This is a genomic window from Escherichia sp. WS547 (assembly GCF_046486065.1).
Classification (GTDB): Bacteria; Pseudomonadota; Gammaproteobacteria; order Enterobacterales; family Enterobacteriaceae; genus Escherichia; species Escherichia coli.
In genome coordinates, this window is the sequence record NZ_JBJQMA010000013.1 from 1 (window position 1) to 56,960 (window position 56,960).

A 56,960-nucleotide genomic window follows, 5' to 3' on the forward strand; every position below is an offset into this window, starting at 1 on the left:
TACTGCTGAATTCACTGTCGGCGAAGGTAAGTTGATGACTCATGATGAACCCTGTTCCATGGCTCCAGATGACAAACATGATCTCATATCAGGGACTTGTTCGCACCTTCCATAAAGTCGCACAACTGGAAAAACTTCGCGGGTTTAAAGCCTGGCTGATTCTGCTGTACGGCATTTTGTTATGCTTGTCGCCACTGTTGAAGCTTATTGAGTAAACCGGAGCGCATGGCCCCGGTTTTGTGAGTTAACGCTGCGGATTTTCATCCTGATCAACAGCAAAACAAGCTACCAGTTGACCGCCGTAGTCTTTTAGCTGCGGCTGCAACTGAGTGCAGGGGCCGAAGCGCCGACGACAGCGGGCGTTAAACGCGCAGCCCGGCGGTGGATTGAGCGGGCTTGGCAGTTCACCGGTGAGCTTGATGCGCTCGCGGCGATCGTCCGGGTTCAGGCGCGGCGTCGCGGAGAGTAGCGCCTGAGTGTACGGATGACGCGGGTTATTGAAGATTTGGTCCTTCGTTCCCTTCTCCACGCAGCGGCCCAGGTACATCACCATCACTTCATCGGCAATGTGCTCAACCACTGACAGGTCGTGCGAGATAAAGACATAAGACAGCCCCAACTCCTGCTGCAAATCCATCATCAGATTCAGCACCTGCGCACGCACTGAAACGTCCAGCGCGGAAACCGGTTCATCGGCAATCACCACATCCGGGTCGAGCATCAGACCACGGGCAATGGCGATACGCTGACGCTGACCGCCGGAGAACATATGCGGATAGCGGTCATAATGTTCGGTTTTCAGGCCGACTTTCGCCATCATCGACAGGGCTTTTTCCCGACGCTGTTCTTTGCTTAAGCTGGTATTAATAAGCAGCGGCTCTTCAAGAATTTGCCCGACTTTTTTACGTGGATTCAGCGAACCGTAAGGGTTCTGGAAGACAATCTGGATTTTCTGCCGACGCAGCTTCTGCGCCTGCGGATCGTGCTTGAGCAGATCCTGCCCCTGGTAATACAGCTCACCACCGGTGGGCATTTCGATCATCGTCAGCAACCGACCGAGGGTCGATTTACCGCAGCCAGATTCACCTACTACTGCCAGCGTTTTGCCACGTTCAAGGTTAAACGAAACGCCGTCCAGCGCCTTCACCAGACGTTCCGGCGCGAACATACCTTTCTTCACCGGATAATGTTTTTTCAGGTCGATAGCCTGCAACAGCGGTTGTTGCGAGGTGGCCTCATGCGTACTCATAGTGTCGGCCTCCCGGCATCATCAAGTGGGTAATGGCATTTGGACTGACGCCCGTCAGAGAGCATATTCAGCGCCGGTTCTTCAGCGCGACATCTGTCAGTGGCATAGGGGCAGCGCGGGTTAAGCAGGCAGCCGTTCGGGCGGTCATACTTGCCGGGAACAACACCTGGCAACGACGCCAGACGTTCTTTGTCCTGAGCAAATTCCGGCAGCGCACGCAGCAATGCCTGAGTATATGGATGACGCGGCGCATGGAAGATGGCGTGGGCATCGCCCGTTTCCACCACCTGGCCTGCATACATCACGATGATTTTATGTGCCGCTTCCGCCACCAGCGCCAGGTCATGGGTAATCAACACCAGCGCCATGTTCTCTTTCTGCTGTAGCTCCAGCAACAGTTCGATGATTTGCGCCTGAATGGTCACGTCCAGCGCAGTGGTCGGCTCATCGGCAATCAGCAGTTTTGGTCGACAGGCAATCGCCATGGCGATCATCACGCGCTGGCTCATGCCGCCGGAAAGCTGATGCGGGTAAACATCCAGACGCGATGCCGGATCGGGAATACCGACCTGATTCAGCAGGTCAATCGCCCGCTGACGGCGGGTACTTTTGTTGCCGCCCTGATGCACCTTAATCGCTTCCATAATCTGGAAACCCACGGTGTAGCACGGGTTAAGGCTGGTCATCGGGTCCTGGAAGATCATCGCCACTTCGGCACCCACCAGGTTGCGGCGCTCTTTTTCTGAGATACGCTGTAAATCCTGACCGTTAAACTCCAGCTTTTCCGCCATTACGCGGCCCGGATAATCAATCAGCCCCATAATCGCCAGCGAACTGACCGATTTACCAGAGCCGGACTCACCCACAATCCCGACCACTTCGCCCTGTTTTACGCTGTAGCTGATGCGGTCTACGGCGCGGAACGGTGCGCTTTCGTCGCCGAAATGCACCGATAATTTATCTACATTTAATAACGCCATCTCGAACCTCTTACTGCTTCAGTTTGGGATCGAGCGCGTCACGCAGACCGTCACCCATCAGGTTAAATGCCAGCACCGTCAGCAGGATCGCCAGACCCGGGAAGGTCACGACCCACCAGGCGCTTTGCGCGAACTGCAACACGTCGGAGAGCATGGTGCCCCACTCCGGCGTTGGCGGCTGCGCCCCCATGCCGAGGAAACCAAGAGCAGCCATATCGAGAATGGCGTTAGAGAAACCGAGCGACGCCTGAACAATCAGAGGCGCAAGGCAGTTCGGGAAGATGTTAATAAACATCTGACGCATCGCCCCGGCACCTGCCACGCGAGACGCGGTAACGTAATCGCGATTCACCTCCACCAGCACGGCGGCGCGGGTTAAGCGCACATAGTGCGGCAAGGCAACGAAGGTCAATGCCAGCGCGGCGTTACCAATCGACGGGCCGAAAATTGCCACCAGCACCAGTGCCAACAGCAAACTTGGCAGCGCCAGCATGATATCGACCACGCGCATGATGATGTTATCGACCAGGCCTCCGAAGTAACCGGCGATCAGGCCGAGAATAACGCCCATAATCAGCGATAACACAACTACCAGACAGCCAACCAGCAGTGACAATCGCGCACCGTACATCAGACGCGACAGCACATCACGGCCTACGTCATCGGTGCCCAGCAAGTGCGCCATGCTGCCGCCTTCCTGCCAGGCTGGCGGGGCGAGCAGTGCATCGCGGAACTGTTCCGCCGGGTTATAGGGTGCAATCCAGTTGGCAAAGATCGCGATAAACAGCACGATGACGACGTAAACCAGCCCGACGACCGCGCCTTTGTTGCGTTTAAAATAGTGCCAGAACTCCTGTAACGGGGTCATCGGCACCGGTGCGCTAATCACTTTATTTTCAGTAACCTGTGACATGATGTCCCCTTACTTCTTATGACGAATACGCGGGTTCACCACGCCGTACAGCAGATCGACCAGCAAGTTGACGAGGATAATCATCGTCGCCACCAGCAATACGCCGCCCTGCACTACCGGATAGTCGCGGCGTTGCAGTGCGTCAATCAACCAGCGCCCCAGACCGGGCCACGAGAAGATGGTTTCGGTCAGAATCGCCCCCGCCAGCAATGTTCCCACCTGGAGGCCGATAACGGTCACTACCGGCAGCATCGCGTTACGCAGCGCATGGACGATAATCACCCGCATGCGGGTCAACCCTTTGGCGCGCGCGGTGCGGATATAATCTTCACCCAGCACTTCCAGCATCGAGGAGCGTGTCATACGTACAATGACCGCCAGCGGGATAGTACCCAGCACAATGGCGGGCAGGATCATATGGGCGACGGCATCGATAAAGTTACCGTCTTCACCCCAGATGGCGGTGTCGATTAGCATAAAACCGGTTAACGGATTGGAATCATCGAGGAACACCATGTCGCTCACGCGACCGGAGACGGGCGTCAGGTTCCAGTGCACCGAAACCAGCATGATCAGCATCATGCCCCACCAGAAGATAGGCATTGAATAACCTGTCAGCGCCAGGCCAACCGCCGTGTGATCGAAAATGGAACCGCGTTTAACCGCAGCCAGCACACCAACCGGAATACCGACTGCCGTAGCAAAAATCATCGCGCAGACGCCAAGTTCCAGCGTGGCCTGAAAGCGCGGCACGAACTCTTCCCATACCGGGATGCGGCTTTTCATCGAAATGCCTAAATCGCCGTGCATTACGCCCCAAATGTAATGGAGATACTGCTGCCACATCGGTTTATCTAAGCCGAGTTCAGCCAGCAGCTGCGCGTGACGCTCTGGGGAGATCCCACGTTCGCCCGCCATGATCATCACCGGATCGCCCGGGATCATGTGGACAAAGGCAAATGTGAGAAGGGTAATACCGATAAACGTGGGGATGACGAGTCCCAAACGTCGGAGAATAAACTGCAACATAACCCGGATTCTCTGTAGTGACCCGCAGCCTGGAACTGCGTGTCTGTATTGCTCACAAATCAATTCCCGCCCAGGTCGGGCAGGGAATGAAGTATTGCTGCCGGATGGCGCTGCACGCAGAGGCACAGCGCCACCGGGTATGGCTTTTAATTATTCGATAGAGACGTTTTCGAAGTGATGTTTGCCTAATGGATCAACCACATAGCCTTTAACTTCTTTGCGTACCGGTTCAAACACGGTGGAGTGAGCGATGATCAGTGCCGGAGCCTGATCGTGCATCACCACCTGCGCTTGCTTGTACAGTTCAACGCGTTTGTTATGGTCGTCGGTAGCACGCGCCGGTTGAATCAGATCTTCAAACGGTTTGTAGCACCATTTTGAGTAGTTGGAGCCTTGTTCAGAGGCGGCGCAGCTGAACAGGGTGGCGAAGAAGTTATCCGGATCCCCATTATCGCCAGTCCAGCCCATCATTACCGTCTGGTGCTCGCCATCTTTCGCACGCTTGAGGTACTCACCCCATTCGTAGGTGACAATTTTGGCCTGCACGCCGACTTTCGCCCAGTCTGCCTGAATCATCTCCGCCATGCGGCGAGCGTTCGGGTTATACGGACGTTGTACCGGCATTGCCCACAGGTCGATGGAGAAGCCTTTTTCCAGGCCCGCTTCTTTCAGCAAGGCTTTCGCTTTTTCGGGATCGTAGGTGTAGTCCTGAACGTCGTCGTTATAGCCCCACATGGTTGGCGGGATCAGGTTTTTCGCTGCCACGCCCGCGCCCTGATAAACCGCTTTGATGATCGCGTCTTTGTTCACCGCGTAGGTCAGAGCCTGGCGAACTTTCACATCATCGAGTGGTTTTTTCTGCACGTTATATGAAAGATAGCCGACGTTCAGCCCCGGCATTTCCATCAGGTTGATGGATTTATCCTGCTTCATGCGAGCGATATCTGCCGGGTTCGGGTACGGCATCACCTGGCATTCATTCTTCTGCAATTTCGCGTAACGCACGGAAGCATCAGGGGTAATAGAGAAAACCAGCGTATCGATCTGCGGTTTGGTGCCCCAGTAGCCATCAAACGCTTTGTAGCGGATACGGGAATCTTTTTGATACTGCTGTAACTGGAACGGACCGGTACCGATTGGGTTGAGGTCCAGTTTTTCCGGTGTACCGGCTTTCATCATCGCGTCAGCATATTCTTTTGACAGAATAGAGGCGAAGTCCATTGCCAGGTCAGCGAGGAACGGCGCTTCCGGTCGAGTCAGCACAAACTGAACGGTGTTGTCGTCCACCTTTTTCACTTCGCTGATCAGCTCCGGCAAGCCCATGCCTTCGAAGTATTCGTAGCTGCCGCCAGAGACTTTATGGTACGGGTTTTGCGCGTTTTTCTGACGATCGAACGAGAACACCACGTCATCGGCGTTCAGTTCGCGCGTCGGTTTGAATTCTTTGTTGTCGTGCCACTTCACACCTTTACGCAGATGGAAGGTATAGGTTTTTCCGTCTTCGCTGACTTCCCACTTTTCAGCGAGGCCCGGAATCACTTCGGTGGTGCCGATTTTAAATTCAACCAGGCGGTTATAAAGCGGCACGGAAGAGGCGTCATAGGTAGTACCGGAGGTAAACAACTGCGGGTTAAACCCTTCCGGAGATCCTTCTGAGCAATAAACCAGAGTTTTAGCCTGAACACTTGCTGCGACGGTCATAGCCACCAGGCTGAGACCAAGCTTCAGCATCCCTGACTTTTTCAAGGAAATACGCATTATTCTGCTCCAATTGTGATGTTTGTTGTTTTAACCCTTTGCAGTGGGTTGTCGCTGCCTGACCTTTTTTGTTTTTTGCCCGGTCGGGTCAACGTTATGAGGTGGGGATGCCGTACTAATTAACATCAGTGTTACAGTGCGGATCCTCCATAAAATGCCCCTCGTGACCTACAATCTGTCAACAGAATGTGAAAACGTCAATACAGCCCACCGGGATTTACACCAACGGTGAGAATCCACAAACAAAGATTAAAAAAACTTCAAACAACTATTTGCAGCAGAGAAATTTGTGCTACTCCAACATAACCAGAACAATCAGCTTAATAATTAGCAACAATTGGTGATTAAGTTTTATGCATTTTGTGAAAAAAATCTGATGAAAAGGTGGATATCTGAGCGATTAATACCATGAACGCTAAACCGCACAGCGGAAAATGCCAGCGCCAGCCATAAGTAACGCAAAAAAAGATTTAAGCAAATATAAAAAAAGACAATGGTTTCTGTCACAAATCCGTTAATGGATAGTGAGATATGGGGCGCAAATTTGGCAGGGAAATGTGTGGAGTGTTGCCGTTTAGATCGGATAAGACGGATACGCTGTATCCCACAATGAGTGCGGTGCCGAATTTGGTCGGTGCCAGAGGATTACTCGCCACTTCGTGGCTCGCCCTGCGGGCCGTTGCTGGCGCAACGTTCTCTCGCTTCGCTCGAGTCGAACCTCCCCGCCCCCGGAGGTTCTCATCCTCATGAGCTACAAATGCAAAAAAGCCTGCTCGCTGAGCAGGCATTTCGAATTTGGTCGGTGATAGAGGATTCGAACCTCCGACCCCTTCGTCCCGAACGAAGTGCGCTACCAGGCTGCGCCAATCACCGAATGCGGGGCGCATCTTACTGCGCAGATACGCCCTCGTCAATCCCTTAATAGCAAAATGCCTTTTGATCGGCGAGAAAGTCAGCAGGCCTCTTAGTTAGCCGCCGCCTCTCTTGCCTGCGGGATGTGGCACCAGTTGTTGTTTTCGTTAATTCCACCATCCGGTGAAGTATAGCCAAGACAACCCATGATGGTGTCGTACAGCTCTACATGACGGCGTGGCACTTTCATGTCGGCTTCTTTTTTCAGCTGCGCAAATGCCTGCGCATTGGCCGGATTTTCCAGATATTTATCTGACATCCAGACCATCATCGGCACGCGGAACTGCTCCGGCGGTGCCAGTTCACGCGGCGTGCCGTGCAGGTGCTCGCGTTCATTAATTGACTCACCGTGGTCAGCTGCGTAGAACACAATCGCTTTCTTATCGCGAACCTGATCAATCACGCTGGAGATAAAGTGATCCACATAGGTCACCGAGTTGTCGTATGAGTTGATCATCTGCGCTTTGGTACAGCCGCTATCAACACCAATACATTCCGGCTTCCACTGCGCAAAGCTGCGCGGGTAACGCTGGGTGTAGTTAAAGTGTGAGCCTTTGGTATGCAGAATGATCAGATGCTTACCATCCGGGTTGCGCCCCAGCGATTGCTGCATTTCGTCTACCAGCAACATATCATCTACCGGCTTGCCACGGTTACGTGGCTCCGCACCAATCTGCTCACGATAAGCAATGTTGTCCGCCATCGTATTGCTGTAGAACCACATTTCGCTTTGCATAGCGTAGAGATCAGAACTGAATCCTAACTGCTTCAATACCGCGAAAATGTTCTGTTCTTTTAATGTGCGCTGCGGATTATCTTCTGCTCCACCCTGACGTACAAACATGCAACGCAGTGAGAGTTTGGTTGCAGTATCACAGGAGTAACCACGGAACGCCGCCAGATTTTTCTCCTGAGCAAGTTTCGGTGTGGTATTGCGTTCATAGCCGAAAATGCCCATATGATCCCAACGCGTGGTTTCACCAATGATAAACACGACATAAGTGTCATCAACGTTTTGCGGTGCCTGATAAGTGAATTTCTTCGCCGGATTAAGCAATGAATTATTATCGGAAGATTCATCGACCCGCGCCCAGGCATACAGCCCCAACGCAGAAAGCCAGTTTGATGGCAGATAAGAGTTCGCTACGACACCGCCATAACTCGGCAAATCAACGCCGGTCGCCCTCTCCACTTTCTTCTGCTGGATATCCAGCAAACGAATCGGTGCCCAAACCATAATACCCGCCAGTACGACGACCGCCAGGCTGCGAATACGCTGCCCTGGGGTTCGCAGTTGTCGGAGCAAGGTGTAGCGACAGCGGTTATTCCAGATAAGGATAAGAGGCAATGCACTAACGGCGATTAACCAGAGAATAAAGTTCAGACCAACAACTTCTTTTGACAGGTCGATATCGGTGGTCATGACGGAAGCGATGATGCCATAACCAATGACCACATTAAGGAAGGTCATGTAATAGCTGGCACCGGCGGAAAAGAGCACCACCAGCGATGCCAGAATACGCCAACTGCGGCGGCCAAACAGCGAAAGAAGACGTAGTAAAAAGAAGGTCACCAGTACGGTGGCGGCCAGTTCAACAACAGCAGAAATGCCTTTCCAGACGGTAAAATCGTGCGCATAGCTGCCGAAGCGGCGGTAAAAAACCGCGCCATTCATAAAAAGGCCAATATAGATTGCAAGCAAAAAGCTCAGCTTCTGCTGTGTAATCGATTTGATGTATCTCATGCAAGCAAACCCTGGACAAACAGGTGATAACACCCTGCTTAATGGCTTTTCAGGCCAGGCAGGGGAAAAGTGCGGAGGTAGTCAGATAAGTAAAATCTACACGCGCGAATAAGTAGACCACAGCAAAGGGAAAAAGTGTGGGGAAAGAGTGTGCACGAAGCACAAATTTACAAAAATGCAAGTTTGAAAAGAGACTTTAGCGTTACAAAAAGCAGTAAAAAGGGCCAGTTAACTGGCCCAAATTTTACGCGTCATTGTTTATACATTGCGTTGAAGCGTTTGATTCACACTAAGGCTAAAGCCCAGTAGCTCGCGGCAGATGATTAAAGGGAGCCATGCGCCTCACGCAACATTTTCTGCTCTGGCTGACGAATCGTCGTAGAGAGCGCCAGTGACAGAATCAGCAGGGCGAAAATCACGTAGAAGGTCACATAGAAGCCGCCAAACAGTGAGGCGATAATCGACCCACAAATGCTGCCGATACCGAAACCGAGATAAATCACACCGTAGTTTTTCGCCAGGTTATTGAGGCCGAAGAACTCACTGACCAGTGACGGGAACACCGTGATAGTGCCGCCAAAGTTAAACGCCACGCAGGCAATCGCTGCAAAGAACGTCACTGCATTCAATGGTGCAAACAGCAGGGCCGCCATACCCACCAGCGAAATCACCTGACCAATGGTGATAACACGGATTCGGGCGATTTTGTCAGACAGTATCCCCAGAACCAGACGACCTGAAAGGTTGGCGATGGAAATAACAGTGACTGCATTGGCTGCGGAAACCACATCAAGGTGTGCCAGACTTTGGGCGATATCTTTCGCTACCCCAATCACGTACAGGCCGCTCATGCAGGCAGTCAGGAACATTACCGCTAACATCCAGTACTGCGGTTTACGCATCGACTCTGCCAGCGTGTAATCTTTTTCCACGACACCATTGCTGGTTTTCACTTCCTGTTTTGGTGCGTCTTTCATTAACGTTGCGCCGAAAACAATCATCACCAGCGCAATCGCTCCCCAAATCACAAATGTTTTTTCCAGACCCACCGTTTCCAGCAGCTGCGTGTCGATAAATTTGAAACCCAGGCTACCCAGACCATAAGAACCGATAGCGAACGCGGAGATCAGACCTTTACGCTCCGGAAACCACTTCACGCAGTTAGAGAGCGTCAGCAGGTAACCCGCGCCATCCGCCAGACCGACCAGCACACCGGCGCTTAACCACAGCATCATCAGGTTGTCAGAATGCGCTGTCAGGAAGAAGCCTAATCCCAGCAAAATGCCGGAAGCCATAGTGACGCGTTTAACGCCAAAACGTTCCTGTAATTTCCCCGCAACAGAAGATGAAATTGCCAGCCCCAGACTTAACAAGCCGAAAGAGAAAGCGACCTGGCTTACCGGCGCATCCAGCTTGGCAGAAAGCGCGCCGTTAAACAGGCTCCAGGTATAAACCGACCCCAGCGCAAACTGGGTAATGATAGTACCGATGAGTGTCAACCAGCGGGTACGCTGATAATTTGAAGGTGTCATGGCAGTATTCCTGCAGTAATAAAAAGGAAAAATCTCTGCTGACAACCATAACGAAGTGCACTTTATGCCTGGGGAAAAACGGCATGAAATGCCATCAGAACGGAATGAAATGCATTAGTTCAGGAATGAATGACTCGACAATTATTCACCAAATTTATTATTTAGTAAGTTAGCACCCACTATCGCCACAACTGTTGTTATCCAATGGTTTCAATTGTATCTATAACGTTAAAATCTGGCACTAACCCCCATCGTATACAGATAGTCGCTATTGTTAGTGGTATTTTCTGCCTGAGATAGCGCAGCATAGGCAGCAATATTTTGATTGAGCAACATATCAGCGCCTACGGTGACATCCAGCCAGTTGCCGTTCTGGTTTGTCGCCGTCATCCGGCTCAGGCCTGATTGCGCCTTCCAGATATTCTCGCCAAATTGCTGGTTATAGCTGATTTGCGCCCAGGGTCGGAGATCGCCAAGCCGGGAGTCAACACGCCAGCCTAAGGTACTCACGCTGGCATGCCATAACGGATCGGCCAGCGTGGTAGTACTGTCGCCAAACTCGTTATACATCGAGGTGGTTGTGCCATCGTAATGTAATGCCGCGACCGGGCCGGTTGTAACCTGCTCATATAAAGGAAAATTCCAGCCCATACTCATACTGCTGGTCACATCCACAGGAGTTTCTTCCGCCAGATTGACTTCCAGTCCCAGCGCCCTTTGGCTACTTTGAATACGTTGCGACAAAATATCGTTGTAATCAGGTTGGTGATCACTATCCCAGGTGTAACGCTCTGTGGAATGTCCGGGTTGCGTATCAACGATATATTCTTGTTGCCAGGCGTAAGCTGTGTTGAGAAAAAAGGCACTGATTACCACACTCGCCAGCAGGCTTAGCTGCCAGCGACCACCGCTTTTTTTTATGATCATTAACACGACTCCAGGGAAGAGCCGAATTCGGCAATATTATTGTCATTGTATGAAGGATATCGGGCATAGTAGCCCTGTATTAAATATTGACTTTTTCACCGATGCGTCAAGAAAAGCGGCTGAAATTTTTACGATCGGGTACATAGCGAGGGAAAGTATGGAACGTTGCGGCTGGGTGAGTCAGGACCCGCTTTATATTGCCTACCATGATAATGAGTGGGGCGTGCCTGAAACTGACAGTAAAAAACTGTTCGAAATGATCTGCCTTGAAGGGCAGCAGGCTGGATTATCGTGGATCACCGTCCTCAAAAAACGCGAAAACTATCGCGCCAGCTTTCATCAGTTCGATCCGGTGAAGGTGGCTGCAATGCAGGAAGAGGATGTCGAAAGACTGGTACAGGACGCCGGGATTATCCGCCATCGCGGGAAAATTCAGGCAATTATTGGTAATGCGCGGGCGTACCTGCAAATGGAAAAGAACGGCGAACCGTTTGCCGACTTTGTCTGGTCGTTTGTCAATCATCAACCACAGGTGACACAAGCCACAACGTTGAGCGAAATCCCTACATCTACGCCCGCCTCCGACGCTCTATCTAAAGCCCTGAAAAAGCGTGGTTTTAAGTTTGTTGGTACCACAATCTGTTACTCCTTTATGCAGGCATGTGGGCTGGTGAATGATCATGTGGTTGGCTGTTGTTGCTATCCGGGAAATAAACCATGATTCGGGAAGCGCAACGTTCAGAACTCCCCGCGATCCTCGAACTGTGGCTGGAAAGTACAACCTGGGGGCATCCCTTTATAAAAGCGAATTACTGGCGTGATTGCATTCCGCTGGTGCGGGATGCCTATCTTGCCAACGCGCAAAACTGGGTCTGGGAAGAAGACGGTAAGCTTCTCGGTTTTGTCAGCATTATGGAAGGCCGATTTCTGGCTGCAATGTTTGTCGCACCGAAGGCCGTCAGACGCGGTATTGGTAAGGCGCTAATGCAGTATGTGCAGCAGCGCCATCCCCATCTGATGCTGGAGGTTTATCAAAAAAATCAACCGGCGATAGATTTTTACCATGCGCAGGGTTTTCACATTGTCGACTGCGCATGGCAGGATGAAACCCAACTACCCACCTGGATTATGAGCTGGCCGGTGGTTCAAACGCTGTAAGTGTCAGTTCCGGACCGTTGTATTTTTCCAGCCATGCCAGTGCCGTATTACCCGCACAGCCATTCCCCAGCCGCGAGCTGGGGAGATCTTTGGTCAGAACGTTCACCGCGCCGTTTTTACAAATACCGTCAGCGGTTAAATCCAGATCCGGCCATGCCCCTTCATGAATACAAATCACGCCAGGTTTAATTCCCTCGCTAATGACCGCTCCGGCAAGAATTTGCCCGCGTGCGTTCCACAACCGAACAATATCGCCATCTTGTATGCCGCGCGCCTGGGCATCGTCAGGATGAATGGTGACAGGCTCACGATTTGCCACCGCGTACAATTCGCGCAGAGAACTGTAATTCAGCTGGCTGTGCAGACGATGTGCCGGATGAGCAGAAAGTACCTGCAACTGTTCTGGTTCGGCATTGCCCTGCCACTCATCCGGCTCCAGCCACATCGGATGCCCAGGGCAATCCTGGTAACCATAATCGGCAATACGCTGCGAGAATATTTCAATCTTACCGCTGGCGGTTTTTAATGGATGCGCCTGCGGATCGCGGCGAAAATCGGCGAAGCGAATAAACCGCTCACTGTCCGGGTTTTCCGGCATCTCAATTAACTGGTTGGCTTCCCAGAACTCAGCAAATGGCGACAATTCAACCTGCTGGCTTGCCCCGCGCTGCCGGGCAACGTTATAAAACGTTTCCAGCCATTGCAGCTCACTTTTTCCTTCCGTAAACCGCGCATAGCCGCCCTTCTCCCAACGTTCACTCAACTCGGCAAAGACATCAAAATCATTACGCGCTTCATAACGTGGCGGCACCACTTGTTTCATCGGCACCAGATGCTGATTACTGTAATCACCGGTCATGGTGAGATCATTACGCTCAAAAGAGGTAGTCGCAGGCAGAACGATATCCGCGTGTTTCGCCGCAGCCGTCCAGAAGCATTCAGAGATCACCACCAGCTTCGGTTTTTGCCAGGCACGGATCAGGCGATTGGTATCCTGATGATGAGTAAAGTTGGCACCGCCCGCCCACCAGATAAAACGAATATCCGGGAAATGTCGGTTCATACCGTTGTGTTGATATGCGCCACCAGGGTTTTCCAGTGCTTCAACAATGCGGGCAACAGGGATTTTATCTACCGCATCGGTGCCGCCAGGCAAGCTGCCCTGCATGGAAGAGAGCACCGCAGAACGCCGCGTGGGGTTACCACCATTGGCAAAATGATAAGAAAGACCAAAACCGCCGCCGGGTGTGCCGATTTGCCCCAACATTGCCGCCAGCGTGACGATCATCCAGTGTTTTTGCTCACCAAACTGTTGACGCTGCATTCCCCAGCCAGCCATCAGCATGGTCGTGTTTTGGTGGAAAAGAGCCGCCAGCTCGCGGATTTTCTCTGCGTTAACTCCACAAATCCCTGCCGCCCATTCGGCGGTTTTGGCTATTCCGTCACTCTCGCCCAGCAAATAAGAGGCGAAGACGGCATAACCGGTGGTGCAACGCGCCAGAAACGCTTCGTCGTGCCAACCATTTTCCACCAGCGTATGGGCGATCCCCAGCATCAGCGCAACATCGGTGCCCATGTGCGGTGCCACCCACTCCATTTTATCGCCAAAGAAATCGACGGTTTCCGATCGCATTGGATCAATGCAGATCAGCTTTTTCCCGCTGTCACGCAGTGCGGAAAAGTAAGAAAGCCCCTGCTCATCGGATGCATTCCACGCAATTTTCAGCGTATTGAGTGGATTAGCACTCCACAGCACCACGACATCGCTATGTTCCAGCACCAGGGGCCAACTGGTTTGCTGTTGATAAACTTCGCTGCCCCCCACGACATACGGCATGATCGCCTGTGCTGCACCGGTCGAATAATCCCCCAGATGCCCGGTATAACCGCCTGCCAGCGCCATATAGCGTTGTAATAATGTCGAGGCCTTATGCAGCACGCCGTTTGAACGCCAGCCGTAGGAACCAGCAAAAATCGATGCCGGACCATAAGCCTCACGAATGCGTTTATGTTGTTGGTGAATAAGCTCCAGCGCCTCATCCCAACTCACACGAACAAATTCATCCTGCCCGCGAATGCCTTGCGGTTTTTCCGGTGACGCAAGAAAGCCTTTGCGCACCATTGGAAATCGTACCCGCGTATTGCTGTGAACCTGGTCGCGAACCGCGCTCTGCAAGGAGTTTTCCATTCCTGTGGTTAACGCGCCACGCGAGCTAAGCACGGTTTCGCCGTCAGTTTCAACCAGCATGGGCCCCCAGTGGGCGGCAGTCAGAACGGAATATCGTGAGGATGAGTTGGCCAAACCGAAGACTCCTGAAAGGTTAGATGTATTGAGCAGTTAAATATTACTTACAAATTTCCGAGTATTCCCAGGAATAATCTTCATGTTCACGCGGCATAATCTCCCGCCACGGAACCCGTGGCAAAGAATAAAAAGGTTATTAAGGATTAACAATGAAGAAACGTGTTTATCTTATTGCCGCAGTAGTGAGTGGCGCTCTGGCGGTATCTGGCTGCACAACTAACCCTTACACCGGCGAACGCGAAGCAGGTAAATCTGCTATTGGCGCAGGTCTGGGCTCTCTCGTGGGCGCGGGTATTGGTGCGCTCTCTTCTTCGAAGAAAGATCGCGGTAAAGGCGCGCTCATTGGCGCAGCAGCAGGCGCAGCTCTGGGCGGCGGCGTGGGTTATTACATGGATGTGCAGGAAGCGAAGCTACGTGACAAAATGCGCGGCACTGGTGTTAGCGTAACCCGCAGCGGGGATAACATTATCCTCAATATGCCGAACAATGTGACCTTCGACAGCAGCAGCGCGACCCTGAAACCGGCGGGCGCTAACACCCTGACCGGCGTGGCAATGGTGCTGAAAGAGTATCCGAAAACGGCGGTTAACGTGATTGGTTATACCGACAGCACGGGTGGTCACGACCTGAACATGCGTCTCTCCCAGCAGCGTGCGGATTCCGTTGCCAGCGCGTTGATCACCCAGGGCGTGGACGCCAGCCGCATCCGTACTCAGGGCCTTGGCCCGGCTAACCCAATCGCCAGCAACAGCACCGCAGAAGGTAAGGCGCAAAACCGCCGTGTAGAAATTACCTTAAGCCCGCTGTAATCCCTTTCATGCCAGGTGATGCAGAAATCACCTGGCATTCTTCAGTTTTCCTTCATCATATTTCAGGCTAAGGTGATCGCCTTATCAGTGAATGGAGAGAAGCATGAAGCCGTCCGTTATCCTCTACAAAGCCTTACCTGATGATTTACTGCAACGCCTGCAAGAGCATTTCACCGTTCACCAGGTGGCAAACCTCAGCCCACAAACCATCGAACAAAATGCAGCAATTTTTGCCGAAGCTGAAGGTTTACTGGGTTCAAACGAGAATGTTGATGCCGCATTGCTGGAAAAAATGCCGAAACTGCGTGCCACATCAACGATCTCCGTCGGCTATGACAATTTTGATGTCGATGCGCTTACCGCCCGAAAAATTCTGCTGATGCACACGCCAACCGTATTAACAGAAACCGTCGCCGATACGCTGATGGCGCTGGTGTTGTCTACCGCTCGTCGGGTTGTGGAGGTAGCAGAACGGGTAAAAGCAGGCGAATGGACCGCGAGCATAGGCCCGGACTGGTACGGCACTGACGTTCACCATAAAACACTGGGCATTGTCGGGATGGGACGGATCGGTATGGCGCTGGCACAACGTGCGCACTTTGGTTTCAACATGCCCATCCTCTATAACGCGCGCCGCCACCATAAAGAAGCAGAAGAACGCTTCAACGCCCGCTACTGCGATTTGGATACACTGTTACAAGAGTCAGATTTCGTTTGCCTGATCCTGCCGTTAACTGATGAAACGCATCATCTGTTTGGCGCAGAACAATTCGCCAAAATGAAATCCTCCGCCATATTCATTAATGCCGGACGTGGCCCGGTGGTTGATGAAAATGCACTGATTGCTGCATTGCAGAAAGGGGAAATTCACGCTGCCGGGCTGGATGTCTTCGAACAAGAGCCACTGTCTGTAGATTCGCCGTTGCTCTCAATGGCCAACGTCGTCGCAGTACCGCATATTGGATCTGCCACTCATGAGACGCGTTATGGCATGGCCGCCTGTGCCGTGGATAATTTGATTGATGCGTTACAAGGAAAGGTTGAGAAGAACTGTGTGAATCCGCACGTCGCGGACTAAGCCGCGACTGCGTGGAGTAAAGCCCGATAATCGCTCGGGCTTTTACTCTTTATTGGGTTGCAGTAACTGCTGTAGTCCAGGCCTGATTAAACGCCTGATGCTGTGCCGGTAATGGCGCAATCAGTTTGTTATATTCACTTGCCTGCTGTGACGTCGGGAACTGGATGCCATTTGCGACAAAGCTCACCTGAGTACCTTGCTGAGCAATGTAGTCTCCAACCATCACCAGTTGTTGCGTGAAAGTTTGTGCCGCCGGAATCAACGGTTGCAATGCATCAGCTGGCGTCGTTACCACTTTGGTGAATGCCTGATCAAAGACCGGTTTCAAATCATCGGTCTGTTTTAGCGCAGAGTGCGCAGCATCGGCCTGCAACTTCGCATTTTGCAGCTGTTGCGCCAGTACGCCCAGAGAACCGTTCATTTCACGCAGTGGGCCGCTTTGCGTAACGTAATCCTGCGGTACGCGAATTGCGTTAACGCTGTCTACGACCGGGCGCAGACCGGAATCCATCGCCTGATTCACCTGCTGAGAATAACCATACAGAATCGCGTAATCAGAGACAAAAGGACCAAACTGTTTTTTCTGATCGGCAGTCAGGGTTGGTAGACGTTCACCGCTACGCATCACTGTATTCTGCAGGAAGTCGATAAACGCTTTACGCTGATCGCCTTCTTTATCAAAACACCCACTCAGGCTAACTACCATTAATAACGCCGCAAGAGGCGCAAACCAGCGAGAGCAGGACTTTCCTGTCGCCATTTTCTTACTCCTTTCACCCAAAAAAAGCGCACAACGACACACACGTGTCTGACGTGACAAGGATAGTCCAGGACAGGCTTGCAGGATACCCTTTCTACGTAATCTTCCTGGTAAAATCATGGAGAAAATGAAACAAGGTTAATTTGTTGTTTCATTGTTAAAAAATGATAGTGCCGTTGCTTTTTTTGTTGCCAGAGATTTACGCCTTCTCAGAACGTTAGATTTTCGAAATCTTTACAAACCGGGAGTGGTAAGAGATATATCGGCATTTATCAGATCGTTAGGTGGCTATAAGTCACGCTAAATGACTGGCTGAATCGAATCATAGCCAGAGCATGCCCTGACTTCACCCCGCTGTGTCTGCTTTTCCCGACTATTCTTAATGAGCTTCGATGCAATTCACGATCCCGCAGTGTGATTTGAGGAGTTTTCAATGGAATATAAAGATCCAATGCATGAGCTGTTGAGCAGCCTGGAACAGATTGTTTTTAAAGATGAAACGCAGAAAATTACCCTGACGCACAGAACAACATCCTGTACCGAAATTGAGCAGTTACGAAAAGGAACAGGGTTAAAAATCGATGATTTCGCCCGGGTTTTGGGCGTATCAGTCGCCATGGTAAAGGAATGGGAATCCAGACGCGTGAAGCCTTCAAGTGCCGAACTAAAATTGATGCGTTTGATTCAAGCCAACCCGGCATTAAGTAAGCAGTTGATGGAATAGACTTTTATCCACTTTATTGCTGTTTACGGTCCTGATGACAGGACCGTTTTCCAACCGATTAATCATAAATATGAAAAATAATTGTTGCATCACCCGCCAATGCGTGGCTTAATGCACATCAACGGTTTGACGTACAGACCATTAAAGCAGTGTAGTAAGGCAAGTCCCTTCAAGAGTTATCGTTGATACCCCTCGTAGTGCACATTCCTTTAACGCTTCAAAATCTGTAAAGCACGCCATATCGCCGAAAGGCACACTTAATTATTAAAGGTAATACACTATGTCCGGTAAAATGACTGGTATCGTAAAATGGTTCAACGCTGACAAAGGCTTCGGCTTCATCACTCCTGACGATGGCTCTAAAGACGTGTTCGTACACTTCTCTGCTATCCAGAACGATGGTTACAAATCTCTGGACGAAGGTCAGAAAGTGTCCTTCACCATCGAAAGCGGTGCTAAAGGCCCGGCAGCTGGTAACGTAACCAGCCTGTAATCTCTGCTTAAAAGCACAGAATCTAAGATCCCTGCCATTTGGCGGGGATTTTTTTATTGGATAAACCGCTTTATATGTAGAGAAGAACAGTCCCAGGAACAATCCAGATCCGGCACCGGAATGTCGCAATCACGACAGACCGCACCATCGCACCCGGAACAATCACAATTATTATTCTTCTTTTTACGTATTACCTCGTTCAGGTGTTGCTTCTGCCTGATTGTCTGTGCCGCAAGTCGGCAATCTGCAAAACGCTGACGTATCTCGCCCCAGCCTGCAATAACACCTTTCTGTTGAATAATCTCTTTGACTGCTCCCGAACATCCCTGCGTTTGGTACAACACACTGTAAGCACAGCGGTATCCTTTGCGAGGAGAAAGGTGTCGTTGATAGAGCATTATCAACAGTAAAAGCAGTTTATTCATGAAGGCTCCGAACCATTCCTGTTCCCGATTAAAAACTTATCTAATAGCCAAATCCATTCGTATTTAAAAAAACATTCATTAAAGAAATAAATTTGGGTGCAATGAGAATGCGCAACGCCGTAAGAAAGGCGGGAATAACTTCCCGCCAAAGACTCTTACTCTTTCAAATTGCAGGCTAAAAATGCCGCCAGCTCATAACTCCCCTGTTTAATATGCAATTCACACAGTGAATCTCTTATCATCCAGGTGAAAAATAAAAGCGTGCAACAAATCACTATTAAAGAAAGTAATCTATATTTCTGCGGCATTCCCAGCCCCCTGTGTTGATTTCCAACGAGTAAGAGGCTAACCTTATGGTGTTCAGGCATAGGGTAGCCTCACTTTGATTTATAGTCAGGTGGGGCTTTTCTCTGTCTGCCTTTCGGTGAATACCTGAGACAAACAGTCTCAAGCACCCGTGGCTATTCTAGCTTAATAAGTTCGTTTCTTCTCCTTGATATAATCCTAAAAAAATCTCATAAAATTAATATATGAGATAATCTTTATTCAGCAGAAGATTATTAAAGGTTGCTGTATTATTTAGCGATAAAAAAAGCCTGCCAGATGGCAGGCTTTTTAATAACGGCGTTATTACTGTAACAGCGAAATATCCGCAACGCGCAGGAACAGTTCGCGCAGTTTCTCCAGCATGGTCAAACGGTTGATACGCAATTCTTTGTCATCAACCATGACCATCACTTTATCGAAGAAGGCATCAACCGGTTCACGCAGCTCAGCCAGTTCGACCAGCGCATCCTGGTAACGACCTTCAGCAAAGTACGGCTCCAGTTTATCGCGCAGCACAACCACCTGCATCGCCAGTTTAATTTCTTCCGGCTCTTTCAGAGTAGAAGCATTCACGCGATCGCTCAGCACTTCGTCAGACTTCGCCAGAATGTTAGATACACGTTTGTTCGCCGCCGCCAGTGCAGCAGCTGCATCCAGGGTACGGAAGTGCGATACCGCCTTCATACGGGCATCGAAATCTGCCGGACGAGTCGGACGACGCGCCAGTACCGCCTGGATGGTGTCAACGGTGTAACCTTCGTCCTGATACCAGGCGCGGAAGCGACCGAGCATAAAGTCGATAACATCATCAACCACGTTGGCATTAGTCAGCTTATCGCCATACAGACGCACTGCTTCTTCGGTCAGCGTTTGCAGATCAAGGTTGAGGTTCTTCTCAACGATAATACGCAGTACGCCAAGTGCGGCACGACGCAACGCAAACGGGTCTTTGTCGCCTTTCGGATGCTGGCCGATACCGAAGATACCCGCCAGAGTATCCATCTTGTCAGCAATCGCCAGCGCACAGGCTACCGGGTTAGACGGCAGGTCATCACCGGCAAAGCGCGGCTGATACTGCTCGTTCAGCGCCACTGCAACATCTTCCGCTTCGCCATCGTAACGCGCGTAGTGCATCCCCATAACGCCCTGGGTGTCGGTGAACTCGAAGACCATGTTGGTCATCAGGTCGCACTTGGACAGCAGGCCCGCACGGGTTGCGTGGTTAACGTCAGCGCCAATCTGTTCAGCAATCCAGCCAGCCAGCGCCTGGATGCGGTCAGTTTTGTCGCGCAGTGTACCCAGCTGTTGCTGAAACAACACGGTTTGCAGGCGCGGCAGGTTATCTTCCAGACGTTTTTTACGGTCGGTGTTGAAGAAGAACTCGGCATCCGCCAAACGTGGACGAACGACTTTCTCGTTACCAGAGATAATTTGCTGCGGATCTTTCGATTCGATATTGGCAACGAAGATAAAGTTCGGCAGCAGTTTGCCGTCGTTCGCATACACCGGGAAGTATTTCTGGTCACCTTTCATGGTGTAAACCAGCGCTTCAGACGGCACCGCAAGGAATTTCTCTTCGAATTTTGCGGTCAGCACAACCGGCCATTCCACCAGCGAAGCCACTTCTTCCAACAGGCTTTCGCTTAAGTCAGCGTTACCGCCAATCTTACGCGCCGCTTCTTCGGCATCGGCTTTAATCTTCGCCTTACGTTCTTCGTAATCGGCGATGACTTTCCCGCGCTCACGCAGAATTTCCGGATACTGATCGGCATTGTCGATAGTGAATTCCGGCTCGCCCATAAAGCGGTGGCCGCGAATCACGCGATCGGACTGAATGCCCAGAATGGTAGCCGGAATAACTTTGTCGCCCAGCAGCAGGGTCACGGTGTGCACCGGACGCACGAAGTGCACGTCGCTTGCGCCCCAACGCATCAGTTTCGGGATCGGCAGTTTCGCCAGCGAAGTCGCAACCATATTCGGCAGCAGTGCTTCGGTGCTTTCGCCCTTCACGTGGGCGCGATACAGCAGCCATTCGCCTTTATCGGTAGTCAGACGCTCAGCCTGGTCAACGGTAATACCGCAACCACGCGCCCAGCCTTCTGCCGCTTTGCTCGGTTTGCCTTCAGCGTCGAACGCCTGAGCAATCGCCGGGCCGCGTTTTTCGATTTCACGATCCGGTTGCGCTTCCGCCAGGTTAGCTACTTTCAGCGCCAGACGACGCGGAGCAGCAAACCATTGAACGGCGCCGTGTGCGAGGCCAGCGTTATCCAGCTCCGCAGTAAAGTTCGCAGCAAAGGACTCAGCCAGGCTGCGCAGTGCTTTTGGTGGCAGCTCTTCAGTGCCGATTTCCACCAGAAAAGTTTTCTCAGACATAGCCGCCTCTTACTTATCTTTGTTGCACATCGGGAAGCCGAGGGCTTCACGGGAAGCGTAGTATGCTTCTGCCACTGCTTTGGTCAGGGTGCGAATGCGCAGAATATAGCGCTGACGCTCAGTGACGGAGATGGCTTTACGCGCATCCAGCAGGTTGAAGCTGTGGGCGGCTTTCAGAATACGCTCGTAGGCTGGCAACGGCAGCGGATTTTCCAGCGCCAGCAGCTGCTGCGCTTCTTTCTCGTACTGCTCGAAGCAGGTGAACAGGAAGTCCACATCCGCGTATTCGAAGTTGTAAGTGGACTGCTCCACTTCGTTCTGATGGAACACGTCGCCATAGGTGGTTTTACCCAGCGGGCCGTCGCTCCAGACCAGGTCGTAAACGCTGTCTACGCCCTGAATGTACATTGCCAGACGTTCCAGACCGTAGGTGATCTCGCCGGTAACCGGTTTACACTCCAGACCACCAACCTGCTGGAAGTAAGTGAACTGCGTCACTTCCATGCCGTTCAGCCACACTTCCCAGCCCAGCCCCCAGGCACCCAGCGTCGGGTTTTCCCAGTTATCTTCCACGAAACGGATGTCGTGGATGGTCGGGTCCATGCCCAGCTCTTTCAGAGAACCAAGGTACAGCTCCTGAATATTGTCCGGCGATGGCTTAATGACCACCTGGAACTGATAGTAGTGCTGTAAACGGTTGGGGTTTTCGCCGTAGCGACCATCGGTTGGGCGACGAGAAGGCTGAACATAAGCAGCCGCCATCGGTTCTGGCCCCAGCGCGCGCAGACAGGTCATTGGGTGAGAGGTTCCCGCGCCGACTTCCATGTCCAATGGTTGAACAATGGTGCAGCCCTGGCGAGCCCAGTAATCCTGTAAGGTCAGGATCAAGCCCTGGAAGGTCCTGGTATCAAACTTTTGCATATTATTTCGTGCTGGATACGTGTGGATTTAAAGGAAGGGATCAGTATACCCGCTGGATGGAAGATATACAGTACGAAACGGGAAAAAGCAGGGCTTAACGCATGGAAAGATGCAAAAAATGGCCATCTGCGTCAAAAGAACAGACAAACTGCTCTTTACGGAAGGTATAACCGCGCATTTCGTAGCTCCCCTGGAACTGTTCAAATGCGGTGACGTCGATTTTTTGCGCACCTGCATTATAGCGTTTTGCCGCCTGATCTTTGCATAGCCCTTCCATATTCAACGAACGCAGAGGATCAACCTTTACCCGTTGTGCTTTCTGCACGGGTGGCGGTGTAGAACAACCCACTAGCGCCATAAGCACCATAAGCGCCATTGCCGGAAAGAAAGAGTTCATCATCATTAAATTACCGTCTGGTTTGCAGGTGAGTCTTATTATTTATATCGGTATAGTGGCTGATATCTTACGAATTTCCTTAAGCCTCTATAAGCTGTAGTGATAAAACTCAGATTATTCCAGTGCGCCAACCGAATGATTTATCGGTCAGACTTTTTTTAACCAGATACAGAGACACAGATGCAGCCCAAAATTTACTGGATTGATAACCTGCGAGGGATAGCGTGTTTAATGGTGGTGATGATTCACACCACTACCTGGTATGTGACCAATGCTCATAGTGTTAGCCCCGTCACATGGGATATCGCCAATGTTCTGAATTCTGCCTCTCGTGTCAGCGTGCCGCTATTTTTCATGATTTCCGGCTATCTCTTTTTTGGCGAACGCAGCGCCCAGCCGCGCCATTTCTTGCGTATCGGCTTATGTCTGCTTTTTTATAGCGCAATCGCACTGCTCTACATTGCGCTGTTTACCTCCATCAATATGGAGTTAGCGCTGAAAAACCTGCTGCAAAAGCCAGTGTTTTACCACTTGTGGTTTTTCTTCGCGATTGCGGTGATTTATCTGGTTTCACCGCTGATTCAGGTGAAGAACGTCGGCGGAAAAATGTTGCTGGTGCTAATGGTGGTGATTGGCATTATCGCTAACCCAAACACAGTGCCGCAGAAAATTGACGGTTTTGAATGGCTGCCAATTAACTTATATATCAATGGCGATACTTTTTACTACATCCTGTATGGCATGTTGGGCCGCGCTATAGGGATGATGGACACACAGCATAAAGCACTGTCGTGGGTGTGCGCCGCACTGTTTGCGACGGGGGTTTTTATTATCTCTCGCGGGACATTATATGAATTGCAGTGGCGCGGAAATTTTGCCGATACCTGGTATCTTTACTGTGGGCCGATGGTTTTTATCTGCGCAACCACGCTATTGACTCTGGTTAAAAACACGCTTGATACGCGTACTGTTCGCGGACTTGGCTTAATCTCCCGCCATTCGTTGGGTATATACGGATTCCACGCCTTGATTATCCATGCACTGCGCACCCGGGGGATTGAGCTTAAAAACTGGCCAATACTCGATATTATTTGGATCTTTTGCGCGACGTTGGCAGCGAGTTTGTTACTTTCTATGCTGGTACAACGAATCGACAGAAACAGACTAGTGAGTTAAATAAAAGCCCGGTCACATTGGACTGACCGGGCTTATGTGAATTATTCGCTGTATTCTTCCTGGGTAATCTGTGTTTCTTTTGGTGGGTTTATTCCGGCATCACGAATATTCTTCTGCACCGCTACTGCACCAAACAAGCTTAAGAAGAAAGCCAGTCCATAAAAACCTTTCTCGCTGAGTAATAACGTCGCATTCCACAGACCTACCATCAGTAACGCAACAGAGATAATAAAGACAGTCAGGCAGGTCATATAATAAATGGAGGTGGTCGGTATGCCTTCATACTTGTCCCGAACGGTCTTTTGATAAGACGCCGCAGAAAACAGTCCTAATACCAGTACGGCAAAATAATATCCTTTTTCATTTAACTGCATCTCTGCATTCCATAGCCCTAACAGATAGGTAACGATACCACCAACGAGAGCTATCCATGACACAATACTGAATGCCGGAGAATAGGTTGATATTTTGTTGTCCATCACAGTATTCCTTTCATTCCTGAATGTGTAAGAGCTTTATGTTGCTCATGCCGGGCGAAACAAACGCATTTGACCAAACAAGCAGACAAAAAAGGCGATAGGGTAGATCACCATTTCATAAGCATTGATAGGTGCGTTTAAAACACCGATAAACAAGAGACCGATAGTGATTAACGCAACTAACTGGCAGATGTGGGTAAAAAAATCATCCAGTTGCCCGAGTTTTTCTGCGCGAAGATATGCATAGTTGCCAAAAGTTGCCGTCATTAACACGCCAAGAAAATAGCCTTTTCCACTTAACAATGGGCATGAGATCCATAGCCCAAGCAGATAAACCAGCGCCCCGACAACAAATAATATTTTTGCCACAGTCTTTGAGGTTTTCATAACGATCTCCATATCTACCAGCGATACATTACGAGTAACCAACGAAAGACAAAACTGAAAAATGCCATTAACAAATGATTTCAGAATAAATTCATACTAAATATTAATTAATTACTGATATATATAGATGTGAATTATCCCCCACCCGGTCAGGCAGGGGATAACGTTTACGCCATTAATGGCAGAAGTTGCTGATAGAGGCGACGGAACGTTTCACGTCGTGGCTGATAAGCGGCATAACGCTGCGCATCTGGTAGATGCGACTGTTCTAACGGCAGTTGCGGCAACAACTCAATGAGCGATTTCTCTGGATTCGCCGCAATCTGCGCCAGCCTTGCTGCGCCCAGTGCTGGCCCCACATCCCCCCCCGTACGGTAATCGAGCCGCTGACCGCTGATATCCGCCAGCATCTGACGCCAGTACTCACTACGCGCCCCGCCACCAATCAACGTAACACTTTGCGGTTTAATGCCGCAGGCATGCACGACATCCATGCCATCTGCCAGCGCATAACCCACGCCTTCCAGCACTGCTCGCGCCAGTTCATTGGGGCCATGTTGATGAGTCAAACCAAAGAAAACCCCCTTCGCCTGGGGATTATTGTGTGGTGTACGCTCGCCGGAAAGATAAGGCAGAAACCAAACTGGCTCGGCACTTTCATCAGCCTGTTGAGCAGCCGCGATTAAAGCTGGGACATTGTTCAGGCCCGTTAATTTCGCAGCCCAATCCAGACACGACGCTGCACTCAGCATCACAGACATTAAATGCCAACGCTGCGGTAGCGCATGGCAAAAGCTGTGTACGGCGCTTTCTGGCTTGCTTAAGAACCCTTCGCTGACAGCAAAATAGACCCCCGACGTCCCCAGCGATAACATTGCCTGATTAGCATCAACCATTCCTACACCAACCGCACCAGCTGCATTATCACCACCGCCTGCGACAACTGGCACCGCCGCCATACCCCACGCTTTCGCAACTTCAGGTAACAAAGCACCAGTAATTTCGCTGCCTTCGTATAATGCGGGCATCTGGTCACGAGATAAGTGGCAAGCCTGCAGCATGACGTCACTCCAGTCACGCTTTGCGACATCCAGCCACATGGTGCCAGCTGCGTCAGACATATCGCTGGCAAACTCCCCCGTCATACGCAGACGCAAGTAATCTTTCGGTAACAATACTTTGTCGATTTGACGGAATATCTCCGGCTCATGCCGCTGAACCCATAGCAATTTAGGCGCAGTAAATCCGGGCATCATCAGGTTACCGGTAATCACCCGCGATTGCGGAACTCGCGCTTCCAGCAAAGCGCACTCTTGCGCACAGCGCCCGTCGTTCCACAAAATGGCAGGGCGTAATAACCGTTGCTGGGCATCCAGTAAGGTTGCACCGTGCATCTGGCCGGCAATACCCAATGCTTTAACGTCCTGCAGAGAATGCTGATCGCCCAGGGCTTTCATTGCGCGATCAGTTGCCTGCCACCACTGTTCCGGGTCTTGTTCCGACCAGAGTGGATGCGGGCGCGAAACGGTCAGCTTTTCCGTTTGCGAAGCAACCACCTCGCCCTGCTCGTTGAGCAAAATAACTTTTACGCCCGAGGTGCCAAGATCTATCCCGATATACATATCGATCGTTCCTTAAAAAAATGCCCGGTATCGCTACCGATAACCGGGCCAACGGACTGCACAGTTAGCCGTTATTTGTCGAACAGATAATGGTTTACCAGATTTTCCAGTTGCTCCTGGCGACCACTCTGATGCACCGGAGACAAATTGTGTTCCTGAGCATATTTGGCTAAATCTGCCAGTGACATTTGGCCTTTCAGGATTTGCTGGCCTAATTCGCTATTCCAGCCGGAATAACGCTGCGCGATGCGTTTATCCAGCTCACCATCTTCAATCATGCGTGCTGCAATTTTCAGCGCCAACGCCATCGTATCCATCGCGCCGATATGACCGTAAAACAGATCATATTTATCAGTACTTTGACGACGTACTTTGGCATCGAAGTTCAGACCGCCGGTGGTGAAACCGCCTGCTTTGAGAATTTCATACATCACCAGCGCATTCTCTTCCACACTGTTCGGGAACTGGTCGGTATCCCAGCCCAGTTGTGCATCGCCACGGTTAGCGTCGACAGAACCGAACAGGCCAAGCGCAATGGCGGTGGCTATTTCATGATGGAAAGAGTGACCTGCCAGCGTCGCGTGGTTAGCTTCAATGTTCAGTTTAATCTCTTTTTCCAGACCAAACTGTTTCAGGAAGCCATAGACTGTCGCAGCATCGTAATCATATTGATGTTTGGTCGGTTCTTGCGGTTTCGGTTCGATAAGCAACGTACCCTGGAAGCCGATTTTATGTTTATGCTCAACCACCATCTGCATAAAGCGGCCCAGTTGTTCACGCTCCTGACGCAGGTCGGTATTTAACAGCGTTTCGTAACCTTCACGACCGCCCCACAGGACATAGTTTTCACCACCCAATTTATGGGTTGCTTCCATCGCTGTAACAACTTGCGTTGCCGCCCAGCTGAAGACTTCAGGATCTGGGTTCGTCGCCGCACCCGCGCCGTAGCGAGGGTTTGTAAAGCAGTTAGCGGTTCCCCACAGCAGCTTCACGCCGCTCTCTTCTTGCTTGCCTGCCAGGACATCAACCATTTGCGCAAAATTATTGATGTACTCTTTTAACGACGCGCCCTCAGGGGAAACATCCACGTCGTGGAAGCAATAAAATGGCACATGTAACTTGTGGAAAAACTCAAATGCGACATCTGCTTTACGCTTCGCCAACGCCAGTGCCTCACCAGGCTGCTGCCACGGACGATTAAACGCCCCCACACCAAACATGTCCGCCCCGTTCCAGCAGAAGGTGTGCCAGTAGCAGGCGGCAAATCGCAAGTGCTCTTCCATACGCTTGCCCAACACCAGTTCGTCGGGATTATAGTGATGGAATGCTAACGGGTTAGAGGATTTTGAGCCTTCATAACGAACGCGATCGAGCTGGTCAAAATAGGCTTGCATATTGAACTCCATAATCAGGTAATGCCGCGGGTGATGGATGATGTCGTAATATTGGGCACTCCCTTTCAGTTGCTCAATTATGTTATTTCACACTGCTATTGAGATAATTCACAAGTGTGCGCTCGCTCGCAAAATAAAATGGAATGAGGAAACTGGGTAATTCCTCGAAGAGAAAAATGCAATAAGTACAATTGCGCAACAAAAGTAAGATCTCGGTCATAAATCAAGAAATAAACCAAAAATCGTAATCGAAAGATAAAAATCTGTAATTGTTTTCCCCTGTTTAGTTGCTAAAAATTGGTTACGTTTATCGCGGTGATTGTTACTTATTAAAGCTGTCCTCTACCTACAGAAGGCCCTACACCATGAAAATAAAGAACATTCTACTCACCCTTTGCACCTCACTTCTGCTTACCAACGTTGCGGCACACGCCAAAGAAGTCAAAATAGGTATGGCGATTGATGATCTCCGTCTTGAACGCTGGCAAAAAGATCGAGATATTTTTGTGAAAAAGGCAGAATCTCTCGGCGCGAAAGTATTTGTACAGTCTGCAAATGGCAATGAAGAAACACAAATGTCGCAGATTGAAAACATGATTAACCGGGGCGTCGATGTTCTTGTCATTATTCCGTATAACGGTCAGGTATTAAGTAACGTTGTAAAAGAAGCCAAACAAGAAGGTATTAAAGTATTAGCTTACGACCGTATGATTAACGATGCGGATATCGATTTTTATATTTCTTTCGATAACGAAAAAGTCGGTGAACTGCAGGCAAAAGCCCTGGTCGATATTGTTCCGCAAGGTAATTACTTCCTGATGGGCGGCTCGCCGGTAGATAACAACGCCAAGCTGTTCCGCGCCGGGCAAATGAAAGTGTTAAAACCTTACGTTGATTCCGGAAAAATTAAAGTCGTTGGTGACCAATGGGTTGATGGCTGGTTACCGGAAAACGCATTGAAAATTATGGAAAACGCGCTAACCGCCAATAATAACAAAATTGATGCTGTAGTTGCCTCAAACGATGCCACCGCAGGTGGGGCAATTCAGGCATTAAGTGCGCAAGGTTTATCAGGGAAAGTAGCAATTTTCGGCCAGGATGCGGATCTCGCAGGTATTAAACGTATTGCTGCCGGTACGCAAACTATGACGGTGTATAAACCTATTACATTGTTGGCAAATACTGCCGCAGAAATTGCCGTTGAGTTGGGCAATGGTCAGGAACCAAAAGCAGATACCACTCTGAATAATGGTCTGAAAGATGTTCCCTCCCGCCTGCTGACACCGATCGATGTGAATAAAAACAACATCAAAGAAACGGTAGTTAAAGACGGATTCCACAAAGAGAGCGAGCTGTAAGCGTTACGCCCCGGCGAGGAGCGGGGGCGTGATTTCTCTCCATGCCGCGTGAATGAATTGGCTTAGGTGGAGTCGTTATGCCTTATCTACTTGAAATGAAGAACATTACCAAAACCTTCGGCAGTGTGAAGGCGATTGATAACGTCAGCTTGCGGTTGAATGCTGGCGAAATCGTCTCACTCTGTGGGGAAAATGGGTCTGGTAAATCAACGCTGATGAAAGTGCTGTGTGGTATTTATCCCCATGGCTCCTACGAAGGCGAAATTATTTTTGCGGGAGAAGAGATTCAGGCGAGTCACATCCGCGATACCGAACGCAAAGGTATCGCCATCATTCACCAGGAATTGGCCCTGGTGAAAGAATTGACTGTGCTGGAAAATATCTTCCTGGGTAACGAAATAACCCACAATGGCATTATGGATTATGACCTGATGACACTACGCTGTCAGAAGCTGCTCGTACAGGTCAGTTTATCTATTTCACCAGATACCCGCGTTGGCGATTTAGGGCTTGGGCAACAACAACTGGTTGAAATTGCCAAGGCACTTAATAAACAGGTGCGTTTGTTAATTCTCGATGAGCCGACAGCCTCATTAACTGAGCAGGAAACGTCGGTTTTACTGGATATTATTCGCGATCTACAACAGCACGGTATCGCCTGTATTTATATTTCGCATAAACTCAACGAAGTCAAAGCGATTTCCGATACGATTTGCGTTATTCGCGACGGTCAGCACATTGGTACGCGTGATGCTGCCGGAATGAGTGAAGACGATATTATCACCATGATGGTCGGGCGAGAGTTAACCGCGCTTTACCCAAATGAACCACATACCACCGGAGATGAAATATTACGTATTGAACATCTGACGGCATGGCATCCGGTTAATCGTCATATTAAACGAGTTAATGATGTCTCGTTTTCCCTGAAACGTGGCGAAATACTGGGTATTGCCGGACTCGTTGGTGCCGGACGTACCGAGACCATTCAGTGCCTGTTTGGCGTGTGGCCCGGACAATGGGAAGGAAAAATTTATATTGATGGCAAACAGGTAGATATTCGTAACTGTCAGCAAGCCATCGCCCAGGGGATTGCGATGGTACCCGAAGACAGAAAGCGCGACGGCATCGTTCCGGTAATGGCGGTTGGTAAAAATATTACTCTCGCCGCACTCAATAAATTTACCGGTGGCATTAGCCAGCTTGATGACGCTGCAGAGCAAAAATGTATTCTGGAATCAATCCAGCAACTCAAAGTTAAAACGTCGTCCCCCGACCTTGCTATTGGACGTTTGAGCGGCGGCAATCAGCAAAAAGCGATCCTCGCTCGCTGTCTGTTACTTAACCCGCGCATCCTCATTCTTGATGAACCTACCAGGGGTATCGATATTGGCGCGAAATACGAGATCTACAAATTAATTAACCAACTCGTCCAGCAGGGTATTGCCGTTATTGTCATCTCTTCCGAATTACCTGAAGTGCTCGGCCTTAGCGATCGTGTACTGGTGATGCATGAAGGGAAACTAAAAGCCAACCTGATAAATCATAACCTGACTCAGGAGCAGGTGATGGAAGCCGCATTGAGGAGCGAACATCATGTCGAAAAGCAATCCGTCTGAAGTGAAATTAGCCGTACCGACATCCGGTGGCTTTTCCGGGCTGAAATCACTGAATTTGCAGGTCTTCGTGATGATTGCAGCTATCATCGCAATCATGCTGTTCTTTACCTGGACCACCGATGGTGCCTACTTAAGCGCCCGTAACGTCTCCAACCTGTTACGCCAAACCGCGATTACCGGCATCCTCGCGGTAGGAATGGTGTTCGTCATAATTTCTGCTGAAATCGACCTTTCCGTCGGCTCAATGATGGGGCTGTTAGGTGGCGTCGCGGCGATTTGTGACGTCTGGCTAGGCTGGCCTTTGCCACTTACCATCATTGTGACTTTGGTTCTGGGACTGCTTCTCGGTGCCTGGAACGGATGGTGGGTCGCGTACCGCAAAGTCCCTTCATTTATTGTCACCCTCGCGGGCATGTTGGCATTTCGCGGCATACTCATTGGCATCACCAACGGCACGACTGTTTCCCCCACCAGCGCCGCGATGTCACAAATCGGGCAAAGCTATCTACCCGCCAGCACCGGCTTCATCATTGGCGCGCTTGGCTTAATGGCTTTTGTTGGCTGGCAATGGCGCGGAAGAATGCGCCGTCAGGCTTTGGGTTTGCAGTCTCCGGCTTCTACCGCAGTAGTCGGTCGCCAGGCTTTAACCGCTATCATCGTATTAGGCGCAATCTGGCTGTTGAATGATTACCGTGGCGTTCCCACTCCTGTTCTGCTGCTGACGTTGCTGTTACTCGGCGGAATGTTTATGGCAACGCGGACGGCATTTGGACGACGCATTTATGCCATCGGCGGCAATCTGGAAGCAGCACGGCTCTCCGGGATTAACGTTGAACGCACCAAACTTGCCGTGTTCGCTATTAACGGATTAATGGTAGCCATCGCCGGATTAATCCTCAGTTCTCGACTTGGCGCTGGTTCACCTTCTGCGGGAAATATCGCCGAGCTGGACGCAATTGCAGCATGCGTGATTGGCGGCACCAGTCTGGCAGGCGGCGTCGGGAGCGTGGCCGGAGCGGTAATGGGGGCATTCATCATGGCTTCACTGGATAACGGCATGAGTATGATGGATGTACCGACCTTCTGGCAGTATATCGTTAAAGGTGCGATTCTGTTGCTGGCAGTATGGATGGACTCCGCAACCAAACGCCGTTCTTGATTTTGATAAAAATTTTCTCAAAGCCGGTAACGTATTACCGGTTTTGAGTTTTTGCATGATTCAGCAGGAAAAGAACCATGTTTACTAAACGTCACCGCATCACATTACTGTTCAATGCCAATAAAGCCTATGACCGGCAGGTAGTAGAAGGCGTAGGGGAATATTTACAGGCGTCACAATCGGAATGGGATATTTTCATTGAAGAAGATTTCCGCGCCCGCATTGATAAAATCAAGGACTGGTTAGGAGATGGCGTCATTGCCGACTTCGACGACAAACAAATCGAGCAAGCGCTGGCTGATGTCGACGTCCCCATTGTTGGGGTTGGTGGCTCGTATCACCTTGCCGAAAGTTACCCACCCGTTCATTACATTGCCACCGATAACTATGCGCTGGTTGAAAGCGCATTTTTGCATTTAAAAGAGAAAGGCGTTAACCGCTTTGCTTTTTATGGTCTTCCGGAATCAAGCGGTAAACGTTGGGCCACTGAACGCGAATATGCATTTCGTCAGCTTGTCGCCGAAGAAAAGTATCGCGGAGTGGTTTATCAGGGGTTAGAAACCGCGCCAGAGAACTGGCAACACGCGCAAAATCGGCTGGCAGACTGGCTACAAACGCTGCCACCGCAAACCGGGATTATTGCCGTTACTGACGCCCGGGCGCGGCATATTCTGCAAGTATGTGAACATCTACATATTCCCGTACCGGAAAAATTATGCGTGATTGGCATCGATAACGAAGAACTGACCCGCTATCTGTCGCGTGTCGCCCTTTCTTCGGTCGCTCAGGGCGCGCGGCAAATGGGCTATCAGGCGGCAAAACTGTTGCATCGATTATTAGATAAAGAAGAAATGCCGCTACAGCGGATTTTGGTCCCGCCAGTTCGCGTCATTGAACGGCGCTCAACAGATTACCGCTCGCTGACCGATCCCGCCGTTATTCAGGCCATGCATTACATTCGTAATCACGCCTGTAAAGGGATTAAAGTGGATCAGGTACTGGATGCGGTGGGCATATCACGCTCCAATCTTGAGAAGCGTTTTAAAGAAGAGGTGGGTGAAACCATCCATGCCATGATTCATGCCGAGAAGCTGGAGAAAGCGCGCAGTCTGCTGATTTCAACCACCTTGTCGATCAATGAGATATCGCAAATGTGCGGTTATCCATCGCTGCAATATTTCTACTCTGTTTTTAAAAAAGCATATGACACGACGCCAAAAGAGTATCGCGATGTAAATAGCGAGGTCATGTTGTAGCGATGATGAGAATTGTCGGCGTCGCATCAGGTAACTCAGCACAATCACCTGATGGGAGCAAAAGCCTTATCCGACCGACAAGTCGGATAAGGCTCGAGGAAATGCAATTACATATGTGCCGCGATTAACCGTTGGTTATCCTGGTACATTGCGAACAGGTAGTTGTTATAACTCTTCCCTTTGGTCGAGTAGCCCTTCAGCTTGTGAATCATCGCTGTGGCAGTCACTTCCTGATCTGCTTTACGCAGCTGTGCACGCGATTTACGGAACGAAGAGTAAGCCGGATGCGTATTCAGGTTAGTAACATAGGCGCTCACCGATTCTTTGACAGAACTAAACTGTGAGTACCCCTTCACTTTACCCGGCGCATTAGTACAACGTCCTTTCATGCATTTCATGCCGAACAGATTGTTGTTGTTGCGCGCCAGCTTCGACGTTCCCCAACCGCTTTCTGCTGCAGCCATCGTCGCTACCATACTGGTGGGGATAATGTCTACGCGTTCAAGCAAGGTATTCCACGGGATTTTTCGCGTATTACCAGACCACTTCACCTTGTAGCGTTTGGCGATGTCTTTCAGACGCGCACGCTCAGCAGGTGACCATTGGCCCTGATACTGTTTTGAAATCAGCCAGTTACGTTCCGCAGTAATGGCCGCATTTTGGCTGGTAATGTAAGGCATCACAGTCCGGAGAAACGCCTTTTTCCTTGGTGTTCCGGAAGGGTATTTTCGCAAATCAGGAAGTGAACTACTCTTTGCACTATTGCGAGAATACTCTTGTTTACTGCTTACCTGTTTATTACTAGCTTTAGTTAAGTGGGACTTTTGACTCGCTGTTGTTGTGTGCGTCTTCGCTAACACCTCACTCGAAAACACCAGAGTGAGTAACATAAGAATCATCGCCCCATATCGTCGTATGGGAGTCAAAATCATCAGGTCTCCTGGTCGGATTTAATCATTCCAACACCTTATATTTTTCACAAATTTGAGAGTTGAATCTCAAATCATATCAAAAATAGCTGTCAAGAGCACCCCAAGGAATAGTCCAAATCTGAAACTATGTCACGAGTTAACGATTCAGATTGGCGCTAAATCGCAGAAAATGTGGGGTTTATCGCAAAATTCAGCCGTTTTTTGCGCGCGATCGCTCACCCTTGCTTCTCATCCTGTGGACTTACCGCTCAGGGATGAGTTTTGTCTGGCTTATCGCTGGCAAACTGTCTGAAATCGCAGCAATAAGGACTCATTCACCATGAAACTCGCCGCCTGTTTTCTGACGCTCCTTCCTGGCTTCGCCGTTGCCGCCAGCTGGACTTCTCCGGGGTTTCCCGCCTTTAGCGAACAGGGGACGGGAACATTTGTCAGCCACGCACAGTTGCCCAAAGGTACGCGTCCACTAACGCTAAATTTTGACCAACAGTGCTGGCAGCCTGCGGATGCGATAAAACTCAATCAGATGCTTTCCCTGCAACCTTGTAGCAACACGCCGCCTCAATGGCGATTGTTCAGGGACGGCGAATATACGCTGCAACTAGACACCCGCTCCGGTACACCAACATTGATGATTTCCATCCAGAACGCCGTCGAACCGGTAGCAAGCCTGGTCCGTGAATGCCCGAAATGGGATGGATTACCGCTCACACTGGATGTCAGCGCCACTTTCCCGGAAGGAGCCGCCGTACGGGATTATTACAGCCAGCAAATTGCGATAGTGAAGAACGGTCAAATAACGTTACAACCCGCTGCCACCAGCAACGGTTTACTCCTGCTGGAACGGGCAGAAACTGACGCCCCTGCCCCTTTTGACTGGCATAACGCCACAGTTTACTTTGTGCTGACAGATCGTTTCGAAAACGGCGATCCCAGTAATGACCAGAGTTACGGACGTCATAAAGACGGTATGGCAGAAATTGGCACTTTTCACGGCGGCGATTTACGCGGCCTGACCAACAAACTGGATTACCTCCAGCAGTTGGGCGTTAATGCTTTATGGATAAGCGCCCCATTTGAGCAAATTCACGGCTGGGTCGGCGGCGGTACAAAAGGTGATTTCCCGCATTATGCCTACCACGGTTATTACACACAGGACTGGACGAATCTTGATGCCAATATGGGCAGTGAAGCCGATCTACGGACGCTGGTTGATAGCGCGCATCAGCGCGGTATTCGTATTCTCTTTGATGTCGTGATGAACCACACCGGCTATGCCACGCTGGCGGATATGCAGGAGTATCAGTTTGGCGCGTTATATCTTTCTGGTGACGAGCTGAAAAAAACGCTGGGTGAACGCTGGAGTGACTGGAAACCTGCCGCCGGGCAAACCTGGCATAGCTTTAACGATTACATTAATTTCAGCGACAAAACAGGCTGGGATAAATGGTGGGGAAAAAACTGGATCAGAACCGATATCGGCGATTACGACAATCCTGGATTTGACGATCTCACTATGTCGCTGGCCTTTTTGCCGGATATCAAAACCGAATCAACGACCGCTTCTGGTCTGCCGGTGTTCTATAAAAACAAAACGGATACCCACGCTAAAGTCATCGACGGCTTTACCCCTCGCGATTACTTAACCCACTGGTTAAGTCAGTGGGTCCGCGACTATGGGATTGATGGTTTTCGGGTCGACACCGCCAAACATGTTGAGTTGCCCGCCTGGCAGCAACTGAAAACCGAAGCCAGCGCCGCGCTTCGCGAATGGAAAAAAGCGAACCCCGATAAAGCGTTAGATGACAAACCTTTCTGGATGACCGGTGAAGCCTGGGGCCACGGCGTGATGCAAAGTGACTACTATCGCCACGGCTTCGATGCGATGATCAATTTCGATTATCAGGAGCAGGCGGCTAAAGCAGTCGATTGTCTGGCGCAGATGGATACGACCTGGCAGCAAATGGCGGAGAAATTGCAGGATTTCAACGTGTTGAGCTACCTCTCGTCGCATGATACCCGCCTGTTCCGTGAAGGGGGCGACAAAGCAGCAGAGTTATTATTATTAGCGCCAGGCGCGGTACAAATCTTTTATGGTGATGAATCCTCGCGTCCGTTCGGCCCCACCGGTTCGGATCCGCTGCAAGGTACGCGTTCGGATATGAACTGGCAGGATGTTAGCGGTAAATCTGCCGCCAGCGTCGCGCACTGGCAGAAAATCAGCCAGTTCCGCGCCCGCCATCCCGCAATTGGCGAGGGCAAACAAACGACACTTTCGATGAAGCAGGGCTACGGCTTTGTTCGTGAGCATGGCGACGATAAAGTGCTGGTCATCTGGGCTGGGCAACAGTGACTTTTCCGGCTTCCCGTTCGTCAGTACCTCGGGAAGCCGCCAACCAGGATAAAATGTCAGCTCTAATCAGCGTTGCAGGATAAAGCACCGCTCCCTCTTCAACAGAGCGATTTGCACCCCAGCAAATGTAGCGTTATTGTTACCTTCCTTGCTACAGAGTTCGACAGATATCCCGCTATGACATTCTCCCTTTTTGGTGACAAATTTACCCGCCACTCCGGCATTACGCTGCTGATGGAAGATCTGAACGACGGTTTACGCACGCCTGGCGCGATTATGCTCGGCGGCGGTAATCCAGCGCAGATCCCGGAAATGCAGGACTACTTCCAGACGCTACTGACCGACATGCTGGAAAGTGGCAAAGCGACTGATGCACTGTGCAATTACGACGGTCCACAGGGGAAAACGGAGCTACTCACACTGCTTGCCGGAATGCTGCGCGAGAAGTTGGGCTGGGATATCGAACCACAGAATATTGCACTAACAAACGGCAGCCAGAGCGCGTTTTTCTACTTATTTAATCTGTTCGCCGGACGCCGTGCCGATGGTCGGGTCAAAAAAGTGCTGTTTCCGCTGGCACCGGAATACATTGGCTACGCTGACGCCGGACTGGAAGAAGATCTGTTTGTCTCTGCGCGTCCGAATATTGAACTACTGCCGGAAGGCCAGTTTAAATACCACGTCGATTTTGAGCATCTGCATATTGGCGAAGAAACCGGGATGATTTGCGTCTCCCGGCCGACGAATCCAACAGGCAATGTGATTACTGACGAAGAGTTGCTGAAGCTTGACGCGCTGGCGAATCAACACGGCATTCCGCTGGTGATTGATAACGCTTATGGCGTCCCGTTCCCGGGTATCATCTTCAGCGAAGCGCGCCCGCTGTGGAATCCGAATATCGTACTGTGCATGAGTCTTTCCAAGCTGGGGCTACCAGGCTCCCGCTGCGGCATTATCATCGCCAATGAAAAAATCATCACCGCCATCACCAATATGAACGGCATTATCAGCCTGGCACCTGGCGGTATTGGTCCGGCGATGATGTGTGAAATGATTAAGCGTAACGATCTGCTGCGCCTGTCTGAAACAGTCATCAAACCGTTTTACTACCAGCGTGTTCAGGAAACTATCGCTATCATTCGCCGCTATTTACCGGAAGATCGCTGCCTGATTCATAAACCGGAAGGAGCCATTTTCCTCTGGTTATGGTTTAAGGATTTGCCAATTACGACCGAGCAGCTCTACCAGCGCCTGAAAGCACGGGGCGTGCTGATGGTGCCGGGGCACAACTTCTTCCCAGGGCTGGATAAACCGTGGCCACATACACATCAATGTATGCGCATGAACTACGTGCCGGAGCCGGAGAAAATTGAGGCGGGAGTGAAGATTCTGGCAGAAGAGATAGAAAGAGCCTGGGCTGAAAGTCACTAAAAATTGCCTGATGCGCTACGCTTATCAGGCCTACATGATTTCTGCAATATATTGAATTTGGTAGAATTTGTAGGCCGGATAAGGCGTTTTAGCCGCATCCGGCATAAACAAAGCGCACTATCCCGGCGTTGAGAAACGCCGGAAAAACGTTTCAAACAGGCTGCTGCCGTAGCCAATTCCGCTGCACTTTCTCGACATCCATGCACTGCAACGCCTTTGTCGGGCAGGCTTCAACACAGGCCGGTCCCGTCGCCCGATGCCAGCACAGATCGCACTTAATCGCCCTCGCCTTTTTGCGCGAAGAAACGACCTCCATCGCACCAAACGGGCAAGCTAGCATACAGCTTTTACAGCCAATGCAACGTGATTGTTCAACGAAAATATGCCCATGTTCGCGGCTTATCGCGTCAACAGGGCAGACATTCGCGCACGGTGCATCTTCACACTGATGGCAGGCTACAGCCGTGGTCCATGTGTGGTCTTTAATGACACGAATACGGGAAATAAACTCGTCTGGTGACAACGCAGCGCAATCCTGATTCTCCTGATGCGACACTGCGCAAGCCACTTCACAGGTACGGCAACCGATACATTTCGTCGCATCCGCAATAATAAACCGGTTCATGATCACTCCTTTGCACTAAAACAGCAGAGTGCCAGAGAGCGCGTCTCTACTGCTTTGATCCAACGAAGGAAATGTTAAAGTTTTGGCACTTGTCCAAAGCGTTATGTGATCGCGCCCTGGTCGTCCCTGACAGTAAATCCCAGTTCATTAGAAATAGCCTGCGCGGTTTCACGCAGTGGTTTCAGGAGATTTTTCTCCCCCACCTGTTTCAGACGTGATGTCGAAAGAGAAATCGACACGGCGTACGGCACCCGCCCATGAATATCAAACACCGGAACAGCAATACAAGAGACGCCGAGTTCGTTTTCTTCTCTGTCCATCGCCGCTCCGCTTTCACGAATGTGCGCCAGTTCGTCGAACATCGCGGGCAGCTCGGTAATGGTATTGCGGGTTAACGGCTGGATCTCATGCTGATGGCTTTCCCAGTATGACTTCACGTAGTCCGGGTGACCAAACGCCATGTAGATCTTGCCCATTGCGGAACAGTAGAGCGGCATATGCTGGCCTATATAGGCACGGGTTCGCAGCATCCCGGTTGTGGGTTCCAGCTTATAAATCAAAATAGCGTGATCGTCTTCGCGGCTGGAGAAGTTAATGGTTTCACCAGTGGCGATGTTCAGTGCCTCAAGATGCGGAGCGGCGATATGAATGATATTCAGCGAAGACAGCGCCTTCTGCCCGACGGCAATAAATTTGGTAGTCAGGCGGTAACTCCCTGCGGCGGGCGCGGTGGTCACATAGCCGCAGGACTGTAATCCCTGCAATAAGCGATGGACGGTACTCTTATTTAAACCAGCCAGTTCCGAAAGATGCGCCAACGGACAACCGTTTGGATAGTTGCTCAAAATCTCAATCAGCATCAACCCGCGAAACAGACTCTGGCTTCCGGCTGGACGCTCTTTTTCCTGCGCCATCTCGTTCTCTTTTTTTCCCATCACTTCTTTCCCCATTTTGTCGCGTCCTGATGGTAGCGCAAAGTGTGTCGTAGTTCACGATCTCGACAGATAATTTATAACCACTTGATTTTTAAGTTTTTTGAAATTAATCAATCAGATTGCTTTGTTAAAAAGCGATCGATATATTTGAAATCAGATTTCGCATATTGAAATTTTAAGCCAAAAAAGCGATCAAAAAAAACAAGGAAGCCAGGGATGAAAGTGACATTTGAGCAGTTAAAAGCAGCCTTTAATCGAGTCTTAATTTCACGCGGCGTTGACAGCGAAACGGCTGATGCCTGTGCCGAGATGTTCGCCCGCACCACCGAATCCGGCGTTTATTCTCACGGCGTCAACCGTTTCCCTCGTTTCATTCAACAACTGGAAAACGGCGATATCATTCCTGATGCCCAACCCAAACGTATAACCAGCCTCGGCGCAATTGAACAGTGGGACGCCCAGCGTTCGATCGGTAACCTGACAGCGAAAAAGATGATGGATCGCGCCATCGAACTGGCTGCCGATCACGGTATTGGTCTGGTGGCTCTACGTAATGCCAACCACTGGATGCGCGGCGGCAGCTACGGCTGGCAGGCGGCGGAAAAAGGCTATATTGGCATTTGCTGGACCAACTCCATCGCCGTAATGCCGCCGTGGGGCGCAAAAGAGTGTCGCATCGGCACCAACCCGCTGATCGTCGCCATTCCTTCTACCCCAATCACCATGGTCGATATGTCGATGTCGATGTTCTCTTACGGCATGTTAGAAGTTAACCGTCTGGCAGGCCGTCAGCTCCCGGTCGATGGTGGCTTTGATGATGAGGGCAATTTGACCAAAGAACCTGGCGTTATCGAGAAGAATCGCCGCATTTTGCCGATGGGCTACTGGAAAGGTTCTGGCATGTCGATTGTGCTGGATATGATCGCCACTCTCCTTTCCGACGGCGCATCGGTTGCCGAAGTCACCCAGGACAACAGCGACGAATACGGCGTTTCGCAAATCTTTATCGCCATCGAAGTGGATAAATTGATCGACGGCCCCACCCGCGATGCCAAGCTGCAACGCATCATGGATTACGTTACTACCGCTGAACGCGCTGACGAAAACCAGGCCATCCGCTTACCCGGCCACGAATTTACTACCCTGCTGGCCGAAAACCGCCGTAACGGCATCACCGTTGATGACAGCGTGTGGGCCAAAATCCAGGCGTTATGAGGAGATAAGTCATGATTTTTGGACATATCGCGCAGCCTGACCCGTGCCGTTTGCCTGCCGCCATTGAAAAGGGGCTCGATTTTCTGCGCGCTACCGATTTCAACGCCCTGGAACCGGGCGTTGTCGAAATCGACGGCAAGAATATTTATGCGCAAATTATCGATTTAACCACACGCGAAGCGGTGGAAAACCGTCCGGAAGTGCATTGTGGGTATATCGATATTCAGTTTCTGGCGTGGGGTGAAGAGAAAATTGGCATTGCCATTGATACGGGAAACAATAAAGTCAGCGAATCACTATTAGAGCAGCGCGATATTATTTTTTATCACGATAGTGAACATGAATCATTTATAGAAATGATACCGGGCAGCTACGTTATTTTCTTCCCGCAGGATGTTCATCGACCAGGTTGTATTCTGCAAACAGCCTCTGAGATACGAAAAATTGTGGTTAAAGTCGCATTAACAGCGCTGAATTAATCGAATAATCGTCTACGCCAGAACGCCTGGGTAATGTTATCGCTCTAACTATATTAATAATTTAGGTTGCTGCACATGCAACTTGAATTATGACAAACATAGCCTCAAGGAATAGCTATGAAAAAAATACTTGAAGCAATACTGGCGATTAATCTCGCCGTACTTTCCTGTATTGTGTTTATAAACATTATTTTAAGATATGGTTTTCAGACAAGCATTTTATCTGTAGATGAATTGTCACGTTATTTATTTGTCTGGTTAACATTTATTGGCGCGATTGTGGCTTTTATGGATAACGCCCACGTTCAGGTCACCTTTCTGGTGGAGAAACTCTCCCCCGCATGGCAGCGACGAGTCGCTCTGGTTACCCATTCCTTAATCTTATTTATTTGTGGCGCACTGGCCTGGGGCGCAACGCTAAAAACAATTCAGGACTGGAGCGATTATTCACCGATCCTCGGTTTGCCCATCGGCCTGATGTATGCCGCTTGTCTGCCCACCAGCCTCGTTATCGCATTCTTTGAACTGCGTCATTTATATCAACTCATCACGCGTAGCAATTCTCTAACGTCGCCACCGCAAGGAGCTTAATCATGGCTGTGCTGATTTTTCTGGGCTGTCTGTTGGGTGGTATTGCTATCGGTTTGCCTATTGCCTGGGCACTGTTGTTGTGCGGGGCGGCGTTAATGTTCTGGCTGGAGATGTTTGATGTCCAGATCATGGCACAAACGCTGGTGAACGGAGCCGACAGCTTCTCCCTGCTGGCGATTCCGTTCTTTGTGCTGGCGGGTGAAATCATGAATGCGGGCGGCTTGTCAAAACGCATTGTTGACCTGCCGATGAAACTGGTGGGGCATAAACCAGGCGGGCTGGGCTACGTCGGCGTGCTGGCGGCTATGATTATGGCAAGCCTTTCTGGTTCTGCCGTTGCGGATACCGCCGCCGTTGCCGCTCTACTGGTGCCGATGATGCGCAGCGCCAACTACCCGGTCAACCGGGCGGCGGGGCTGATTGCCTCTGGCGGCATTATCGCGCCAATTATTCCCCCTTCCATTCCGTTTATTATTTTCGGCGTTTCCAGCGGATTATCCATCAGTAAGCTGTTTATGGCGGGCATTGCCCCTGGCATGATGATGGGCGCAACGCTGATGCTTACCTGGTGGTGGCAGGCCAGTCGCCTTAATTTACCCCGCCAGCAAAAAGCAACGATGCAGGAAATCTGGCACTCTTTTGTCTCCGGTATCTGGGCGCTGTTTCTTCCAGTCATCATTATTGGCGGGTTTCGCTCCGGTCTGTTTACCCCTACCGAAGCCGGGGCCGTTGCTGCTTTCTATGCGCTGTTTGTCGCCACAGTTATTTACCGTGAAATGACCTTCGCCACACTTTGGCATGTGCTCATTGGCGCAGCGAAAACGACCTCAGTGGTGATGTTTCTGGTGGCCTCGGCACAAGTTTCCGCCTGGCTGATCACCATTGCTGAACTGCCGATGATGGTTTCTGATTTACTGCAACCGCTGGTCGATTCACCGCGTCTGCTGTTTATCGTCATTATGGTGGCTATCCTGATTGTCGGCATGGTCATGGATTTAACGCCGACGGTATTAATTCTTACCCCGGTATTAATGCCTTTAGTTAAAGAGGCAGGAATCGATCCGATTTATTTCGGTGTCATGTTTATCATTAACTGCTCAATCGGCTTAATTACACCGCCTATCGGTAATGTGCTTAACGTTATTTCAGGGGTGGCAAAACTCAAATTCGATGATGCAGTCAGAGGCGTTTTCCCTTACGTCCTGGTTTTATATTCATTATTAGTCGTATTTGTTTTTATTCCCGATCTCATCATCCTCCCTTTGAAATGGATTAATTAAAAGGAAAATATTATGAAATTACGCTCTGTAACCTACGCATTATTCATTGCTGGCCTGGCTGCATTCAGTACATCTTCACTGGCGGCACAATCTTTACGTTTCGGTTATGAAACCTCACAAACCGACTCGCAACATATTGCGGCGAAAAAATTCAATGATTTATTGCAGGAGAGAACCAAAGGCGAGCTGAAATTAAAACTGTTCCCGGACAGCACTCTCGGTAACGCGCAGGCGATGATCAGCGGCGTACGTGGCGGCACCATCGATATGGAAATGTCCGGCTCGAATAACTTTGCCGGGTTATCACCAGTGATGAACTTGCTTGATGTCCCTTTCCTGTTCCGCGATACCGCTCACGCGCATAAAACGCTCGACGGCAAAGTCGGTGATGATCTGAAAGCCTCCCTTGAAGGTAAAGGACTAAAAGTACTGGCCTACTGGGAAAACGGCTGGCGCGATGTCACCAACTCGCGCGCACCGGTTAAAACCCCCGCCGACCTGAAAGGGCTGAAAATTCGCACTAACAATAGCCCGATGAATATCGCCGCATTCAAAGTCTTTGGCGCTAACCCGATCCCGATGCCGTTTGCCGAAGTCTATACCGGGCTGGAAACGCGCACTATCGACGCTCAGGAACACCCGATCAACGTCGTCTGGTCAGCAAAATTTTTCGAAGTACAGAAGTACCTTTCTCTGACGCACCACGCCTATTCGCCACTTCTGGTGGTGATCAACAAAGCGAAGTTTGATGGCTTAAGCCCGGAGTTCCAGCAGGCGCTAGTTTCATCTGCACAAGAAGCGGGTAACTATCAGCGCAAACTGGTTGCTGAAGATCAGCAAAAAATCATCGATGGCATGAAAGAAGCGGGCGTGGAAGTCATCACCGATCTCGACCGCAAAGCCTTTAGCGACGCACTGGGTAATCAGGTCCGCGACATGTTTGTTAAAGATGTTCCGCAGGGTGCTGATCTGCTGAAAGCTGTGGATGAGGTGCAATAAACCATGACGCAATACTGGCTGGGGTTAGATTGTGGCGGTAGCTGGCTGAAAGCCGGGCTGTATGACCGCGAAGGCCGGGAGGCAGGCGTGCAGCGCCTGCCTCTGTGCGCATTAAGCCCGCAGCCAGGCTGGGCAGAGCGCGATATGGCAGAACTGTGGCAATGCTGCATGGCTGTCATTCGCGCCCTGCTTACCCATTCCGGCGTTAGCGGGGAACAAATAGTGGGTATCGGTATCTCCGCACAGGGAAAGGGCTTGTTTTTGCTGGATAAAAACAACAAGCCGCTCGGTAACGCCATTTTGTCCTCAGACCGCCGGGCGATGGAAATCGTTCGTCGCTGGCAGGAAGATGGCATCCCGGAAAAACTCTACCCGCTGACCCGACAAACCTTGTGGACCGGGCATCCGGTGTCGCTGTTACGCTGGCTGAAAGAGCACGAACCAGAACGCTACGCGCAAATTGGCTGCGTGATGATGACGCACGACTACCTGCGCTGGTGTTTAACCGGCGTCAAAGGCTGCGAAGAGAGCAATATTTCCGAGTCCAATCTCTACAACATGAGTCTTGGGGAATATGACCCGTGCCTCACCGACTGGCTTGGGATCGCTGAAATCAACCACGCCCTGCCGCCTGTTGTCGGATCTGCCGAAATCTGCGGTGAGATCACCGCTCAGACAGCCGTACTGACCGGTCTGAAAGCGGGTACGCCCGTTGTCGGCGGCCTGTTTGATGTGGTTTCCACCGCACTCTGCGCCGGGATCGAAGACGAATTTACCCTCAATGCGGTAATGGGCACCTGGGCGGTGACCAGCGGCATAACCTGCGGTTTGCGTGACGGTGAAGCGCATCCGTATGTCTATGGTCGCTACGTTAACGACGGTGAATTTATCGTTCATGAAGCCAGCCCCACCTCTTCCGGCAACCTCGAATGGTTTACCGCACAGTGGGGAGAAATCTCGTTTGATGAGATCAACCAGGCCGTTGCCAGCTTGCCGAAAGCCGGTGGCGATCTCTTTTTCCTGCCGTTCCTGTACGGCAGCAACGCCGGACTCGAGATGACCAGCGGTTTCTACGGGATGCAGGCCATTCACACCCGCGCACACCTGTTGCAGGCCATTTATGAAGGCGTAGTGTTCAGCCATATGACCCATCTCAACCGGATGCGCGAACGTTTTACTGATGTGCACACCCTGCGCGTCACTGGCGGCCCGGCGCATTCCGATGTCTGGATGCAAATGCTGGCGGACGTCAGCGGGCTGCGTATCGAACTGCCGCAGGTGGAAGAAACCGGCTGCTTTGGTGCGGCACTTGCCGCCCGCGTCGGCACCGGAGTTTATCGCGATTTCAGCGAAGCCCAAGGTGATTTACAGCACCCGGTACGCACCCTGCTGCCGGATATGACCGCCCATCAGCTTTACCAACAAAAATACCAACGCTATCAGCATCTCATTGCCGCACTTCAGGGCTTTCACGCCCGCATCAAGGAGCACACATTATGAGCCGACCACTTCTGCAACTGGCCCTCGACCACTCATCACTTGAAGACGCACAGCGCGACGTGATGCAGTTAAAAGACAGCGTCGATATCGTCGAAGCGGGCACCATTCTCTGTTTAAACGAAGGGCTTGGCGCGGTAAAAGCCTTGCGCGAACAGTGCCCGAACAAACTCATCGTCGCTGACTGGAAGGTCGCCGATGCCGGTGAAACGCTCGCTCAACAAGCATTTACCGCAGGTGCTAACTGGATGACCATCATCTGCGCCGCACCGCTCGCGACGGTGGAAAAAGGCCACGCGATGGCGCAACGCTGCGGCGGTGAAATTCAGATAGAGCTGTTCGGTAACTGGACGCTGGACGACGCCCGCGACTGGCATCGTATTGGCGTGCGGCAGGCGATTTATCATCGCGGTCGCGACGCGCAAGCCAGCGGGCAACAGTGGGGCGAAGCCGATCTTGCACGCATGAAGGCGCTTTCCGATATCGGCCTTGAGCTTTCCATTACCGGCGGTATTACTCCTGCTGATCTGCCACTGTTTAAAGATATCCGCGTAAAGGCGTTTATTGCCGGACGGGCGCTGGCAGGCGCAGCAAATCCGGTGCAGGTGGCTGGCGATTTCCATGCGCAAATCGACGCTATCTGGGGAGGCAAGCGTGCGTAATCATCCGTTAGGGATTTATGAAAAAGCGCTGGCGAAAGATCTCTCCTGGCCGGAGCGGCTGGTGCTGGCAAAAAGCTGTGGCTTTGATTTTGTCGAAATGTCGGTGGATGAAACCGACGAACGGCTCTCACGTCTTGACTGGAGCGCCGCACAACGTGCTTCGCTGGTCACTGCGATGATCGAAACGGGTGTTGCCATTCCGTCAATGTGCCTGTCTGCCCATCGTCGTTTTCCCTTTGGCAGCCGGGACGAGGCAGTGCGCGAACGGGCGCGGGAAATCATGAGTAAAGCGATTCGCCTGGCGCGCGATCTCGGCATTCGCACCATTCAGCTGGCAGGTTATGACGTCTATTACGAAGACCACGACGAAGGCACCCAACAACGTTTTGCTGAAGGGCTGGCGTGGGCAGTCGAACAGGCGGCGGCATCACAAGTCATGCTGGCGGTGGAGATTATGGATACCGCGTTTATGAACTCCATCAGCAAATGGAAAAAATGGGACGAGATGCTCGCCTCGCCGTGGTTCACCGTCTACCCGGACGTCGGCAACCTCAGCGCCTGGGGCAATGATGTTCCCGCCGAACTGAAACTGGGCATTGACCGTATCGCCGCGATCCACCTGAAAGACACCCAGCCAGTGACCGAGCAAAGCCCCGGACAGTTCCGTGATGTGCCGTTTGGCGAAGGCTGCGTCGATTTCGTTGGCATCTTCAAAACGCTGCATGAACTGAACTATCGCGGATCATTTCTGATTGAGATGTGGACCGAAAAAGCCAAAGAGCCGGTGCTGGAGATTATTCAGGCGCGGCGCTGGATTGAAGCGCGTATGCAGGAGGCCGGATTTATATGTTAGAGCAACTAAAAGCCGACGTGCTGGCGGCGAATCTGGCGCTTCCCGCTCACCATCTGGTGACGTTCACCTGGGGCAATGTCAGCGCGGTAGACGACACGCGGCAATGGATGGTAATCAAACCTTCCGGCGTCGAGTACAACGTGATGACCGCCGACGATATGGTAGTGGTTGAGATAGCCACCGGTAAGGTGGTGGAAGGCAGAAAAAAACCCTCGTCCGACACGCCAACGCATCTGGCGCTTTACCGTCGCTATGCCGAAATTGGCGGTATTGTGCATACCCACTCGCGCCACGCCACCATCTGGTCGCAGGCCGGGCTGGATCTCCCCGCCTGGGGCACCACGCACGCTGATTACTTCTATGGTGCCATCCCCTGCACGCGACAGATGACCGCAGAGGAGATCAACGGCGAGTATGAATACCAGACCGGCGAAGTGATCATTAAAACCTTCGAAGAACGTGGGTTGAACCCGGCACAAATCCCGGCTGTACTGGTGCATTCTCACGGCCCGTTCGCCTGGGGAAAAAACGCCGCCGATGCAGTGCATAACGCCGTGGTGCTGGAAGAGTGCGCCTATATGGGCCTGTTCTCGCGCCAGCTTGCACCGCAGCTCCCTGCGATGCAAAACGAACTGCTGGATAAGCACTACCTGCGTAAACATGGGGCCAATGCCTATTACGGGCAGTAATCCCTCACGCCGGGGCTTCATTGCCCCGGCACTACGAATTGATATGTTCCTTGCTGTAACGTCGCTTCCACGCAGCTGGCGTTAAGCCGGTGTGTTTGCGAAAAATCTGCCGGAAATAGCCGACGTCATTAAACCCGCACAACGCCGCCACTTCCGTGAGTGATCGCGCTTCGCTAATTAACAGCTTTTCGGCTTCGCGCACCCGCTGGCGGTGGATTGCTTCTGTTAACGTCAGATGAAACACCCGCCGATAGACGCGCCCAAGATAATCGGCATTGCAGTACAGCTCGCGGGCTAAAAGCGCCGTGGAAAGCGGGCGGTGATATTGCGTGCGAATCAGTTTCTGCGCTTTCCAGGCAAGAGTGGTGCCTGCACCATCGGCCTGTTCATCAAGACGCGCGTCACGGGTGAGCTGCTGCAAAATCAGCAGCACAATAAACTCCAGCGCCGGAGTGCGTTGATGCTTTTCCTGTTCGCTTAAGAACTGGCGAAACAGGGCCACCAGCACCTGCGGATCGGCAACCTTAGTTTGTTGCGGCACGCTAAGATGAGTGAGCCAGCGCGGATCGTTGTCCGGCGCTTTAACCTCAAAATGCAGCCAGTAAAATTTGAGATCGGCGGGAAAATCCTCTACCCCAACATGCTGTCGGTTCGGCCAGAGTAATAAACTCTCTCCCGCATCGACCAGAAATATCCGCTCTTCTTCCTGAATCGCTAATCGACCTTTTTCGACAAAGATAATTTCCCATGACTCCAGCCGCCTTGCCGGATGCCTCCCTACGCCACGGGAAATAAATAATCCACCATTTTGCACTTTAATCGGTAACGTCATGGATAATTCGAGCATTGATATGTAATTTCCCGCTTATTCATTAATGATTAAACACATTACTTTTTGATTATTAATCAAAAACATTAATTTCACCTGATCCAATTCACACTTTTAAATTCAGGTCGGAATCGTCACCTTTTTTTACTCTTTTCTCGCCTTGTTGATATTCCCGTTCACGGCAGAATTAATCAGGTCATTGCAATAAAACTAAAAATTGCTCCCTATTCACGAGGAATATCTATGACCTCTACACCGATTACTACCGCTGATATCGCTAAAGGTAAAATTGACGATGCGTTATCTGTACGGGAAAAAATAGGCTACGGCCTGGGTGACGCAGGCGGCACCGTAATAACTTGCCTGATCATGAACTTTCTCACCTTTTTCTACACCGACGTTTTTGGCTTAACTCCGGCGCTGGTCGGCACGCTGTTTATTGCACTGCGCGTGTTTGATGCCATCTCCGACCCGGTGATGGGCATCATTGCCGACCGGACGCAAAGTCGCTGGGGGCGCTTTCGTCCGTGGCAGTTGTGGATTGCCATTCCCATCGGCATTATCGGCATCCTGACGTTCACCGTGCCAGATGCCAGCATGGGAGTAAAAATCGCCTGGGCGTTCGGCACTTACCTGCTCCTTTCAGTCGGTTATACCGCCATCAACGTGCCGTACTGCGCGCTGATCAACACCATGACCACCCGCCACAATGAAGTGATCTCCTGCCAGTCCTGGCGATTCGTTCTCTGCGGCGTAGCGGGATTTCTGGTTTCGGTAGGCTTACCGTGGATGGTGGATCTCTTCGGTCAGGGTAATGCCGCGCGCGGCTATCAACTGGGCGTCGGCGTGCTGTGCGCCATCGCTGTGGTGATGTTCCTGTGCTGTTTCTTCTGGGTTCGTGAACGGGTACCACTCTCCACAATGGGGAAATTTACCCTGCGCGAACATCTTGCCGGGCTGCGAAACAACGACCAACTGCTGCTGATGCTGGTCATGTCTTTCCTGCTGATTAACGTCTTTAACATTCGCGGCGGTGGGTATATGTACTTCATTACCTACGTCTTACAAGGCAGTACGGGCTACACGTCGCTGTTCTTCACCATGGTCACCTTCGCCTCCATTATCGGCTCGGTGATTGTCAGCCCGTTAACGCGACGTTTCGATACCGTCAAAATTTACTACTACACCAACCTGCTCCTCGCCGCGCTGGCGGTGTTGATGTGGTTCCTGCCTTCTGGCCCGGCTTATCAAACGCTGTGGCTGGCGGTGATCCTCGGTAATGGCGTGATTCTTGGCTTCACATTGCCATTGCACTTCTCATTGATGGCCTTTGCCGATGACTACGGCGAGTGGAAAACCCGCGTACGTTCTTCCGGCATGAACTTCGCCTTCAATCTGTTTTTCATCAAACTGGCCTGGGCCTCCAGCGCCGGGATCATCAGCCTGCTGTTTATTTTTGTCGCCTACCAGCCAGGCGTGGAAAACCAGACCACCAGTTCGCTTGGCGGGATCACGGCGATGGAAACATTACTGCCTGCGCTATTCCACCTGCTGCTGGCAGGGGCGATCCGCTTTTGCAAACTCAATAACCCTATGATGTCACGCATTGCTACCGACCTGCGTCAGCGTCATGTACAGCCTTAAGGAGCACAAGATGAACATTTCGGAAGTCGATCTGCATAAACTGACGGTCAGCGATCCGTTCCTCGGTCAGTACCAACAACTGGTCCGCGATGTGGTGATTCCTTATCAGTGGGACGCCTTGAACGATCGTATCCCAGAAGCGGAACCCAGCCATGCGATTGAAAACTTTCGCATTGCCGCAGGACTGCAAGACGGTGAATTTTACGGGATGGTGTTTCAGGACAGCGACGTCGCCAAATGGCTGGAAGCGGTAGCCTGGTCGCTGTGCCAGAAGCCGGATGCCGAACTGGAAAAAACCGCTGACGAGGTAATCGAACTGGTCGCTTCCGCCCAGTGCGAAGATGGCTATCTCAATACTTACTTTACGGTAAAAGCGCCCGAAGAACGCTGGAGCAATCTGGCGGAGTGTCATGAACTTTACTGCGCCGGTCATCTGATTGAAGCCGGAGTCGCCTTCTTCCAGGCCACGGGCAAGCGGCGCTTGCTGGAAGTGGTTTGCCGTCTGGCCGATCATATCGACAGCGTATTTGGTCCAGGTGAAAGTAAGTTACACGGTTATCCTGGTCACCCGGAAATTGAACTGGCGCTAATGCGCCTGTATGAAGTGACCGAAGAGCCGCGCTACCTGGCGCTGACGAACTATTTTGTCGAACAGCGTGGTGCGCAACCGCACTATTACGACCAGGAATATGAAAAGCGCGGGCAGACCTCGCACTGGCACACCTACGGCCCGGCGTGGATGGTGAAAGATAAAGCCTACAGCCAGGCGCATTTGCCCATCGCACAGCAACAAACCGCCATCGGACATGCAGTACGCTTTGTATATCTGATGACTGGCGTCGCACATCTGGCGCGTTTAAGTCACGATGAAAGCAAGCGTCAGGATTGCCTGCGGCTGTGGAACAATATGGCCCAGCGTCAGTTATATATTACCGGCGGCATTGGCTCACAGAGCAGCGGTGAAGCGTTCAGCAGCGATTACGATCTGCCGAATGACACGGTATACGCTGAAAGTTGCGCCTCCATCGGCCTGATGATGTTTGCCCGACGAATGCTGGAAATGGAAGGCGACAGTCAATATGCCGATGTGATGGAGCGCGCACTGTACAACACCGTGCTCGGCGGCATGGCACTGGATGGCAAACATTTCTTCTATGTGAATCCGCTGGAAGTACATCCAAAATCGCTGAAATTCAACCATATCTACGATCACGTTAAACCGATCCGCCAGCGTTGGTTTGGCTGCGCTTGTTGTCCGCCAAATATCGCCCGCGTACTGACCTCGATTGGTCATTATCTCTACACGCCGCGTGAAGATGCGTTGTATATCAACATATATGCAGGAAACAGCATGGAAGTGCCGGTAGAAAATGGCACGTTGCGCCTGCGGATTAGCGGGAACTATCCGTGGCAGGAACAGGTGACAATTGCGGTTGAATCGCCCCAGCCGGTGCGTCATACGCTGGCTTTACGTCTGCCGGACTGGTGCACACAGCCGCAGATCATATTGAATGGGGAAGAGGTCGGGCAGGATATTCGTAAAGGGTATTTGCACATTACCCGCGAATGGCAGGAGGGCGATACGCTGAATCTGACTTTGCCGATGCCGGTACGCCGCGTTTACGGTAACCCGCTGGTGCGTCACGTCGCCGGAAAAGTGGCGATTCAGCGCGGCCCGCTGGTGTATTGCCTGGAACAGGCCGACAACGGCGAGTCACTACATAACCTGTGGCTGCCCGCCGATGCGCCATTTACGACCTTTGAAGGCAAGGGATTGTTCAGCCATAAGATCTTAATCCAGGCACCGGGTTACCGGTATGAACAGAGCAATCCAGAGCAGCAACCGCTGTGGCATTACGACAGCGCGCCAGCCAAACGCCAGCCGCAAACTCTGACGTTTATCCCGTGGTTTAGCTGGGCTAACCGGGGTGAAGGCGAAATGCGGATCTGGGTGAATGAGGAAAAGCATTGCCATCCGTAGGTTGGATAAGGCACTCGCGCCGCATCCACCGTAGGGTGCACATTGCCTGATGCGACGCTTAAAACGTCTTATCAGGCCTACAAGTCGGTGCGAGAGCGTAGGCCAGCCGCACCGACATCCACCGGTGAATTAAAAACGCCAGCTCACGCCGGTGACAAAGGTAAAACTCTCATTACGATCAACCATCGGGCTGTCGGTAATCTCTTCCGGCAGCTCGCTGTATCCTGCGCTCGCCATCAATACGACGTGCTCTCCTATCGGGTATTTTGCCGTCAGGCTGACATAGGGCACCCAGGCATCCTGCGCGGAATAACTTGCCAGACCGCTACGACGGGACTCACTCTCTGAAATGCCATAGTAATAGTCACTGAAATTCTCGTCATAATAGAGAACGCCCAGTGCAGGTGTCAGCGACAGGCGACCTATCTGCATTTTGTGGAATACCGATAGCTCCCCCACCCAGCCGTTGCTGTTATCCAGAACGTCCGCAGCCGCAGAGGCTTTCACGGTTCCCCAACGCTCGTGGTGATACCAGGCAACCCCCGCCATAGCCGTACTATCACGCTTATCAAGCTGTTGCATGGCATAATCGTCATTATCGGCAGGGTCAAATTCCAGCGGCATCCAGGATGCGGTCAGGCTAAGTTCATTTTTTTCACTTTGCGACAGAATAAAACCTAACGTGGTCTGACGAACATAAAAAGTATCACCTTCATAACTAATCAGCGGAATTGCCTTTGTATTTTCATTATAACCGCGATAAGGCGATTCATTATAAGCCGCACCAGCACCAATGGATAATTCAGAAGCAGTTGCGCTTGCCATAAAAGGCAACGCAAATAACGCCACAATATTGCGGTTAATTAACATGTCCGGTATTCCATTTTAAAATAAGATAAAAAAGAGTCGGCATAGTAATGCTTACAATTTCTCCGGTGCAAGATTCATATTTATATAGTAATATATAAAATTATATATAATTGGGCTGTTGCGATGACAAAATTACAACTTAAGTACCGGGAGTTAAAAATTATCTCGGTAATCGCTGCCAGTGAAAATATCAGCCATGCCGCGACTGTACTTGGCATCGCACAGGCCAACGTCAGCAAATATCTTGCTGATTTTGAATCAAAAGTGGGTTTAAAAGTCTTTGACCGAACCACCCGACAGCTGATGCTCACACCTTTTGGCACCGTGCTGTTACCGTACATCAACGACATGCTGGACAGAAACGAGCAGCTTAATAATTTTATTGCAGATTATAAGCATGAGAAACGTGGTCGGGTCACTATCTATGCACCAACCGGCATAATTACCTATTTATCCAAACATGTAATCGATAAAATTAAAGATATCGGTGATATCACCTTATCGCTAAAAACCTGCAATCTTGAGCGTAATGCCTTTTATGAAGGCGTCGAATTTCCCGATGATTGTGATGTTTTAATCAGCTACGCCCAACCAAAAGATGAATCGCTGGTTGCCAGTTTTATTACCCAATATGCCGTAACCGCTTATGCCAGCCAGCGCTATCTTGAGAAACATCCCATTAGCCGTCCTGACGAACTCGAACATCACTCCTGTATTTTGATCGACTCGATGATGATCGACGACGCGAATATCTGGCGCTTCAACGTCGCCGGGAGTAAAGAGGTGCGGGATTATCGCGTGAAGGGAAATTACGTTTGCGACAACACGCAATCTGCGCTGGAGCTGGCACGAAATCACCTGGGGATTGTGTTTGCGCCAGACAAAAGTGTGCAGAGCGACCTGCAAGACGGCACGCTGGTGCCCTGCTTTCAGCACCCGTATGAATGGTGGCTGGATCTGGTGGCTATCTTCCGTAAACGGGAATACCAGCCCTGGCGGGTCCAGTATGTGCTGGATGAAATGCTGCGTGAAATTCGCCACCAGCTTGCTCAGTCGCAGCAACTGCGGCCTGAACAAACGGCGGAAAGCGAAGATTAATGATCGAGATAAAGGTAATGCACCCAGCTGGTCATGCGTAACAGTACTTTGCGCATCACCGAGACATGGCTGAAATGATCAGAGTAGACCGCCACCTGGGCGTAAATACCGTCTGGTAATGCGCTCAAATCAGTATGCTCATCCAGTTCAATGGTCGCGATAACGCCATCTGAACCCGGCGCTGTGTTTAACGTCTGTAAGGTGCCGGTCGACTGATAAGCTCCGCCGGGAACGGCTGGACTAATGGCTGCCACCTTACCGCTGAATACCTTACCTGGCAGAGCATTAAACACCACTTCCGCATCGTCGCCAGGAGCCAGTCGCAGCAAGGAGTTCTGACGGAACTGCGCCACGATTTGTCGTTTCTGATCGGGTATAAACACCATCACCGGACGTAGCGGCAGCGACGCGGCATAGGTACCCGGACGAATCAGTACCTGGGTCACATAACCATCGCTCGGCGCACGCACTATCGTCTGCTCAAGGTTATATTTTGCTTCCGCGAGCTGTGCTTTCAGGCTGGCGATTTGAGAATGTTCACCCAACACCAGGCTATCCAGCTGGCTCTGGATCTGTTTTTGTTCCGCCGCCGATGACTTCACGGAGGCTTCCTGCGCCAGATAATTTTGCCGCGCCACATCGATATCGCGTTCTGAAAACGGGTTTACTTTCGCCTGGCTGCCACGTGCGTAACGCTGATACTCTTTAGCGAACTTATCCCGCGTGGCCTTTGCCTGCTGAGTATTCGCCGCCATCTCATCTAACTCTGCGCCCAACGCCCGCTGTTTATGTTCTGCGGTAACGATATCCGCCATCAGCCGATCCACCCGAGCCTGATAACGCGTCGGGTCCAGTCGAAATAGCACCTCACCTTTTTTAATCAGCGTATTTTTCTTGTCCGTCACTTCGATCACCACGCCTGTCACCTGTGGGACAACAGGAATAGAAATAACCGCTTTTTGCGCTTTAAAGGTATACGGATGGTTATAGTTCATTAACAGAATTAGACCGCTGACAATAAATATGCCTCCCAGGGCCGCTGTGGGAATGGTCCATTTATTTACAGGAATTTTAAAGATCTTAAACATTGCCCATGCGAAAGCCACATAGGTCAAAATAATCAGTAAATCCATAAGTATTACTCGGCAGAAGAGGATTTGATGTCGGCGAGCTGTTTCTCCAGCCCGGCAATACGCTGTTGTAGTTGCACAACGGAGGAGTCATGGTTTTGCATTCCCCATCCCCGCTCCGGGCGGTAAAGCGTGGCCCAAATCCACAAAAATGGCCAGATAACATGTAACGTAAAAAGACTTACCCAACCAGCAACATGAATGGCGTCGGCATGTGGATGATTACGTTTTTTAGCAATCAGGTAGGGAATATCATGTAAAATAATAATCCCATAGAAGATCACCAGAAATACAAAAATAAGCACTCCCAGTGCAAAATAATCCAGGAACATATTTCCCTCAGAGAATATAAAAAAGAACAATTAACGCATATTATTAAATGCCATGATGCAGTGCAATTTCCTTATTTATATAACGACATATGGTTTTTTATATAGTTTCTGAAGTGTGTGCCTGGCTTTTCAACAGGTCGAAGCTTATCATATTGAAATAATGTAACTATTGACCAAATTTATGAATAAAAACCGTAAAACATCCACAATGCAGATTAAGCGTATTAAACCTTCAATTATCTACCGTTTATTGCTGATTGGCCTCGGAACGCCAATGGTGATTTATGGCCTGGTTCGCCCGCTCACCATCGAAACGCGAGATTAAACTCCTGGCAAAACACGCCCCAGAAACGCACTTCTGTTGGCGTAGTCTGGGTTATTGCGCACGTAGGTTTAAAACGTAAATTGTAACAACGTGCGCTTTGTTTATGCCGGATGCGGCGTGTACGCCTTATCCGGCCTACGGTCAGGTCCCCGTAGGCATGATAAAACGCGTAAGCGTCGCATCAGGCAATGAATACCCAATGCGACCAGCTTCTTATATCAGAACAGCCCCAACGGTTTATCCGAATAGCTCACCAGCAGGCACTTGGTTTGCTGGTAATGCTCAAGCATCATCTTATGGGTTTCGCGTCCGATGCCCGACTGTTTGTAGCCGCCAAACGCCGCATGTGCCGGGTAAGCGTGATAACAGTTGGTCCACACGCGCCCAGCCTGAATGCCGCGCCCCATCTTATAGGCCAGATTACCGTTGCGGCTCCAGACACCCGCGCCCAGGCCATATTGCGTGTCGTTCGCCAGCTCCAGCGCTTCTTCCATCGTTTTGAAGGTGGTCACCGCCAGCACCGGACCAAAAATTTCTTCCTGGAACACGCGCATATTATTCTGACCAAACAGAATCGTCGGTTCGAGGTAGTAGCCGTCTTTCAGTTCGCCTTCCAGCAGCTTGCGCCGCCCGCCGGTGAGCACGTCTGCGCCCTCTTTTTTACCGATATCAATGTAGTTGAGGATGGTTTCCAGTTGCCCGTGAGAAACCTGCGCCCCCATTTGCGTCACGCTGTCGAGCGGGTTACCGCTGCGAATGCTTTCGACACGGCGGATGGCGCGTTCCATAAAGCGTTCGTAGATAGACTCCTGCACTAAAGCACGGCTTGGACAGGTGCAAACTTCGCCCTGGTTAAAGGCAAACAGTGCAAAGCCTTCCAGCGCTTTATCGAAAAAGGCATCTTCTTCATCCATCACATCAGCAAAGAAGATATTTGGGGATTTGCCGC

Annotated in this window: 54 protein-coding genes, 1 tRNA gene, 1 other RNA gene and 1 pseudogene (1 of these 57 running past the window's edge); 28 read left to right on the forward strand and 29 right to left on the reverse strand. The window is 51.0% G+C overall.

The genetic code is table 11. The annotated features are described in order from the left end of the window. Nucleotides 1–110: 110 nt before the first annotated feature. A pseudogene (locus ACJHWK_RS13085) lies at nt 111–215 on the forward strand (hypothetical protein); the annotation flags it as partial. Nucleotides 216–244: 29 nt separating this feature from the next. On the opposite strand, the gene dppF reads toward ACJHWK_RS13085, so the two are convergent. The 10 genes from dppF to ACJHWK_RS13135 form a co-directional block, all read right to left on the reverse strand. Further along, on the reverse strand, nt 245–1,249 hold the full coding sequence (gene dppF, locus ACJHWK_RS13090) for a dipeptide ABC transporter ATP-binding subunit DppF (RefSeq protein WP_000103574.1): 1,005 nt from the start codon (nt 1,247–1,249) through the stop codon (nt 245–247). Continuing rightward, complete coding sequence (dppD, locus tag ACJHWK_RS13095) at nt 1,246–2,229, reverse strand: dipeptide ABC transporter ATP-binding protein (protein ID WP_001196487.1); 984 nt, start codon at nt 2,227–2,229, stop codon at nt 1,246–1,248. The genes dppF and dppD overlap by 4 nt, the downstream gene beginning before the upstream one ends. A gap of 10 nt (nt 2,230–2,239) precedes the next feature. Next, nucleotides 2,240–3,142: a dipeptide ABC transporter permease DppC gene (gene dppC, locus ACJHWK_RS13100; protein ID WP_000084677.1), complete on the reverse strand. Its 903-nt coding sequence runs from the start codon at nt 3,140–3,142 to the stop codon at nt 2,240–2,242. Between the two features lie 9 nt (nt 3,143–3,151). Further along, nucleotides 3,152–4,171 carry a dipeptide ABC transporter permease DppB gene (gene dppB / locus ACJHWK_RS13105; protein WP_000938855.1) on the reverse strand — a complete coding sequence of 340 codons (1,020 nt, stop codon included), beginning with the start codon at nt 4,169–4,171 and terminating at the stop codon, nt 3,152–3,154. Between the two features lie 150 nt (nt 4,172–4,321). Then, nucleotides 4,322–5,929 (reverse strand): dipeptide ABC transporter substrate-binding protein DppA, encoded by a 1,608-nt coding sequence (gene dppA / locus ACJHWK_RS13110; RefSeq protein ID WP_001222876.1) that lies wholly within the window; start codon nt 5,927–5,929, stop codon nt 4,322–4,324. A 628-nt stretch (nt 5,930–6,557) separates the two neighbouring features. Then, nucleotides 6,558–6,693, reverse strand: a non-coding RNA gene (locus tag ACJHWK_RS13115) — RtT sRNA. A gap of 32 nt (nt 6,694–6,725) precedes the next feature. Continuing rightward, a tRNA-Pro gene (locus ACJHWK_RS13120) sits at nt 6,726–6,802 on the reverse strand. 91 nt (nt 6,803–6,893) lie between these two features. Beyond that, nucleotides 6,894–8,585: a kdo(2)-lipid A phosphoethanolamine 7''-transferase gene (eptB, locus tag ACJHWK_RS13125; RefSeq protein ID WP_001521564.1), complete on the reverse strand. Its 1,692-nt coding sequence runs from the start codon at nt 8,583–8,585 to the stop codon at nt 6,894–6,896. 323 nt (nt 8,586–8,908) lie between these two features. Beyond that, entirely contained in the window at nt 8,909–10,117 is a 1,209-nt protein-coding gene (locus tag ACJHWK_RS13130; protein ID WP_000189022.1) for an MFS transporter, read from the reverse strand. Between the two features lie 228 nt (nt 10,118–10,345). Further along, entirely contained in the window at nt 10,346–11,044 is a 699-nt protein-coding gene (locus ACJHWK_RS13135; protein ID WP_000584467.1) for an autotransporter outer membrane beta-barrel domain-containing protein, read from the reverse strand. A gap of 157 nt (nt 11,045–11,201) precedes the next feature. On the opposite strand from ACJHWK_RS13135, the gene tag reads away from it, so the two are divergent. Both tag and ACJHWK_RS13145 read left to right on the forward strand, forming a co-directional pair. Then, complete coding sequence (gene tag / locus ACJHWK_RS13140) at nt 11,202–11,765, forward strand: DNA-3-methyladenine glycosylase I (protein ID WP_001521566.1); 564 nt, start codon at nt 11,202–11,204, stop codon at nt 11,763–11,765. Further along, complete coding sequence (locus ACJHWK_RS13145; RefSeq protein WP_000617470.1) at nt 11,762–12,202, forward strand: N-acetyltransferase; 441 nt, start codon at nt 11,762–11,764, stop codon at nt 12,200–12,202. The genes tag and ACJHWK_RS13145 overlap by 4 nt, the downstream gene beginning before the upstream one ends. Here ACJHWK_RS13145 and bisC read toward each other — a convergent pair. Further along, nucleotides 12,171–14,504, reverse strand: coding sequence for a biotin sulfoxide reductase (gene bisC, locus ACJHWK_RS13150; protein WP_001521567.1), 2,334 nt, complete (start codon nt 14,502–14,504; stop codon nt 12,171–12,173). The two genes, ACJHWK_RS13145 and bisC, sit on opposite strands and share 32 nt — an antisense overlap. A 152-nt stretch (nt 14,505–14,656) precedes the next feature. Between bisC and ACJHWK_RS13155 the strand changes: the two genes are divergently transcribed. Both ACJHWK_RS13155 and ghrB read left to right on the forward strand, forming a co-directional pair. Next, nucleotides 14,657–15,316 (forward strand): OmpA family lipoprotein, encoded by a 660-nt coding sequence (locus tag ACJHWK_RS13155; protein ID WP_000747625.1) that lies wholly within the window; start codon nt 14,657–14,659, stop codon nt 15,314–15,316. 103 nt (nt 15,317–15,419) lie between these two features. Next, nucleotides 15,420–16,394 (forward strand): glyoxylate/hydroxypyruvate reductase GhrB, encoded by a 975-nt coding sequence (gene ghrB / locus ACJHWK_RS13160; RefSeq protein WP_001521569.1) that lies wholly within the window; start codon nt 15,420–15,422, stop codon nt 16,392–16,394. A 49-nt stretch (nt 16,395–16,443) separates the two neighbouring features. Here the strand turns inward: ghrB and ACJHWK_RS13165 are convergent, their stop codons facing one another. Next, the gene (locus ACJHWK_RS13165; RefSeq protein ID WP_000190517.1) at nt 16,444–17,154 is read right to left on the reverse strand and encodes a DUF3053 domain-containing protein; all 711 of its coding nucleotides are present in this window, start codon (nt 17,152–17,154) and stop codon (nt 16,444–16,446) included. A gap of 433 nt (nt 17,155–17,587) precedes the next feature. Here ACJHWK_RS13165 and ACJHWK_RS13170 point away from each other — a divergent pair, with 433 nt between their 5' ends. Continuing rightward, nucleotides 17,588–17,878, forward strand: a complete 291-nt coding sequence (locus tag ACJHWK_RS13170) for an HTH-type transcriptional regulator (protein WP_000455798.1) — start codon at nt 17,588–17,590, stop codon at nt 17,876–17,878. A 280-nt stretch (nt 17,879–18,158) separates the two neighbouring features. Next, the gene (cspA, locus tag ACJHWK_RS13175; protein WP_000014594.1) at nt 18,159–18,371 is read left to right on the forward strand and encodes an RNA chaperone/antiterminator CspA; all 213 of its coding nucleotides are present in this window, start codon (nt 18,159–18,161) and stop codon (nt 18,369–18,371) included. A 53-nt stretch (nt 18,372–18,424) separates the two neighbouring features. Here cspA and yidD read toward each other — a convergent pair whose 3' ends face one another. Further along, nucleotides 18,425–18,796 carry a membrane protein insertion efficiency factor YidD gene (yidD, locus tag ACJHWK_RS13180; protein WP_001521571.1) on the reverse strand — a complete coding sequence of 124 codons (372 nt, stop codon included), beginning with the start codon at nt 18,794–18,796 and terminating at the stop codon, nt 18,425–18,427. 107 nt (nt 18,797–18,903) lie between these two features. Between yidD and ACJHWK_RS13185 the strand changes: the two genes are divergently transcribed. After that, nucleotides 18,904–18,975, forward strand: a complete 72-nt coding sequence (locus tag ACJHWK_RS13185; protein WP_212735948.1) for a hypothetical protein — start codon at nt 18,904–18,906, stop codon at nt 18,973–18,975. On the opposite strand, the gene hokA is transcribed toward ACJHWK_RS13185, so the two are convergent. The 4 genes from hokA to ACJHWK_RS13205 all read right to left on the reverse strand — a co-directional run bounded on the left by hokA (nt 18,952) and on the right by ACJHWK_RS13205 (nt 22,820). Further along, complete coding sequence (gene hokA / locus ACJHWK_RS13190; protein ID WP_001135727.1) at nt 18,952–19,104, reverse strand: type I toxin-antitoxin system toxin HokA; 153 nt, start codon at nt 19,102–19,104, stop codon at nt 18,952–18,954. The two genes, ACJHWK_RS13185 and hokA, sit on opposite strands and share 24 nt — an antisense overlap. A gap of 322 nt (nt 19,105–19,426) precedes the next feature. Beyond that, entirely contained in the window at nt 19,427–21,496 is a 2,070-nt protein-coding gene (gene glyS, locus ACJHWK_RS13195; RefSeq protein WP_001521573.1) for a glycine--tRNA ligase subunit beta, read from the reverse strand. Between the two features lie 9 nt (nt 21,497–21,505). Beyond that, the gene (gene glyQ / locus ACJHWK_RS13200; RefSeq protein WP_001168544.1) at nt 21,506–22,417 is read right to left on the reverse strand and encodes a glycine--tRNA ligase subunit alpha; all 912 of its coding nucleotides are present in this window, start codon (nt 22,415–22,417) and stop codon (nt 21,506–21,508) included. 94 nt (nt 22,418–22,511) lie between these two features. Continuing rightward, nucleotides 22,512–22,820 (reverse strand): YsaB family lipoprotein, encoded by a 309-nt coding sequence (locus tag ACJHWK_RS13205; protein WP_170886445.1) that lies wholly within the window; start codon nt 22,818–22,820, stop codon nt 22,512–22,514. A gap of 174 nt (nt 22,821–22,994) precedes the next feature. On the opposite strand from ACJHWK_RS13205, the gene wecH reads away from it, so the two are divergent. Then, nucleotides 22,995–23,990 carry an O-acetyltransferase WecH gene (gene wecH, locus ACJHWK_RS13210; RefSeq protein WP_001182662.1) on the forward strand — a complete coding sequence of 332 codons (996 nt, stop codon included), beginning with the start codon at nt 22,995–22,997 and terminating at the stop codon, nt 23,988–23,990. A 41-nt stretch (nt 23,991–24,031) separates the two neighbouring features. Here wecH and yiaA read toward each other — a convergent pair whose 3' ends face one another. From yiaA to xylA, 4 genes are all read right to left on the reverse strand, one after another. Then, nucleotides 24,032–24,469, reverse strand: coding sequence for an inner membrane protein YiaA (gene yiaA / locus ACJHWK_RS13215; protein ID WP_001322902.1), 438 nt, complete (start codon nt 24,467–24,469; stop codon nt 24,032–24,034). Between the two features lie 45 nt (nt 24,470–24,514). Next, nucleotides 24,515–24,856: an inner membrane protein YiaB gene (gene yiaB, locus ACJHWK_RS13220; protein WP_001306605.1), complete on the reverse strand. Its 342-nt coding sequence runs from the start codon at nt 24,854–24,856 to the stop codon at nt 24,515–24,517. Nucleotides 24,857–25,023: 167 nt separating this feature from the next. Next, entirely contained in the window at nt 25,024–26,478 is a 1,455-nt protein-coding gene (gene xylB / locus ACJHWK_RS13225) for a xylulokinase (protein WP_000275360.1), read from the reverse strand. A 71-nt stretch (nt 26,479–26,549) separates the two neighbouring features. After that, nucleotides 26,550–27,872 carry a xylose isomerase gene (gene xylA, locus ACJHWK_RS13230; RefSeq protein WP_001149573.1) on the reverse strand — a complete coding sequence of 441 codons (1,323 nt, stop codon included), beginning with the start codon at nt 27,870–27,872 and terminating at the stop codon, nt 26,550–26,552. 365 nt (nt 27,873–28,237) lie between these two features. On the opposite strand from xylA, the gene xylF reads away from it, so the two are divergent. From xylF to xylR, 4 genes are all read left to right on the forward strand, one after another. After that, the gene (xylF, locus tag ACJHWK_RS13235; RefSeq protein ID WP_001521577.1) at nt 28,238–29,230 is read left to right on the forward strand and encodes a D-xylose ABC transporter substrate-binding protein; all 993 of its coding nucleotides are present in this window, start codon (nt 28,238–28,240) and stop codon (nt 29,228–29,230) included. Nucleotides 29,231–29,307: 77 nt separating this feature from the next. Beyond that, entirely contained in the window at nt 29,308–30,849 is a 1,542-nt protein-coding gene (xylG, locus tag ACJHWK_RS13240) for a D-xylose ABC transporter ATP-binding protein (RefSeq protein WP_001521578.1), read from the forward strand. After that, nucleotides 30,827–32,008 (forward strand): xylose ABC transporter permease XylH, encoded by a 1,182-nt coding sequence (gene xylH / locus ACJHWK_RS13245; protein WP_000045978.1) that lies wholly within the window; start codon nt 30,827–30,829, stop codon nt 32,006–32,008. The genes xylG and xylH overlap by 23 nt, the downstream gene beginning before the upstream one ends. A 77-nt stretch (nt 32,009–32,085) precedes the next feature. Next, complete coding sequence (xylR, locus tag ACJHWK_RS13250; protein WP_000494484.1) at nt 32,086–33,264, forward strand: D-xylose utilization transcriptional activator XylR; 1,179 nt, start codon at nt 32,086–32,088, stop codon at nt 33,262–33,264. A gap of 107 nt (nt 33,265–33,371) precedes the next feature. Here the strand turns inward: xylR and ACJHWK_RS13255 are convergent, their stop codons facing one another. Continuing rightward, nucleotides 33,372–34,196 (reverse strand): protein bax, encoded by an 825-nt coding sequence (locus ACJHWK_RS13255; protein WP_001297957.1) that lies wholly within the window; start codon nt 34,194–34,196, stop codon nt 33,372–33,374. A 319-nt stretch (nt 34,197–34,515) separates the two neighbouring features. Between ACJHWK_RS13255 and malS the strand changes: the two genes are divergently transcribed. Both malS and avtA read left to right on the forward strand, forming a co-directional pair. Further along, nucleotides 34,516–36,546, forward strand: coding sequence for an alpha-amylase (gene malS / locus ACJHWK_RS13260; protein WP_001521582.1), 2,031 nt, complete (start codon nt 34,516–34,518; stop codon nt 36,544–36,546). Between the two features lie 177 nt (nt 36,547–36,723). Further along, nucleotides 36,724–37,977 (forward strand): valine--pyruvate transaminase, encoded by a 1,254-nt coding sequence (gene avtA, locus ACJHWK_RS13265; protein ID WP_000144359.1) that lies wholly within the window; start codon nt 36,724–36,726, stop codon nt 37,975–37,977. A 151-nt stretch (nt 37,978–38,128) separates the two neighbouring features. On the opposite strand, the gene ACJHWK_RS13270 is transcribed toward avtA, so the two are convergent. Next, the gene (locus tag ACJHWK_RS13270; protein ID WP_170886446.1) at nt 38,129–38,602 is read right to left on the reverse strand and encodes a 4Fe-4S binding protein; all 474 of its coding nucleotides are present in this window, start codon (nt 38,600–38,602) and stop codon (nt 38,129–38,131) included. Nucleotides 38,603–38,703: 101 nt separating this feature from the next. Beyond that, the gene (gene yiaJ / locus ACJHWK_RS13275) at nt 38,704–39,552 is read right to left on the reverse strand and encodes an IclR family transcriptional regulator YiaJ (RefSeq protein ID WP_000514241.1); all 849 of its coding nucleotides are present in this window, start codon (nt 39,550–39,552) and stop codon (nt 38,704–38,706) included. Between the two features lie 201 nt (nt 39,553–39,753). On the opposite strand from yiaJ, the gene yiaK reads away from it, so the two are divergent. The 9 genes from yiaK (at nt 39,754) to araD (ending at nt 47,802) form a co-directional block, all read left to right on the forward strand. Next, on the forward strand, nt 39,754–40,752 hold the full coding sequence (gene yiaK, locus ACJHWK_RS13280) for a 3-dehydro-L-gulonate 2-dehydrogenase (RefSeq protein ID WP_000869042.1): 999 nt from the start codon (nt 39,754–39,756) through the stop codon (nt 40,750–40,752). An 11-nt stretch (nt 40,753–40,763) separates the two neighbouring features. Continuing rightward, nucleotides 40,764–41,231 (forward strand): YhcH/YjgK/YiaL family protein, encoded by a 468-nt coding sequence (locus tag ACJHWK_RS13285; protein WP_001521585.1) that lies wholly within the window; start codon nt 40,764–40,766, stop codon nt 41,229–41,231. 117 nt (nt 41,232–41,348) lie between these two features. Beyond that, nucleotides 41,349–41,822, forward strand: a complete 474-nt coding sequence (gene yiaM, locus ACJHWK_RS13290; protein ID WP_000721664.1) for a 2,3-diketo-L-gulonate TRAP transporter small permease YiaM — start codon at nt 41,349–41,351, stop codon at nt 41,820–41,822. Between the two features lie 2 nt (nt 41,823–41,824). Next, nucleotides 41,825–43,102, forward strand: a complete 1,278-nt coding sequence (gene yiaN / locus ACJHWK_RS13295) for a 2,3-diketo-L-gulonate TRAP transporter large permease YiaN (protein ID WP_000279612.1) — start codon at nt 41,825–41,827, stop codon at nt 43,100–43,102. 12 nt (nt 43,103–43,114) lie between these two features. Further along, entirely contained in the window at nt 43,115–44,101 is a 987-nt protein-coding gene (gene yiaO, locus ACJHWK_RS13300; RefSeq protein WP_001521586.1) for a 2,3-diketo-L-gulonate TRAP transporter substrate-binding protein YiaO, read from the forward strand. Between the two features lie 3 nt (nt 44,102–44,104). Beyond that, entirely contained in the window at nt 44,105–45,601 is a 1,497-nt protein-coding gene (gene lyxK, locus ACJHWK_RS13305) for an L-xylulokinase (protein ID WP_001521587.1), read from the forward strand. After that, on the forward strand, nt 45,598–46,260 hold the full coding sequence (gene ulaD, locus ACJHWK_RS13310) for a 3-keto-L-gulonate-6-phosphate decarboxylase UlaD (protein WP_001521589.1): 663 nt from the start codon (nt 45,598–45,600) through the stop codon (nt 46,258–46,260). Before lyxK ends, ulaD begins: the two co-directional genes overlap by 4 nt. Further along, nucleotides 46,253–47,113: an L-ribulose-5-phosphate 3-epimerase gene (locus tag ACJHWK_RS13315; protein ID WP_001361569.1), complete on the forward strand. Its 861-nt coding sequence runs from the start codon at nt 46,253–46,255 to the stop codon at nt 47,111–47,113. Before ulaD ends, ACJHWK_RS13315 begins: the two co-directional genes overlap by 8 nt. After that, complete coding sequence (araD, locus tag ACJHWK_RS13320) at nt 47,107–47,802, forward strand: L-ribulose-5-phosphate 4-epimerase (RefSeq protein WP_001521590.1); 696 nt, start codon at nt 47,107–47,109, stop codon at nt 47,800–47,802. The genes ACJHWK_RS13315 and araD overlap by 7 nt, the downstream gene beginning before the upstream one ends. 31 nt (nt 47,803–47,833) lie before the next feature. Here araD and ACJHWK_RS13325 read toward each other — a convergent pair whose 3' ends face one another. After that, a complete protein-coding gene (locus tag ACJHWK_RS13325) occupies nt 47,834–48,649 on the reverse strand; it encodes an AraC family transcriptional regulator (RefSeq protein ID WP_000891820.1) in 816 nt (271 codons plus the stop codon). 225 nt (nt 48,650–48,874) lie between these two features. Between ACJHWK_RS13325 and ACJHWK_RS13330 the strand changes: the two genes are divergently transcribed. Next, nucleotides 48,875–50,275, forward strand: coding sequence for an MFS transporter (locus tag ACJHWK_RS13330; protein WP_001521592.1), 1,401 nt, complete (start codon nt 48,875–48,877; stop codon nt 50,273–50,275). A 10-nt stretch (nt 50,276–50,285) separates the two neighbouring features. Beyond that, nucleotides 50,286–52,256, forward strand: coding sequence for a glycoside hydrolase family 127 protein (locus tag ACJHWK_RS13335; protein ID WP_001521593.1), 1,971 nt, complete (start codon nt 50,286–50,288; stop codon nt 52,254–52,256). A 129-nt stretch (nt 52,257–52,385) separates the two neighbouring features. Here the strand turns inward: ACJHWK_RS13335 and ACJHWK_RS13340 are convergent, their stop codons facing one another. Further along, complete coding sequence (locus tag ACJHWK_RS13340; protein WP_000906816.1) at nt 52,386–53,126, reverse strand: MipA/OmpV family protein; 741 nt, start codon at nt 53,124–53,126, stop codon at nt 52,386–52,388. Between the two features lie 123 nt (nt 53,127–53,249). Here ACJHWK_RS13340 and ACJHWK_RS13345 point away from each other — a divergent pair, with 123 nt between their 5' ends. After that, on the forward strand, nt 53,250–54,224 hold the full coding sequence (locus tag ACJHWK_RS13345; RefSeq protein ID WP_000164039.1) for a LysR family transcriptional regulator: 975 nt from the start codon (nt 53,250–53,252) through the stop codon (nt 54,222–54,224). On the opposite strand, the gene ACJHWK_RS13350 is transcribed toward ACJHWK_RS13345, so the two are convergent. After that, nucleotides 54,221–55,357, reverse strand: a complete 1,137-nt coding sequence (locus ACJHWK_RS13350) for an HlyD family secretion protein (protein ID WP_001521594.1) — start codon at nt 55,355–55,357, stop codon at nt 54,221–54,223. The genes ACJHWK_RS13345 and ACJHWK_RS13350 overlap by 4 nt on opposite strands. Nucleotides 55,358–55,362: 5 nt before the next feature. Beyond that, nucleotides 55,363–55,686, reverse strand: coding sequence for a DUF3302 domain-containing protein (locus ACJHWK_RS13355; RefSeq protein ID WP_000478193.1), 324 nt, complete (start codon nt 55,684–55,686; stop codon nt 55,363–55,365). A 181-nt stretch (nt 55,687–55,867) separates the two neighbouring features. On the opposite strand from ACJHWK_RS13355, the gene ACJHWK_RS13360 reads away from it, so the two are divergent. Next, nucleotides 55,868–56,011, forward strand: coding sequence for a hypothetical protein (locus ACJHWK_RS13360; RefSeq protein ID WP_001039208.1), 144 nt, complete (start codon nt 55,868–55,870; stop codon nt 56,009–56,011). 218 nt (nt 56,012–56,229) lie between these two features. Here ACJHWK_RS13360 and aldB read toward each other — a convergent pair whose 3' ends face one another. After that, nucleotides 56,230–56,960 carry the final stretch of an aldehyde dehydrogenase AldB gene (gene aldB / locus ACJHWK_RS13365; RefSeq protein WP_001521595.1) on the reverse strand. It continues 808 nt past the right edge of the window, so only the last 731 of its 1,539 coding nucleotides appear in the window; the start codon falls outside the window, past its right edge; it ends in the stop codon at nt 56,230–56,232.

What these genes read in the sequence shown, in the direction of transcription:
- malS (WP_001521582.1), top strand. Translation starts at nt 34,516, where the DNA reads ATGAAACTCGCCGCCTGTTTTCTGACGCTCCTTCCTGGCTTCGCCGTT.
- glyS (WP_001521573.1), bottom strand. Translation starts at nt 21,496, where the DNA reads ATGTCTGAGAAAACTTTTCTGGTGGAAATCGGCACTGAAGAGCTGCCA.
- xylA (WP_001149573.1), bottom strand. Translation starts at nt 27,872, where the DNA reads ATGCAAGCCTATTTTGACCAGCTCGATCGCGTTCGTTATGAAGGCTCA.
- hokA (WP_001135727.1), bottom strand. Translation starts at nt 19,104, where the DNA reads ATGCCGCAGAAATATAGATTACTTTCTTTAATAGTGATTTGTTGCACG.
- xylH (WP_000045978.1), top strand. Translation starts at nt 30,827, where the DNA reads ATGTCGAAAAGCAATCCGTCTGAAGTGAAATTAGCCGTACCGACATCC.
- dppB (WP_000938855.1), bottom strand. Translation starts at nt 4,171, where the DNA reads ATGTTGCAGTTTATTCTCCGACGTTTGGGACTCGTCATCCCCACGTTT.
- dppD (WP_001196487.1), bottom strand. Translation starts at nt 2,229, where the DNA reads ATGGCGTTATTAAATGTAGATAAATTATCGGTGCATTTCGGCGACGAA.
- yiaB (WP_001306605.1), bottom strand. Translation starts at nt 24,856, where the DNA reads ATGAAAACCTCAAAGACTGTGGCAAAAATATTATTTGTTGTCGGGGCG.
- wecH (WP_001182662.1), top strand. Translation starts at nt 22,995, where the DNA reads ATGCAGCCCAAAATTTACTGGATTGATAACCTGCGAGGGATAGCGTGT.
- ACJHWK_RS13255 (WP_001297957.1), bottom strand. Translation starts at nt 34,196, where the DNA reads ATGATTTTGACTCCCATACGACGATATGGGGCGATGATTCTTATGTTA.
- ACJHWK_RS13345 (WP_000164039.1), top strand. Translation starts at nt 53,250, where the DNA reads ATGACAAAATTACAACTTAAGTACCGGGAGTTAAAAATTATCTCGGTA.
- dppA (WP_001222876.1), bottom strand. Translation starts at nt 5,929, where the DNA reads ATGCGTATTTCCTTGAAAAAGTCAGGGATGCTGAAGCTTGGTCTCAGC.
- yiaJ (WP_000514241.1), bottom strand. Translation starts at nt 39,552, where the DNA reads ATGGGGAAAGAAGTGATGGGAAAAAAAGAGAACGAGATGGCGCAGGAA.
- ACJHWK_RS13270 (WP_170886446.1), bottom strand. Translation starts at nt 38,602, where the DNA reads ATGAACCGGTTTATTATTGCGGATGCGACGAAATGTATCGGTTGCCGT.
- araD (WP_001521590.1), top strand. Translation starts at nt 47,107, where the DNA reads ATGTTAGAGCAACTAAAAGCCGACGTGCTGGCGGCGAATCTGGCGCTT.
- ACJHWK_RS13325 (WP_000891820.1), bottom strand. Translation starts at nt 48,649, where the DNA reads ATGCTCGAATTATCCATGACGTTACCGATTAAAGTGCAAAATGGTGGA.
- cspA (WP_000014594.1), top strand. Translation starts at nt 18,159, where the DNA reads ATGTCCGGTAAAATGACTGGTATCGTAAAATGGTTCAACGCTGACAAA.
- ACJHWK_RS13165 (WP_000190517.1), bottom strand. Translation starts at nt 17,154, where the DNA reads ATGGCGACAGGAAAGTCCTGCTCTCGCTGGTTTGCGCCTCTTGCGGCG.
- yiaM (WP_000721664.1), top strand. Translation starts at nt 41,349, where the DNA reads ATGAAAAAAATACTTGAAGCAATACTGGCGATTAATCTCGCCGTACTT.
- ghrB (WP_001521569.1), top strand. Translation starts at nt 15,420, where the DNA reads ATGAAGCCGTCCGTTATCCTCTACAAAGCCTTACCTGATGATTTACTG.
- dppF (WP_000103574.1), bottom strand. Translation starts at nt 1,249, where the DNA reads ATGAGTACGCATGAGGCCACCTCGCAACAACCGCTGTTGCAGGCTATC.
- ACJHWK_RS13360 (WP_001039208.1), top strand. Translation starts at nt 55,868, where the DNA reads ATGAATAAAAACCGTAAAACATCCACAATGCAGATTAAGCGTATTAAA.
- ulaD (WP_001521589.1), top strand. Translation starts at nt 45,598, where the DNA reads ATGAGCCGACCACTTCTGCAACTGGCCCTCGACCACTCATCACTTGAA.
- eptB (WP_001521564.1), bottom strand. Translation starts at nt 8,585, where the DNA reads ATGAGATACATCAAATCGATTACACAGCAGAAGCTGAGCTTTTTGCTT.
- ACJHWK_RS13355 (WP_000478193.1), bottom strand. Translation starts at nt 55,686, where the DNA reads ATGTTCCTGGATTATTTTGCACTGGGAGTGCTTATTTTTGTATTTCTG.
- yidD (WP_001521571.1), bottom strand. Translation starts at nt 18,796, where the DNA reads ATGAATAAACTGCTTTTACTGTTGATAATGCTCTATCAACGACACCTT.
- xylB (WP_000275360.1), bottom strand. Translation starts at nt 26,478, where the DNA reads ATGTATATCGGGATAGATCTTGGCACCTCGGGCGTAAAAGTTATTTTG.
- ACJHWK_RS13130 (WP_000189022.1), bottom strand. Translation starts at nt 10,117, where the DNA reads ATGACACCTTCAAATTATCAGCGTACCCGCTGGTTGACACTCATCGGT.
- ACJHWK_RS13145 (WP_000617470.1), top strand. Translation starts at nt 11,762, where the DNA reads ATGATTCGGGAAGCGCAACGTTCAGAACTCCCCGCGATCCTCGAACTG.
- ACJHWK_RS13335 (WP_001521593.1), top strand. Translation starts at nt 50,286, where the DNA reads ATGAACATTTCGGAAGTCGATCTGCATAAACTGACGGTCAGCGATCCG.
- glyQ (WP_001168544.1), bottom strand. Translation starts at nt 22,417, where the DNA reads ATGCAAAAGTTTGATACCAGGACCTTCCAGGGCTTGATCCTGACCTTA.
- xylR (WP_000494484.1), top strand. Translation starts at nt 32,086, where the DNA reads ATGTTTACTAAACGTCACCGCATCACATTACTGTTCAATGCCAATAAA.
- tag (WP_001521566.1), top strand. Translation starts at nt 11,202, where the DNA reads ATGGAACGTTGCGGCTGGGTGAGTCAGGACCCGCTTTATATTGCCTAC.
- xylG (WP_001521578.1), top strand. Translation starts at nt 29,308, where the DNA reads ATGCCTTATCTACTTGAAATGAAGAACATTACCAAAACCTTCGGCAGT.
- dppC (WP_000084677.1), bottom strand. Translation starts at nt 3,142, where the DNA reads ATGTCACAGGTTACTGAAAATAAAGTGATTAGCGCACCGGTGCCGATG.
- ACJHWK_RS13155 (WP_000747625.1), top strand. Translation starts at nt 14,657, where the DNA reads ATGAAGAAACGTGTTTATCTTATTGCCGCAGTAGTGAGTGGCGCTCTG.
- avtA (WP_000144359.1), top strand. Translation starts at nt 36,724, where the DNA reads ATGACATTCTCCCTTTTTGGTGACAAATTTACCCGCCACTCCGGCATT.
- yiaK (WP_000869042.1), top strand. Translation starts at nt 39,754, where the DNA reads ATGAAAGTGACATTTGAGCAGTTAAAAGCAGCCTTTAATCGAGTCTTA.
- ACJHWK_RS13170 (WP_000455798.1), top strand. Translation starts at nt 17,588, where the DNA reads ATGGAATATAAAGATCCAATGCATGAGCTGTTGAGCAGCCTGGAACAG.
- ACJHWK_RS13350 (WP_001521594.1), bottom strand. Translation starts at nt 55,357, where the DNA reads ATGGATTTACTGATTATTTTGACCTATGTGGCTTTCGCATGGGCAATG.
- yiaN (WP_000279612.1), top strand. Translation starts at nt 41,825, where the DNA reads ATGGCTGTGCTGATTTTTCTGGGCTGTCTGTTGGGTGGTATTGCTATC.
- yiaA (WP_001322902.1), bottom strand. Translation starts at nt 24,469, where the DNA reads ATGGACAACAAAATATCAACCTATTCTCCGGCATTCAGTATTGTGTCA.
- ACJHWK_RS13340 (WP_000906816.1), bottom strand. Translation starts at nt 53,126, where the DNA reads ATGTTAATTAACCGCAATATTGTGGCGTTATTTGCGTTGCCTTTTATG.
- lyxK (WP_001521587.1), top strand. Translation starts at nt 44,105, where the DNA reads ATGACGCAATACTGGCTGGGGTTAGATTGTGGCGGTAGCTGGCTGAAA.
- ACJHWK_RS13205 (WP_170886445.1), bottom strand. Translation starts at nt 22,820, where the DNA reads ATGATGATGAACTCTTTCTTTCCGGCAATGGCGCTTATGGTGCTTATG.
- ACJHWK_RS13135 (WP_000584467.1), bottom strand. Translation starts at nt 11,044, where the DNA reads ATGATCATAAAAAAAAGCGGTGGTCGCTGGCAGCTAAGCCTGCTGGCG.
- yiaO (WP_001521586.1), top strand. Translation starts at nt 43,115, where the DNA reads ATGAAATTACGCTCTGTAACCTACGCATTATTCATTGCTGGCCTGGCT.
- ACJHWK_RS13285 (WP_001521585.1), top strand. Translation starts at nt 40,764, where the DNA reads ATGATTTTTGGACATATCGCGCAGCCTGACCCGTGCCGTTTGCCTGCC.
- ACJHWK_RS13330 (WP_001521592.1), top strand. Translation starts at nt 48,875, where the DNA reads ATGACCTCTACACCGATTACTACCGCTGATATCGCTAAAGGTAAAATT.
- xylF (WP_001521577.1), top strand. Translation starts at nt 28,238, where the DNA reads ATGAAAATAAAGAACATTCTACTCACCCTTTGCACCTCACTTCTGCTT.